Genomic DNA, 57,671 nt, shown 5'->3' with positions numbered 1-57,671 from the left:
ACCCGTTCCCACCAGATGGCCTCGCGTTCAGGCGTCATGGGTGCCAGCAGGGCCGTCAGCAACCCATGGGCATCTGGACACTGCCGGTAGACCTCGTAAGACGCTGTGAGCAGCGTCGTGTACTCCTGTTCGGGGAGGCGGTGGCACTCGCTGTAAATCAGTAGGGTGCCCAATTGCAGCAGGTGGTCATGCACGACGATCTGGTCCGTCAGCAACGGCCAGGCTGGCTGGTAGACCTGACCCTGACCCATGACTTGCAAATCCTCGTCGGTGGGTTGCAGATCGCCCTGCACAACCGCCTGAAGAAGCTGCGGGTAGGCCTGTCGGTTGATGCGAATGACGTGGTGGGTGGGTGGTGTATGCATTCTCCGTCTCCTGGCTGCGGGGAGTGAACTTTCTTTCCCCTCTCAGCACAGGAGGGGTTTGCTCTACCCAGGTGTCCCTTTTTCTTGCCTCACAGGCGAACTGCGCCCCGTGGGTTCAGTCATACGGCACCTTCCGGCTGTGGGAAGAAGTTCGCCATCACTCGCGCCTGCTGCACGCAGGCCGCTGGCACCCTGCAAAGCACGGAGAGAGGACGGCCTCAGGCACTGCAGGGTTGCGCGCAGCGCGCTTTCTCCGCACTGCTTCCTGGTGGGTGTAGTTCTCCACGACTGGCTGCTCGTGGGAAATGGGTACCAGCACTCTGCCTGAGATGGCCCAAAGCGCTTGCCACGGTCCATGATGGGCTACTGCTCGCGGTGGGTTTAGGCTCGTGGCATGACGCATGGTGGGTTGAGCGGTGCAGTGAGCCGCCCGTGGCCCTCGCCTGTGCGGAAGCGGCCCGTGGTGCGGGTGGAGGTGCATGGGAACCAGGGCACAGAAGGACGGCTGGGGCGTGGTTTCAAGGAAAGACGTGATTCTTCCAGGAGCGGAGGGGGCAACGAGACGAACATTCTGCACGGACAGGCTGCCGAGCGAAGTTGTAGGTCATTCAAAGTTTCGTCGACCCGTGTGGTGGGCAGCACAGGGCGTGCACGAAGGCCTCCGGGCGACCTGTGGCCCCAGAAGATGAGAATCATTCAAAGTTTCGTCTACCCGTGTGGTGGGCAGCACTAGCCGTGCAGGAAGGCCTCCGGGCGACCTGTGGCCCCAGAAGATGAGAATCAGTCGCGACGCGCCGACGTGGCGTCGCCGAGTGCTCCAATTTGTGTGCACAAGCCAGGTCTAGTACGCGCCGACCACGCATCACCGCCCGCTCCAGCGCCGTCCCAGGGCAGGCAGACCCAGCACTGCCCGAGGTGGCGTGAGCGTTCTTCGCCGGGACAACCCGCGCAACCCGCTGCCGGTTGTGCTTTGGGTGAGTCGCGCCTTCCGCCGATTGGCACCCGGTAGGTGCACGCACCGCCGATGCTACTCGCGGTGGGTTCACGGCACGCGGATGGCGACAGCTATGGGGACGCCTCCCGTACGCCCCGCGGGCCAGCACAGGTAGCTCTCCTCATGACGGTCTTTCAGGCACCCGGGGCAGTGGCTTGAGTGCGTCAAAGCTCATGCGCCGCCCACCAGTCCCAGTTGGAACGTAAAGGCAAATGCATGCGCGGTACGCTGGTATGCAGCGAGCGGCCGATCCTCGGTCTCGGGATCGGCCGGACTGACGCCGCTTAGTGATACCGGTGTCAGTCCGGGGTGCTCGTCTGGACGGAGTCTGTCGCGGGGCACCCCTCACGCTCCACGGGTGCCCCGCTTGAAGAGCGACAACGCGCAGCGTTGAGAGTCGTGGAGTGAGCGAGACCACCCCTGTGACCTTCCGCCCTTCCAAAAAGTACCGTACGATATTCACAGCCCGCGGCTGACCGCCCGCCCTGTCTTGCTGCTCGTAGGAGGTTCTGATGACCGCTTCCGTTCTGAGCCCGTTTGCCTCCGCCCGTCAGATGCTTCAAGCTCTTGAGCAGCGCGACCTCTCCGCCGCCGAACTCTTGGAGCTGCATCTAGACCGCATCAAGCGCCTGAACCCCGCCCTGAATGCGGTCGTGACTCTCGATGTCGAGCAGGCCCAGCACACCGCCCGGCAGGCCGACGACGCAAGAGCACGCGGCGTGACCCGGCCGCTGCTGGGCTTGCCGTTCACCGTCAAGGACGTCCTCGAAACGGCGGGGGTTCGCACCACGGCCGGGTTCCCGCCCCTGTCGGAATACGTGCCCACCACAGACGCACCCTCCGTGGCCCGGTTGAAGGCGGCCGGCGGCGTGCTGCTCGGCAAAACCAATACACCGACCCTGGCCGCGGGAGCCGAGCCGGACAATCCCATCTTCGGGCCCACCCACAATCCTTGGAACCGCCAGTACTCCCCCGGTGGCTCGTCCGGCGGCGAGGCCGCCGCCATCGCGGCTGGACTGAGTCCCTTGGGTCTGGGCAGCGACGCGGGCGGTTCTGTGCGGATTCCCGCCCACTTTTGTGGAATCTTTGCCCTGAAACCCACTGAACACCGGATCCCCACCAGTGGTCACATTCCTGAACTCCCCGGCCTGCCCCGTGGCCTGCGGCACCTGGCGACGTTGGGGCCACTCGCCCGGAGCGTGGACGATCTGGCCCTCGCCCTCTCGGTGCTGGCCGGGCCAGATGGTCGGCAGTGGGAGGTGCCCCCTGTGCCGGTAGATCTGGTGCCCACCCTGGAAGCGGCCCAGCTGCGGGTGGCGTGGACGGAAGACCTCGGCTTGCCGACCGACGACGACACAAAAGCCGCCCTCGTCGATCTGGCCTTGACCCTGACCCCAGATATGGCGGTGCAGCACGGGTCGCCCGCCGAGTGGAGTGTGGCGGAGGCCAACGAGGTCGGGATGAGTCTGTTCAATGCAGAAGTGCCCCGGTCTCCCGAGGCCCAGCCTGGAGAGCGTGAAGTGACCATGCGCCAGTACATTGCCCTGCTGGACCGGCGAGACCGCTTGATCGGCAGACTGGAAACGTGGTTCGACGCGTTTGATGTGCTGATCTGTCCGGTGGTGGGCACGCCCGCGTGGACACACCGCACGCCGGGAACGCCGGTGCTGCTGGAGGGGCAGGAGTATCCGTACTGGCAGACGGCCATGGCGCACTGCATGCCGTTTAATCTCACGGGGAACCCAGTCGTCGTGGTGCCCCTGACCCGATCCAAGGCAGGCCTGCCCATCGGCGTGCAACTGGTGGGCAGACGCTGGGGAGAGGCGCGGTTGTTGGCCGTGGCCCGGCTGGTGTCTGAACGGGTGGGCCCCTTCTGTCCGCCTCCAAGCTTGACGTCTTGAACGGGGCTCAAATCGGGGGGGTTGCCAGTTACCGCTGTGGCAAGCGAATGTCCCAGACACCTGCCGCCTGTCAGTCGAGGGTGGCCAAAGAGCCCTCCTGTGCTCGAGAACGCACCCTTCAGCCGCAGGGCGGGCAGGTCCAGGTCAATCTCGAACACCCCTCCGGCCAGACCGAGACGCTGAACGTCCCCTGGCTCGTCGGCTGTGACGGCGCCCACAGCTTTGTTCGCAAGGCCGTCGGTCTGCCGTTTGAGGGCGAGCAGTTCGGGGAAGTGTTCAACCTCGCTGACGTCGACCCGCACAACGCGCCACCCGGAGCGAGGCGGAACATCCTGTTGTCCCTCACGCCCGACCGGCCACTGTTCGTCGCGCCGCTCGGCCGCCACATTCGATGACGTCTGCACCTGGTGGCGTGTCCGCGCCCACCATTCCAGCGTCCGCACCGTCACGCTCGACAACCCGGAGTGTCTGTCCCGCTTCACCATTCACCAGCAGGTCGTGCCGACGCTGCGCGTAGGCCGTGTCTTCCTCGCCGGAGACGCCGCGCACATCCTCAGTTCAGTCGGCGCGCAAGGCATGAACACCGGCATCCAGGACGCGGTGAACCTCGGATGGAAGCGGGCGCTCGTCGTGCAAGGCCAGGCTCATCAGACGTTGCTCGACACATACGCTGCTGAACGGCTCCCGGTCGCCCGCGCGGTGTTGCGTACCACGTCCGCCTTGACCAAGGCCATAACGCTCCGGTCGCGTCCGCTGCTCGCCATACGCAACCGTGTCATGTCGATGTTGATCGGTACGCCCGCCATGCAGGATCGGTTGCTACACCTGGCGGCGAGCCTGGGGGTGACCTACCGCGCGACCCACCGGGGATCATCTCTAAGTCCGTTTGCGCCTTCGCGACTTGGAGAGCGCCTCCCGACGTGCAGCTTTCGAACAGTTGGCGCTCCGCTTATTCGACGCGCTATGTCACCCGGACTTCACGCTGCTGCTGTTCGGCCAGCAGAATCCCACGGCCCTGCTTGACCTTCATCAGCGGGTTCGTGGCCCTGCGCGGCTCATGACGGCCGCGACACACGAGACGCTCGCACAGGTGGCTGCTGGCCCGAGCTTGATCTTCGACCCCCGGAGGCGAACTGCACTGCTGGTTCGGCCCGATGGGTACGTCGCCGCGACATCAGGCGACTGAACCGATGCCCTGCGGGCGCTTGACGCGATCTTCTCTGTGAAGAACGTCAGTGGCAGCTCATTGGTGATCTTGCGTCCGTTGCCAATAGAGTCCAGCGCGAAATTGGTTTTAGCAAAGGTGGTGCCGGAGATGATGCGGAATGCGGGGTCACTGACAATGGTGCCGACGAGGTTCAGGTGAGCGATGCTTTTCATGGTGGGTCTCCTGGCAGGGTGCCGTCCCTCCGTGTCTCGAAGAGGGGCTGTCTTCCTGCCTCCTTCCCAGGAACCGCCGTCAGGCGGTCAAAGCTTTTTTCTGTGCCGGTGTTGCCCGTGATCTGGCAGAGCGGCGGAACATCTTTTGCTGAGGCGAGTGTTGAGGTGGGGGACGCAAATCACCCACTGCCTTTTTCTTCGTTCATCTCGCCGCCTGATGTGAGTGCTTCAGGAATTCAGAATTGGTTTTTCACGGGCATGAAAAATGAAAAGAGGAAGACCCCGTCTCCGGTTCACCCTCCCTCTTCAGTCTCCCAGTCGCCGTTTTAACGCCGTGCGCATCTTGCCGCGCTTGTCCCGCGAGTCTGCAAAGCGCCGTCCACGGTGCCGCTGAACACGAAGGCGTCACGGCCCGCTTTCAGTTCGCGCTGAATCTTGTAGCCGACGTCGCCGGAGGTGTGTCCGGACATCATCCCGCAGGTACAGGACGCGTTCATGTTGGCCGTCCAGGCTCACCGCCACGCAGAAGTCTTGATCCTGAACGAACAGCGTGTCGGAGGTGCGGACGGGGGGGCTTAATGGCTTTGTTCATGCGGCCCTCTGACCCCCGTCTGTTGGGGTGGAGGTGCTGCCTTTTTCAGCGGCCTCTCTGGTGGTGCGGCGGCGAATCGGGGCGAGTCGTGCCGCGTTTTTTGGGCCCAGGCGGTGCCGGAATTGTGGGGTTCAAAACGGGCGTTGGCGGGGGCTCAGGAGGGCACCGGGGAGAGGGGTGGTCCGCGGGGAGGGCCGGTGGGGCAGTTCTAATCTCTCACTGATTGAAGTATCTCGGAGTTCTTTCCGTAAGTCCTACCATTTGGGTGGGAGTCAAGACAGGGGATTCTTCCGTATGTCCTACTATGCCTTTTCGGGCATATTCGAGATATTTCCGTATGTCCTACTATGGCCTTTTTAGCAGTGTGGAGATTCTTCAGTATGTCCTAGTAGATTCTTCCGTATGTCTTACTAGACCCGGCGGTCAGTCAGCGCTCTTTGCAGCCAGCGTGGGGTACTTAAAGTCTAGCAGATTTGGTTCGTAAATGCTGGATTTTGTGGTCATCGTCCGCTTCTCTTGTGGTGGGTTGCACGGATTGAAATTCTGTTCAAGTCCAGCGTAATATTTGCGTTTTTTGATCACGATGACCGCTTGCATCCACTGAACTTTTACCAGAGTTCGGCAGGTTCAGGAGATACAAAACCGCCCCCTTTTGAGGGCGGTTGAGCGTGGCTGATCTGGAACCAGGCGCCTTCCAATTCGCCCTACTTCCACCATTCGGCCAGCAGGATTTCACGGTGCAATTGGTCACCGATTTCGCAGGTCAGGTTGCGTTTGCGAAGTGGGTTGGACACCCCCAGATGATCTCAGTAAACCCTCTGTCCTGAAAGGTTGAGATCTTCTTTCCCACCACCCACATGGCGTAGGTTCCGTTGTCAAATTCAATGGCGCGCTCTGCACCCTCCTGCTCAAAAATCACGGCGTCGGGTTCCTCATAGCGCAGTGTCCCGCGGTGCTCCGCTTTCCACACGTCTGTATTCGGTGCAATGTCCAACAGGTGGCGCATTCGCCCTGTGCCGCAGCGGTGCGCGAGGCGGTGATCGTCCAGATGCGACAGCCTTTTAATGAGGGTCAGGAACTCTACTTTGGTCTCGCTGGTGCGTTGAGACGGCGCGGTGCGCAGCAGCGTTTCGCGGCGGTAAATGTCCTGCAAATCTTCAGGAGTCAGGGCATAGAAACGCCTCAGGTACCCAGTGCCCAATGACGTCGTCACAGCCCACAGATTTCTAGGAAAAGAAAGTTTCTCAGTACTGGTTTGTTCTCATGCTTTTGGTCTGTATTCCAGGCAATGATTGTCTCCAAGTAAGGTGTCTCTGCTGCCAGTTTTCATCTCCTTTGTCCTAGATTTTGACGATCATCGGCCTCCCTAAAATCTTGGATATCGGAGAGTCCCAGAGGGCATGTTTTGTTCAGAGAATGCAGCATTCGGACAAATGTAGGTCGCTGCTTTTCATCTGTCAGCGCTGCGCATTCAGTACCGAAATTTACTCTGATTCGGGAAGTGTGCACTGGCAAATTTCGACTGCGTACGAACCACTGTTCGGGAATAGAGACTGATCAAGACGCGTTTCAGTCACCCCGCTTTCTGCGCCCTGGTGATTGTCGTTTCGGATGATTTTACATGTTGATTTGTTGAGAATTTCAGTGCGAGGGAGCGTCGAAAAATGCTCGTTTCTTGTGATGGAGCAGGGGCAACTGAGCTACTTTGTGCTGAGAAAGTGCAGTTGATTTCTTCCACGAACTGCATCTTTTTTTGGCTGCCTGGTAGCTGTTTCAATGGTTCTGTTGTGCTGTGGATAGCCTGAGTCAACCCGTGAACTGTGTCCCGTATTTTTCGTCTGAAGTCCAGCTTTTCGGATGTAAAATTGAGGTGTCATTTCACAAAAAACAGCGGAGGTTCGGCTGCACATACAGCTCTTTTTCTGGTGTTTTGCATTCGTGCAAACAGTCTTCCTGTGCCTGCAACAATTGCTCTTGTTGCACGGTGATGCATCCCCGTTTTCGCGTTAACTTTTGGCGTTTTGACGTGGAAACTGAGACCTGCTCTGCTGAGAAAATGCGGCAGCTTTTCACTAAAACTCTTGCTTTTGATGCTCCGTATCTGTCTGGATCCCCTTTCGATGCGTTGTACAATTGCGGCCAATTTACTGGTGATCAACCTTCGTTTCTTGGATCAAATTTTCCTCTGGGTGTACTCTTTTTGGGTTCTCCAAGTTGGTGTCAATGGCCTCGCTCAGATTGACTCTCCACCTGAATTTTTTCAATCGATAGCCCGCGAACTTACGCTTTCTCTTGCGAAAAGGCGTATTAGTTCGTTCATCGGCGGCAGTGCATGTTGGCGCACTGTTTCACCAAACCATACTTCTGTTGCGGTTGATGGAAGCTTCCAATTTGGCTGTCATTGATTCCCAGTTTTCGTCAGACCACAGTGTGACAATCGAGCCTTCCTTCCCCAGAAAAGTGCGGCGGAGCTCTCAAAAATTCTTGTTCTCTGCAGCTCCTGTCAGGTCGAAGAATACTGCCTTGTGTTGAACAGTTGTGCTCAGTTGACGGCTGGAGACGCACGGCCATCTCTCTGTCCCGGCTGTTCCCTGGTTGTTCATCTTTTTAGGGATTGCAGACGTTTGGGTGTCTGAATGATTCTGGTTTTTCTGAGATTTTCTTTCTGGGGATCAGGGCAATTCTGAAGTGCCATTGCTGCTGGATTGACGGCGTTCCCCAGTCCTTTAGCTGCCTGCACTGTGCTGAAACTTGATTCTGAGGGGGCAGTTTTCTTAAGAATCAGGACGCCTTCCTGGTGAGACAGAAGCAGACGTGCTTGGTTGGGGTTCTGGTCGTTTACTTCGTTCTATGTTTCCTCCCGGCTGCTGACATTTTTGGGGTGTTCCGTAGATCAGATCCGTTGGTCTTCTGGGCGGCGCCGACCTGACATGGCCACTTGAGCCGACGAACAACTCTCTGGCAAAAAGAATCCCCCAGTCCAATCAGGCTGCGGGGAAAAGGTGGGGGTTCTGGGAAGCTGACTGCGTTTCCATGGTCAGTCTGTCGCTCTGCATCAGTAGGGATCCGCCCTGCCCATCAGACCAAATACTCCTCCAGGTAGGGGGATTGGCTCTAGAGGAGCGTGGGAGACCTAACCTCGGGCCCTTCCTTCCCGAACGTCAGCGGACTACCAGTATTGATAGCGGTTAAAGTCTGATTGGACGCTGGTGATCACTGCATCTGCTCGACAGATGCAGAAGGTCTTCTGAGATTCAGAGGTGCGGCCGCCGGCGTCAAGGCCGTGCTGATCGACGCTCACTTCTACAGCAATTCCCGGGCGGCCAGCGGTCTGGCCATTCTGGTCACTGGCCTGGCCCTGCTGCTGCCGGCGGTTCGTGCGCCGCGCCCTGGATCCAGCGAGGGCAAGGAGGGCTCCGAAGGCGATCCCGGTGCCGCACTGGTGCCCCCGGCGCAGTGGGCACCTGCGAAACTTTAGCAAAACGGGTAGGCCAGACGCTTCACTGGACGGGACGCCCCTGAGGAGCGTCCCGTGCCCATGAACAACGTGAAGGCCGTGTCGATTGAACCAAAGCGGGGGAGAGGAACCCCCGGCCGCCACGGCTTCGTCCAGACACAGGCGTTCCAGACCTGGTTGACGGTCAAGGCAATCGAAGCCACACCACCGCACCCCTTCAGCAGCGATCCCGTTTTCGATCGACTACAGGGTGAAGAGGACGTCCCAGAGACAGCCTGCACCGAAACATATGAGCGCTGATCCGCGAGCGTCCGGTGCGAGGTCGCGTGGGCCACACACGTGATCTCCACGGCTTGATGCGACAACCCCGCTGCGTCCTCCATAACTTCAGGAGCGGAGCCGGTTGGGCGAGCGGCAGATCAACCCTGCGCAGGGACTTCCGGATCCGCACACCGAAATCATCAGGGTACACGGCGCTGCCCCCATGCGCGGACTCGCCACCACTCGCTGACAGCCTCTGGACACCACACGGCAAAGTCAGCCTGCCGCCGTGCGGCCAGTGGCCTGAACCGTCTGTGGCTCGCCTCAAGACTTTTCAGCCAGAACAGCGCAGCTCGGCAGAGATGCTCGCCTGTAGGCAATCCAGTCATCAGGTGCATGGACTCTCTCCAGCGCACACCTGATCGTTGGGGAACGGATGATGTCAAAAGAGGTCAAGGGCAAAATCCCTCAGGATCACTTCCCAGGGCCTTCTCGTCGCTCCTGTGAAGCTGGCTGATTTTTTGCGTACCAGACGGGCCAATTTTAGACACATTTTCGCTCTTTTCGAATTGTTCCAGTCTGTTCTGCACTGGACAGAAACCCATCCCAGCAGCCTTATCTACCCAAGTGTCGGGTGAGCCGGGAGACCAGTTAAGAAGCCCGTTTCGTACTAATACTGGTTAGTGCTAAACTTCGACACCAATCCATTCGCACTCTTCGCTTCTACACTCTGTTGACTGTTTTCCCCCTGAATGGTCAGCACTCGCGCTCACGCTTCGGTGTGATCTCTTGTCTCACCGGTGTTCATTCCGCCCAGTTCTGAACAGCGCTGGATTCGATAGGAAGTCTGGTTGAATGCCCATCTTTTGGCGCTTCACGCGTTACGGAGTGTGCGGCGGTGCAGTCCGAGAGTGTTCGAATGGAGCCCTACTCTCACTGTCCCTTGATCCAGTCCACTTCTAGGGCGAACCGTTCGGCGCGGTTGTTGCCGATAACGAGGCCAAAAAATATTATTTTGCTGGAATCGAGCGTCGGGCCTGCAACCCGTTCGCCAGAGCGCGTGGGGCGCAGAGAATTGAGCGGAATCGTAACTTCGATCCACCGCCCTGCTACAGTGTTGAATTCGTTGCGGTACGTGACGCCGTTGGAAGTGCTGGTGCCGAGTTGCAGGGCGTAGCGCTTGCCGTCTCCCTTGACCCGCAGCCTCAGGCTTGAAAACTGGCTCAGGTCAAAGCGGCTGGGGTTAGAACGGATTCCTGAAAACCCGCCGTTGTTTTCTAAGCGCACCTGACCCGTAAACTGAAGCACTCCGCCGCCAATCTGCACGCGACTGTTGGAGACGCCGCCCATCACTGTGTCGTTGCGGGCGTACCAAGCCGGCTCTCTGGATTGGAAGTCCAGCAACGTACCCGACAAAGCAGCGCTAGACAACAGCGCAACGGCGAGGGCAAGGCGTTTCATGGCTGGATCGTAGCCTGACTTGCCGCGTCACACCACAAGAAAACGGACAGTCGTCATGAACGGGTTTTGACCCCTGTATTCGGAGCTGTCTGCTCAGGGAAGGTCATCCTTTTCACGCGCTCACACCTCTATGGCCCGCAGTGACAGGAAACAAGTTGGGCACTGTTGTTTAAGTTTCTCCAGCGTTGGCTGTGCCATACTTCGTCTCGTTTCGCAACTCTCATTTCTCTCCACTGCCTCTCGGCAGCCATCATCAAGAGGTGTTTCCCTTGCCCACTGTCCATGCCTACGCTGCCCAAGACGCCCAGAGTCCACTGGCCCCCTTTCAGATCGAACGGCGTGAACTCCGGGCGCAGGACGTTCAAATCGAAATTTTGTACAGCGGCGTGTGTCACTCTGACATTCATCAGGCCCGCAGCGAGTGGGGGCCGAGCCTCTATCCGATGGTTCCTGGCCATGAAATCGTGGGCCGCGTGACCGCAGTGGGTGAGGGCGTCAGCCGTGTGCAGGTGGGTGATCTGGCGGGCGTAGGCGTGATGATCGACAGTTGCCAACACTGCGAGAGCTGCGCTGAAGGGCTGGAGCAGTACTGCGAAAATGGCCACACCACCACCTACAACTCGCGGGAAAAAGACACCGGCAACCTGACCTTCGGCGGGTACTCGACCTCTATCGTGGTCACGGAGAAGTTTGTGCTGCGTGTCCCCACGTCGCTGGCGCTGGAGGCCGTCGCTCCGCTGCTGTGTGCAGGCATTACGATGTACTCGCCCCTGAAGCATTGGAAGATTGGCCGAGGACACCGCGTAGCGGTTGTCGGGCTGGGCGGTTTGGGGCACATGGGCATCAAACTGGCCGCCGCACTTGGGGCCGACGTGACGCTGTTCACCACTTCACAGCGCAAGGCCGCAGACGCGCTCCGGTTGGGGGCACACCATGTGGTCATCAGCAGCGATCCAGACGCCATGAAAGCTGTTCGGGGCAGCTTCGACTTTATCCTCAGCACTGTGCCGACCAAGCATGACCTGAACCCCTACCTGCGTACCCTCACGCGTGACGGCCAACTGATTATCGTGGGAGCCATCGACCCAGTCGGTGTTCACGGCGGCCTGCTGATCTCACATCGCCGCAGTGTGGCGGGCAGCAACATCGGTGGCGTGGCCGAAACGCAGGAGATGCTCGACTTTTGCGGCGAGCACGGCATCGTGGCCGACATCGAACTGATTAAGATGCAGGACATCAATACTGCCTACGAACGCATGGTCAACAACGACGTGAAATACCGCTTCGTGATCGATATGGCCTCGTTGAAGTAATCGGCGGGGGTCAACCTGACGTGGGAAGACTGGGTTGCTGTGAAGCCCCTCAGTCTTCTTGCTCCTTTTGTTTAAGCTTGACAAGTGGGCGCAGAGATTCGTAACCCGCGAGGCCGAGGTAGGCTTGGGTTTCGAGCTGGGTTTGGAGGCCAAGCAACCGGATCCCAGCGGCGTTTCTGAGGGCTTGCCAAGCCTGATAGGGCACGTTGGCGCGGCGGCACAGACGGTAGAGCCGTTGGCGCAAGTCGGCAGGGTTCTGGATCTCGAACACTGGCCCTTGAGCTTGAAACAGAGCGGTGTGTCCGCGCAGGTGGCCCCACGATTGGAGGGCATCCAAGAGCAGTTCGCTGCCGGGAATAGAGCGGCCCCGAACAGTGAGGAGGCCGGAGTGCAATTGGACGTCTTCAAACTGGAGGCCGATGACTTCGGGGCCAGTAAGTCCAGCGTGGCCGCCGAGGAGCACGAGGGCGCGTTCTTCGGGGGTGGCGTGAGCCAGCAACCGTTGCACTTCGGCGGGCGTGTAGGCGCGGCGGTGGTCTTGCGGGCGGTTCAGCGGGCCAGTGGCGGTGGGCGTGCGAAAAGGATTACTGCTGAGCATGGCCTGCGCGATCAAGACATCGTAGAGGGTGCGAACTTGAGAGAGGCGGTTTTTGGCGGTGGCGGGGGAATAGGTCTGTGTCAGCCAATCGCGGTAGGCTGCAGCCTGCACTTCATCGGCAGCCAAGACACCGTGTCCTTGTTCCTGAAGCCAGCCGAAATAGATGCGGAGGCCACTGAGGACATTGATCTGGGTGGTGCTGCCGGGAGTGCCGGGTAAGGCGGGGACAAGCAAGTCGAGGGCGGCGGCAAAGTCCTGCTGTCCAAACAGGCGGCGTAACTGTGATTTAGATAGCAGCATATTTCAGTATATAGAAGACAGCGAGCGATTGGTAGCTATTATGGATAACCGCGAATAGAGGACACCAAACTGCTGCGCAGTTTGAGCGATGGGCAGTGGATCCAAGACAAGCGGGGCGTGATCATCACCGGCCCCACCGGGGTCGACAAAGCCTTCATTGGGTGCGCCCTCGCACACCAAGCCTGCCGACAAGGCCATACCGCCCAGTACGCACAAACCGGACGACTCTTACAAGAGCTGACCCTGGCCAAGGGCGATGGTCGCTACCTCAAATTGCTGGCGGGCTTGGCCCGGGTTCAGGTCTTGATCTTGGATGATTGGGGCTTGGATCTCCCGACGGCTGGGGGCCGCCGGATCTTGCTCGAGATTCTCGATGACCGTTACGAGCGGGCCTCGACCATCATCACCAGTCAATTCCCCACCACCGACTGGCACACCAACCTCGGCGATCCCACCTTAGCGGACGCGATCTTGGATCGCGTCCTGCATCACGCCTACCGCATTGAACTCAAAGGAGACGGTCTGAGAAAGAAACCCAGCCGCTTGACCGCCAAGACCCCTGAACTCCTAGAATGATCTCAGCTCGTGGTGAGCAGAAAACGAGCCCGATAGAGTGAGTTTGGGTGGCCCGATAAACTGAGCGCCGAGGGCCATCTTGGAGAGCGTACGCACCCTCTGAACCGCAAGCCCGAAACCGGCTCGCTCGATTAACCCCTGTCACCGAGCAGCCGGCGAGCGAAGTCCAGTGTCTGGACTTCGTCGCTGTGGATTCGGAGCCGCTTCCTGTCTCGACCTTCAAACGAGCGCCACGAAATTTACATCGTGGCGCTCGTTATGGATTCAGCACGGCTGGGCCGGTCTAGGGCTTCAGATCGCACGCTTGGAGTGCGCTGAACGGCAAGATCATTCAAGACGACATTCGTCCTGCGAATGAGCACGATTTCAGCGTGCTCTGCAAGGGTGTTTAGGGATTGGCCCGCCGTAAATGGGCCAATACAGATCGAAGATTAAGGCTACCAGTCGGGAACGTGCCTGAACGGGTCGATCCACGTTGGAAGCCGGAATACGGGGCAACCAGAAAATGTGTGGAGTCGGCGTTCTCGGTGCTTATAGGTGCAGGACTGCGCTGGGGTCAGGTCAAAACACACTTGAGCCTGCGATTAAAAGTGGCACTGACCGTCTTGGCGCACAACATGAAATTCACCGACCTCAACAGTTGATCCCCCACTTGTCAACCCCTATTTGCGGTAGATAGCATCGGCCAAGTCACCGAACCAGTGGGCTTCCAATGGGTGTAGGGCGGGCGCTGCAGCTCAGCTCTGGGCATTTGCTTCCCTTACTTCTGAGCCTGCTGTATTCCGCCCATCTCTGCCAGCTTCAGCTCACGCCAGAGCATGGCTTAACCGATGAATAGGGTGTAGGAAGAAAACGTAGCCAGCAAGAAAGGATTCACGAAATTACGATTTGGTTTGAATACAGCAGGCTTAAGAACCTTCTCAGTTGGAAGGATGTCAAGAGTTCTTTTGCGGTAGGCAATCAGGTATGACAAGGGTGCGGTAGTATCACAATCTATATACTGCATAGCGGATTTCAGGACTGAAGACTGTTCCCTGAATGTGGGACGAATAAAATCGCCCTCTCCCCTCTCTGCATCTTCAATTAATAGCAGGTTCGCCCTAGCGCAACAGACCGACACGACACCCAGAACTCGGACACTCCCGCAGCCGGTCATTGAGTTCGTTTGTGCGTGCCACCGTCATATCTGTTGCCCGGTCTACCGAGACATCGGTGAAGCTGTCCCGTGTCAGCACACTCGCCGTGTCGCGTCGCCGCATCCAAGCGCGCTGCGTCACCCGGAGCGTCTCTCTTGCGCCCTGCGGCAGTGCGGCGAGCAACTTGCCGTAGACAAGGTTCAGATCGCGGTCAGCCTGCGCGTACAACTTCTGATAGCAGTACACCGCGTCGAAATCGCTCAGAGTCCCGCCGCAGTTGTTCTGTGCGCCCCCTGTTCCCGATACCACTCGGGCACGCCATGCCAGCGCGCCCACCGCCAACGCCCTCATACTGACCTGATTGTCCGTAAGCGCATCATACGTGAATTCAGCGGCGAAGTGCAGTACAATTGCCAAATCTTAAGCAAGGAATTGGCCTTCATTGCTTTATAACGGACCAACAGATCCAGCCTCTGTCCTACGCTTTGGGCAACGTGAACGAGAACGTCGCGCCCTGATCCAGCATGCCTTCTGCGCTGACCGTGCCGCCATGCCGCATGATGACCCGGCGCACATTGGCTAGACCCACACCATTGCCCTCGAACTCTTCTTGACGGTGTAGCCGCTGAAAGACCCCAAACAATTTGTGGGTGTAGCGGGTATCAAAGCCCACGCCGTTGTCCCGCACAAACATGCGCCAGTCGTATGGACTTTCCTCGGCCCAGATCTCAAGGTGGGCAGGGTCGCGTGGGGCCGTGTACTTCAGGGCATTGGAAATGAGGTTCTCCATGACTTGACTGAGCAAGCCGGGGTCGGCCATCACCAGCGGCAGTGGGCCAACCGTCCAGTTCACCTGTCGGCCCACCACTTCAGGCTCAAGAACATCCCGAACACTGGCTACGATTGCTCCCAGATCCACGATCCCCAAATGGAGCGGCTGCTGAGACGTGCGGGACAGTCCTAGGATGGCGTCGATCAGGGTGGTCATGCGGCCCGCGGCCTGATCCATCACGCCCAAATAGCGCGCCGACTTCTCATCCAAGCGGTCGCCTAAGTTTCTCCGCAGCAGTTGAGCGAAACTGGTGACGTGGCGCACCGGCGTCCGCAGATCATGGGACACCGAATAGGCGAACGCCTCGAGTTCTTCATTGGCTGCGGCCAGTGCATCCCGTTGAGCACGCAACCGTTTGGCTTGTTCGGCCCGGTCTATGGCGAGGCCCAAACCGTGCAAAATGGTCTCAAGCACCATCTGGTCTATGGGCGTCCAGCGCCGCTGCACGAACAACGCGACCCGGAAACAGCCCACCGAAACCCCGTCTACCAGCAGCGGGAGAGTGGCCGCCGCGTGAACGTCCTGCACAGACTCCAGAGCGGTTTCTGTCTCAAGTGTATCGGCTTGCTGATACAGCGGTTGGCGCGACTCGAACGGCAGCCGCAAGGCTGGAGTGGCCTGAGGCAAGCCTGCGTCCATCCGCCGCTGCACGGTGGGGTCTTGGAACTGGCCCACTTGGGCTTTGAGACACCACTGCTCGCCCTCCAGCTCAAAAAAGGTGAACACGCCCGGCGACAGCAGCTCAGAGAGACTCTGCTGTGCCCGCCCAATCAGCGTGTACCGGTCGGCTTCTACCCGGAGGGCGCGGGACAACTGGGCCACCGCCTCTAGGGCACGGTTGCGGCTTTCGACTTCAGCCTTTTGCTGCTGGAGTTGCTGAGTGCGTTGCTCGACTTGGCCCTGCAAGTCGGCCATCAGGCGGGCACGTCCTAGAGCGATGCCGCACTGGGTACTGAGCGTTCGCAGAAAAAACCGTTCCTCCTGCGTGAAATGGTGCGGTTCCCGGAAATCCAATACGATCAGGCCGAGGGACTTCCAACTCTCGAACATGGGCAGCACGGCGGTCGCCACTGGCGGCGGCGCACCCACCCGTTGTTCGAGGTCGGGATAAGCCGCCATCAGGGCCTCTTGGTGCTCGAAGAAGAGGGCCTTTTGCTGCAGCAGCGCGTCGCCTGCAGGCACCGTGCCGTCCAGTGGGCCGTCTTTCCAGATGGTCGGCACACCGGGCACATACCCCCGGCTTTGCGCCAATTCGAGTCGGTCGCCGGCTGCATTCACCAACAACACGGCTCCGGTCATGGCGTCTACCGCCTCCAAAGCGGAGGTCAGCAGGACTTCAAAGACCCCGTGCACGGTGGTGGCCGCAGAGAGTGCATGGGTCACGTCCTGCAGGCGCTCGTTCAGTGAGAGGAGCGCAGGCGTGCTGGAGGGCAAGGACATGGTTCAGCTTAGTGCGCAGTTGAGCTAGATCACCGTGACCTGACCTGTGCACGGCCAATTGGACGGTGGTCTAAGGACTTTTGGTGGATCTGAACCGCATTCCGGGAGTCGGCATTATCCCAGTTCTTCAGCCTGCTCGCGGCCCCAACGCCAATTCTGAATTTCGGGCAAGTCTTCCCCTGTGGCTTCCACATGCGCCCGGTGTTGGGCCAACTTGCCGTGCAGCAAGCGTTTCACGGCTTCGGTAGCCTCGCCGCCCAACTGGGGCAAGCGGGCCACAGCGTCCAGCGCCAGATGAAACCGGTCGAGATCGTTGAGCACCACCATGTCGAAGGGCGTGGTGGTGGTGCCTTCTTCCTTGTACCCGCGCACATGCAGGTGGGCGTGTCCGGCGCGGCGGTAGGTCAGGCGGTGAATCAGCCATGGATAGCCGTGATAGGCAAAAATAATAGGGGCCGTGACCGTGAAGAGGCGGTCGAATTCGGCGTCCGGTAGGCCGTGCGGATGCTCCTGCTGCGGCTGCAACGTCATCAGGTCGACGACATTGATCACCCGGATGCTCAGCTCTGGAAAATGCTGGCGCAAGAGGTCGACGGCGGCTAACGTTTCTAGCGTGGGCACATCCCCCGCGCAGGCCATCACCAGATCAGGAGCCACGCCCGCCCGCTCGCTTCCGGCCCACTCCCAGATGCCCACGCCCACCGTGCAGTGCTGAACGGCCTCGGTCATGGTCAACCACTGCGGCGCAGGTTGCTTGCCCGCCACGATGACATTCACGTACTGGCGACTTCGCAGGCAATGATCGGCCACCGACAGCAGGGTGTTGGCGTCGGGCGGCAGATAGACGCGCACCACGTCGGCCTTCTTGTTCATGGCGTGATCGATGAAGCCGGGGTCTTGGTGCGAGAGACCGTTGTGGTCTTGCCGCCACACATGCGAGGTGAGCAGCAAGTTCAGCGACGCTACGTCCCGCCGCCACGAGATATGCCGCGACGTGTTCAGCCACTTGGCGTGCTGATTGAACATCGAGTCGATGATATGAATAAACGCCTCGTAGCACGAGAACAAGCCGTGCCGCCCAGACAGGGTGTAGCCCTCCAGCCAGCCTTCACAGAGGTGCTCGCTGAGGACTTCCATCACCCGGCCACTGGGAGCCAAATGTTCGTCGGTGGGCAGCAGCGGCTCCTCCCACGTTTTTGCCGTCACCTCGAACACGGCGTCTAGGCGGTTGGAGGCGGTTTCGTCTGGCCCGAACAGGCGGAAGGTGGTGGGATTGCCGCGCATCACGTCGCGCAGCCAAGTGCCCAGCACCCGCGTGGCCTCTCCGTCTACCGCACCCGGCTGAGGCACGGCCAGAGCGTAGTTCCGGAAGTCCGGCAAGGTGAGGTCTTGCAGCAGCACGCCGCCGTTGGCTACCGGATTGGCTCCCATACGCCGGTTTCCCTGTGGAGCCAGGACCGCCAGTTCAGGCCTCAAACGGCCCTCCTCGTCAAAGAGTTCGTGCGGGCGGTAGCTGAGGAGCCAGTCTTGCAGTTGCTGCAGGTGCGCCGCGCTGTGCCTGACCTCGGCCAGCGGCACCTGATGGGCACGCCAAGTCCCTTCCACGGGCTTGCCGTCCACCACTTTTGGCCCCGTCCAGCCTTTGGGCGAGCGCAGCACGATCATGGGCCACACCGGGCGCTGCGTGAAGCCTTCTTCCCGCGCCCGCCGCTGAATGCCTGCGATGTCGGCCTGAACCTGCTCCAGCGTGTCGGCCATCAGTTGGTGCATCAGGGCCGGATCGTCGCCTTCTACAAAGTACGGCGCGTGCCCGTAGCCGCGCAGCAGCGATTCCAGTTCTTCGCGGCTGAGGCGGGCCAAGAGGGTTGGATTGGCAATCTTGTAGCCGTTCAGGTGCAAAATCGGCAACACCGCACCGTCAGTCACTGGATTTAGGAACTTGTTGCTGTGCCAACTGGCCGCCAGTGGCCCCGTTTCGGCCTCACCGTCGCCAATGACGCAGGCCACCAACAGGTCAGGATGATCGAACGCCGCGCCGTAAGCGTGCGCGAGGCTGTAGCCCAGTTCGCCGCCCTCATGAACCGAACCGGGTGTTTCGGGGGCCGCGTGACTGGGAATCCCGCCGGGAAAGGAAAACTGCCGGAACAGCTTTCTGAGGCCGTCTTCTCCGGGGCCAATGTCGGGATACAACTCGCTGTAGCTGCCCTCTAGGTAGGTATTGGCTACCAAGCCGGGGCCGCCGTGACCGGGGCCAGCCACATACAGCACGCTCAGGTCATGCTGCCGGATCAGGCGGTTAAGGTGGACATAGATGAAATTCAGGCCCGGCGTGGTGCCCCAGTGGCCCAGCAGCCGCGCCTTGGTGTGTTCGGGACGCAGAGGTTCGCGCAGCAGCGGATTGGCCTGCAAATAAATCTGGCCCACCGACAGGTAGTTGGCGGCCCGCCAGTAGGCGTCGGTCAGGTGCAGGTCGGCAGGCGTCAGGGAAGAAACAGAATGGGCCTTGGTCACACGAACCTCCGGAACAACAGCGGTCAAGGGAGAGGCGAGCGTTCAGCCAAGCACTGCCCCGTCAGGTGAGGGTCTGCTGGCGGGGCAGTGGCGGGGCATCCAGAGGAGGAATGTCCACAGGTAGGCTGTCCAGAGGCGGCATACAAGGAGGTGGGTGCTGGTCTGTCCGTTATACCGCCTGCGCCTCAGCATTCACGCAACGAGGGTGGAAAAGACCAGATTCGTCTCTTCCACCCTCATGCCTCAGCAGCTCTTTTTTAATGGTTGCCCCTTGCTTGGCAACGGCTTGTGGACATCCAGCTTGTGCGCGAACCCCCCCGTTGCTCCGCAACGCCCCCTTAGAGGGGAGGACAAGAGCTCTTGCGCTCCCCTTAAGGGGGGCCGTCTGCACAGCAGACTGGGGGGTTCGCCCAGAACCGTCAAGTTTGGACGTTGCTCAGCGGGACAGGACTTAGTAGCCTCCTCTCAGCGGCGGCCCACGCCCGCAGCCAAGGTCAGCGGGGCGTCCAGTTTGAGCCAAATGAACTCGTTGTTGTCTTTGACCTGTGCGCCGCGCCCGCCCGTGCCGGGATAGTTGTTGTCGTTGGCGATCAGGAGCGTGTTGGCGTCCAGCACGATGATGTTTTCGATGGTCACGAAGGGGAAAGAGAACACGCCGCCCACCGTGCTGGGGGCCAGCGCTTGGGGGTCTTGGATGGTCAGCAGATCGGCCACCAGCGTCTTTTTGAGGGTACCGTCGGCGTTCTTATCCTTCAGGCTCACGCTGTACACCCGCTTGGTTTTGGCGGTGGGGCCGCTGCCGCTGTCGCGCTCCAGCACCAGCAACGTGTCGGCGTTTACGGGCGTGATGTCACCGATGGCGTTGGCGGGGTCTTCGAGAGTATAGCGGCCTGCCAAGCTCCACGCATTGCCCGCCAGAGCAACAGCGTGCAGACGCAACTGTCCGGGCACGTCGCCCAGCACGCTCTTTTCCAGTAGGGCGTAAGCGGTTTTGCCGTCTACCCCCAGCGTCAAGCCCTCGAAGCCGCCGCTGCTGCCCAAGTTTGCGCCGCTGAGCTGACCGGGCAGGGGTGCGCCGAGAGCAAAGGCCGGATTCTGAGGACTACGGACTTCGGCGGCGGTGTACTGGCCCACCACCCGCGCTCCGGTGGCGGGAAAATCGGTGAACAGGCCGTCTACGCCTGCCCGCAGAGCCTGCCGCATCTCGGCTTCGGGGTCGGCCACGTATTGAGGCAACAGGTAGGTGGGTTCGTTCCGGAATGTCCACGAATGCACCAGCAGTCCGGCGGCGTGTGCCCGCGTCACAAAATCGGTGGTTGCGCCCTTGTCGTCAATGATCCAGCGTTTGTACGCGCCCACGCCGCCCGCATAGGTGGCGAGGTCTTTGAGGGCCGCGTCGGTGGTCAGGGCGTCGTATTTGCGGGGATCGCCCTTGACCACCCAGTCGTAAGGCGCTTCGTCGGGGCTGCTGACCAACTGCACCAGCGGGATATTCAGGCCCGCTTTGGGCAACAGGTTGGCCTTCAGGTCGCGCAAGTTGGCCGTCTCGAACGACTGGATAAACACGCGGGCCGGGTCGGTGAAGCCTTCTTTTTTCAGCGTATCTACGAGCAGCTGAGAAGTGTTGACCTTGGCCACCGTTTCCATGTAGGTCGGGTGCTTGGTCTCCGGATAAATGCCGATCTTGCGGCCCGTTTTGGCCTCCACGTCCTTGACCAATGCGATCACTTCGGCCAACGTCGGCACTTCAAATTTGCCGTCGAAGGCCTTGCCGCGCAGTGCGGGCAACCGCTCCAGCGCCCGCATGGTTTTCAATTCGGCCAGCGTAAAATCCTCGACAAAATAACCGCGCACTTCTACACCGTCCAGCTTTTTGGTGGTCAGGCGGGCCGCAAATTCGGGATGGGCGGCCACATCCACCGTTGCCTCCAGCACTTTGCCCGCCGCGTCCACCACCGCGATCACAGGTTCATGGCGGGCCACCAGCACACCGTCTTTGGTGACCACCAGATCAGGCTCGACAAAATCTGCGCCCGACTCGATGGCTACCCGGTAAGACTCCAGCGTGTGTTCGGGCCGGGTGCCGCTGCTGCCCCGGTGCCCGATGACGATGGGAGCTTGGCCGCGCAGGGTGGGCAGGCCCGCCAGATTGGGGGTCACGGCAGGCGCGTCGAGCAACTTTCCATCGGCGCTGAAGTGCAGCAGGTACGGCCCGAACTCGTCACCGACCCACAGCGTTCCGTCTGGGGCAAAGAAAAACCCTTCGACATCAAAATCTGCGCCAGTCAGCAGACGCTCTGGGCTGGCCTCGTTCACGATCACCCACGGCACTTTTTTGTCTGGGTCACGCAGCGAAATGTGCGGGCCGACTTCGACGACGCCCTGTCCAGTGGGAGCCGTTTTGGCGCTCAATTTCAAGGAGTAGAGCCGCAGCAGAAAGTCGGCGCTGTTGGCCTTGCTGCCGTAGCCGTTGTCGCTCAGGAACCAATAGCTGCCGTTCGGCCCAAACTGCACGCCCGAAAATCCCTGCACGGGCTGGCCCTTAAAGCGGGCCTCACCGCGCAGGCCCGCACCGCTGAAGGCACCGCTTGCCGGGCCATCTGAAAACGTGTCGGCGGGCAGTTGGGCGTACCCCACCAACGTCGTTGCCTGCGCGGAGGTCAGGCCCAGCGCCAGCACAGCGGAGAGGAGGAGGGCCGACCGAGACAGTGATGTTCTAGGCATGGCCTGACATTCACAGGCCAACGTCAGGCCTAGGTCTGTGCCGTGTCAGTTGCGGGTCAGGTTGGGGAACCTCGTGATCCCTGTAGAGCTGAGCAACATCCAAACGGGGCAAGCATTGACCGTTGATGCTTCCGGGCGAACCCCCCAATCTGCTGGGCAGCCGGCCCCCCTCAGAGGGGAGCGCAACAGCTTTTAGTCCCCACCTCTAAGGGGGTTCACGTTCCAGCTCCATGTTCTCAAGATGTCGCCAACCTCAGCAGGCATCAATAAGTGATGCGGCGAAGGAAGCCATTCCAGATCGCCGTCGCCCGAATACTGTTCTCGGCTCTCTGCCCGGACGGATGGCCAGAATGCCCAGTTTCCAGTCACGAAGGGGAGATATGGAGCCCCTCGTTCAAGTCACCAGTTCTTTCCAGAGGGCGCTCGTCCATTTTTGACTGCTGGCCGCACTTTCCACTGTCTTCTCTATAAAATGCACGCCGCGTGCGCCGTCTTCCAGCGTGGGGAACTGGGCGATATGCAGATCAGGCACACGGCCTTCTTGCTGTGCCAGCAGGGTTTCCGCTACGCCCCGGTAAATGTTGGCAAACGCTTCGGTAAAGCCTTCGGGGTGGCCGCTCGGCACGTGCGAGGCGGCCTGTGCAGCGGGACTGAGCGCCGGACTGCCCCGCGTCCAGCGTTGTTGCGGGCCGTCCAATGGGAATACGTCCAGGTGATTGGGCGTTTCTTGCTGCCAGCGCAGGCTGCCGCGTGTGCCGAAGACCTGCAAGCTCAGGTCGTTTTCGAGGCCGCAAGCAATTTGGCAAGCTGTGAGAATGCCGCGTGCGCCGCCTTGAAAGCGCAGCAGCAAGCTCGCGTCGTCGTCGAGTGCGCGGCCCGGCACGAAGGTGGTCAGGTCGGCACAAATGCTGTCCAGCGTGAGGCCAGTCACGGTGGTCATCAAGTTCTCGGCGTGCGACCCGATATCGCCCACCGCGCCCGCGATGCCGCTGCGGAGGGGATCGGTGCGCCAGTCGGCCTGCGCGTTGCCTTGTCCTTCCAGCCGAGTCGCCAGCCAGCCTTGGTTATACAGCACCTGTACCTTGCGAATCTCGCCCAGCACCCCGCCGCGCACGAGGTCGCGGGCCTGGCGCACCATCGGGTAGCCGGTGTAGTTGTAGGTCACGGCAAACAGGCTGCCCGTGCCCGCCACGATCCGCAGCAGATCGGCGGCCTGCTCGCTGCTATGCACCAGTGGTTTGTCGCACACCACCGGAAGGCTGGCCTGTGCAAAAGCGCGGGCCACCGGGTAATGCAGGTGGTTGGGCGTGACGATGCTCACGCCCTGAATCCGCCTGTCGGGCGGCAAAGCCAGTTCACCCTCCAGCATCGCTTCCCATGAACCGTAACTGCGGCTTTCGGCCACGCCCAAGGGTTGTCCGAAGGCCCGTGAGCGCTCTGGGTCACTTGAAAAGGCTCCGGCCACGAGGTCGAATTGCCCGGTCAGGGCAGCGGCGCGGCGGTGAACGCCCCCGATGAACGCGCCCGGCCCGCCGCCTACCATGCCCCAGCGCAGGCGGGTCATGTCTTCTCCTCTGGCCCCGTGAAAGCGGCGTCGAAGGCCCGCCCAGACGCCGGGAAATCCAGCGTCCGCGCAAAGCTGAGACTCTCCCCTGCCCCGTGCCAGCGCTCCATGCGGGCGTCTTCCCACTCCACGCTCAGCGGGCCAGCGTAGCCGACGTCGCCCAATGCCGCGATGACGTCCTGAAAGCGGAGATCGCCCCGGCCCAGCGAGCGGAAATCCCACATCCGGCGGGCGTCCCCGAAAGTGGTGTGGCCGCCGAACACGCCCACTTCTCCGGTGCCGCGTCCCCACCAGACATCCTTGAGGTGAACATGAAAGATGCGCTGGGGGAAGGCCCGCAGGAAACCCACATAATCCACCCCCTGATAGGCGAGGTGGCTGGGGTCGTAGTTGAAGCCGAAGCGCGGATGGTGGTTCACCGCGTCCAGAGCGCGGCGGGCGGTGGCCGTATCGAAGGCGATTTCGCCCGGATGCACCTCCAGCGCAAAGTTCACGCCGTGTGCGCCGAAGGTCTCCAAAATTGGCGTCCAGCGGCGGGCGAAGTCCTCAAATCCGGCGTCCCAGTACGCCTGAGACGTGGGCGGGAAGGCGTAGGCGCTGTGCCAGATGCTCGATCCCGTAAAACCCGTGACGGTGGGCACACCGAACAGGGCCGCTGCCCGCGCTGTATCACTCATTTCCTGTGCAGCACGTCTCCGCACGCCTTCCGGATCGCCGTCGCCCCACACGTGCGCGGGCAAAATGGCGCGGTGGCGTTCGTCGATGGGGTCGCACACCGCCTGCCCCACCAGATGATTGCTGATGGCCGCGCAGGTCAGGCCGTGATCCTTTAAAAATTCGCGTTTGTCGGCCACGTACTGCGGCTCAGTCAGTGCCCGCTGCACCTGAAAATGGTCGCCGGAGCAGGCCAATTCGAGGCCGTCGTAGCCCAGTTGCCGCACTCGCGGGGCAAGGTCAGACAGGGGCAGGTCGGCCCACTGTCCGGTAAAAAGCGTGATGGGGCGCATAGATGGAACCTCGGAAAAACATAGGGACGTAGACGGGAAAAGGGCAATCGCGTTGCTCACTTCCCCCTCCCCGGCCCTCCCCCGCAAGGAGAGAGGGAGCTGAAAGCCGTACATCATGCTGTTTGTTAATTTCTTGACCAGTCGATCAGAAAGGTGAGTTGGGGAAGTAGTACTTGCTGGCGTTCGCCTTGGTGATCAGCACCGAGGGAATGATGGTGCTGGCGGCCAGCGGCGTACCCTTCACGCGGCTTTCCACCGTCAGGCGCATGGCCTCGGCAATCATGCTGGGCGGGTAGGTCACGTTGGCCTTGATCAGCGGGTCGCCATCGATCAGGCGCTTGACCATTTCTTTCATGCCTGCGCCGCCCAACACGATTTTGATGTCTTTGCGTCCGGCCTGCTGAATGGCCCGCAGCACGCCCACCGCCATATCGTCGTCGGCGGCCCACACCGCGTCTATTTTGGGAAAACGGGTCAAGTAATCCTGCATCACCTTGAAGGCGTCGTCGCGGTTCCAGTTGCCGTAGCGGGAATCGAGCAGTTTCACGTTGGCATTCTTTTTGATGGCGGCCTGAAACGCGGCGTTGCGCTGGTTATCGACGACAGACGTAATGCCGCGCAGCACGACCACATTGCCCCCGGCGGCCCCCAGTTGAGCGGAAATGTAGTCTCCGGCGACCCGGCCAAAGCCGTTGTTGTCGCCCGCCACATACGCGTTTTGGGCTTTGGGATCGCTCAGGCCCCGGTCGACCACCGTAATGAACACGCCCTTGGCCTTCAAGTTGGCAATCGGACGGGTCAGCGGAGCGCTTTCCTGCGGCAAGATCACGAGCGCCGTAATTTTATTGATGGTGTACAGATCCTGAATCTGGTTGGCCTGCTCGTTGGCGTCTTTGGCGGTCTTGACGATGATTTGAGCCGTGGGATACAGCTTTTGCAGTTGCGCTTTGGCTTGGTTGGCGTGATACACCACGCCCGCCGTCCAGCCGTGATCGGCAGAGGGGATAGATACGCCGATGATCTGCTTGGTCTGGGCAAGGGCTGAAGAGGCGGTCAGGGCGGCGGTCAGCAGGGTCAAGCGCAGGACAGTTGAAGTAGTCATATCAGGTTGCTCCTAGAGGGATAACTTGAGAAGGCGGGACACTGGAAACGAACGGTCTGAACGCGGCCTACACGGCGAATTCCCTCACGGCCCACCTCCTGTGCATCCGATTCGGCCCGCTCATTTGCGGCCTCCGCGCTGAAAGAAGGCGACGAGAATGATGACCACGCCCTGCACGGCGGCGTTGAGGTACACGCTGATGATGTTGGTGAGGTTGAGGACGTTCTCGATGGTGACCAGCAAAATCGCGCCCACCACCGTGCCCCAGATGCGGCCATGTCCGCCTTTGAGGGCCGTTCCGCCGATGATGACGGCGGCGATGGCTTCCAGTTCCCACAGGAGGCCCGTAGACGGTGAAGCGCTGCCCAGACGCGGCACGTACAGCGTGGTGGCGATGGCGACGCACACGCCCAGCAGCACGTAGGTGGCGATTTTGACGCCTCCCACGTTGATGGCGGCGTAGCGGGCCACCTGTTCGTTGCTGCCGATGGCCTGCACGTAGCGGCCATAACGGGTGCGGTTGAGGATCAGGCCGCCCACGAGGGCCACCAGCGCGAACACCAGAATCGGAATCGGCACGCCCAGCAGCGAGCCGTAAAACACCGGGCTGTAGCGGTCACTGACCCCCAAATCCAGCGAAATAGCGCCGCCTTGCGAGAGGTAGGTCAGCACGGCCCGGAAAATGCCCAGCGTGCCCAGCGTGACGATAAAAGCCTCGATGCGGCCCCGCGTGATGATGAACCCGTGCAGGAATCCGGCGACTGCGCCGAGGGTCAGGGCAAATGCCATGCCCACCAGCACCGTGCCCCAGCCCGCGCCGAGGCCCGGCACCAGTGCGTTCATGACCAGAATCATGCCCCCGGCGATCAGCGCCGCCAACGATCCCACCGAGAGGTCGATGCCGCCCGAAATGATGACGAAGGTCATGCCCACCGCGATAATTCCGGTAAAGGCCGCCCGCGTGAGAATGTTGGTGAGGTTGGACACGCTCAGAAAATCGGGGTTGAGGGCGGTGGCCACCAGCATCAGCGCCAGCAGACCCAGCAGGGGGCCGAGGCTGCCAATGCGTCCCAGCAGGGTAGGGCCGGGGGCGGCGACGGAGGAAAGAGGCGAAGGCGTAGGGGCCGGACTGGGACTAGGCGTGGACATAGGGCGGCTCCTGTGGGTCTCGGGTGATTTGGGCGGGGTCGTCTCTTTTCAGGCCCGTGACGTACTGAATAACTTCATGTTCGGTCAGTTCTGCGCCGCTGAGGTTGCCTACCAAGCGGCCCCCGTGCATGATTAGCAGGCGGTGGCACAGGCCCAAAAGCTCCGGCAGTTCCGAACTGATGACGATCACGGCTTTGCCCGCCGCCGCCAGTCCGTGAATCAGGTGGTAGATTTCGCGTTTTGCGCCCACGTCCACGCCGCGTGTGGGTTCGTCCAGCACGATCACGTCGGGGTGACGTTCCAGAATGCGGGCCAGCGCCAGCTTTTGCTGATTGCCGCCCGACAGCGCCGACGCGGTCACGTCCAGCCGCCCGCTGCGGATGTGGTGTTCTTCGGCGGCCCGGATCATCGCTGTTTTCTCGGCCTGCACGTCCAGCAAGGGCTTGGCGTACACCTCCAGCGTCATCAGGGTCAGGTTGGGCGTCAGGGCAAAATCTACCAGCAGGCCTTTGCCTTTGCGGTCTTCCGAGAGGTACACCAGTCCGGCGCGGGCGGCGTCACTGGGGTTGCGAATGCGGCGCGGCTGGCCGTCTACCGTCACGCTGCCCACCGTATGGGGCCGCAGCCCGAACAGGCCTTCAAAGCTCTCGGTGCGCCCCGATCCCACCAAGCCTGCGAACCCCAGCACCTCGCCCGCCCGCACGCCAAAGCTGAGGTCACGCGACCACCCCGGCACGTTCAGGCCCGTGACCCGCAGGCGTTCTTGCGGCTGGGGAGAGAGTCGCGGCGGAAACATATCTTCGAGTTCGCGCCCCACCATCAGGTTCGCCATCTGCTGCTGGCTCAGGTCGGCGGCGTCTCTGGTGGTCACGTAACGCCCATCGCGCAGCACGGTCACGCGGTCTGCGATCTGGCCCACTTCATCCAGTTTGTGGCTGATATACAGCACGGTCACGCCGGAATCCCGTAGTTGCCGGATCAGGCCCAACAGGGTGTTCGTTTCGTGCAGCGTCAGGGTGGCGGTGGGTTCGTCCATGATCAGCACGCGGGCTTGGCGCGACAGGGCTTTGGCAATTTCTACGAGCTGCTTTTGCGGCACACTGAGGTGACGCACCAACGTGCGCGGATCAAGGGTGATGCTCAAGCGGGCCAGCGCCTCTGCCGCGCCGCGCCGCATGGCCGCGTCGTCGATCAGCAGGCCGCCCGGTTCATGGCCCAAATAGATGTTCTGCGCCACCGTCAGGTCTTCGGCCAGATTGAATTCCTGATGGATCAGGACGATGCCCTCTGCCTCAGCGTCGCGGCTGGAACGGAAGTGAACGGGTTGCCCGTCCAGCCACACCTGACCGGAGGAGGGCGCGTGGTAGCCGCCCAGCATCTTCATCAGGGTGCTTTTGCCCGCGCCGTTTTCGCCCAGCAGCGCGTGCACTTCGCCCCGCCGAATCCCGAACGACACGTCGCGCAGGACTTCTACCGGGCCAAAACTCTTGGAGACGTTCTCGAACGTGATCCAGTCTGGTGGGGCTGTCACGCCTTGACCGGTCATGCGCTCACCTCCGCCAACAGCGCCCGTTCTATGGCGAGTACGGTGGCTCCGCGCAGTCCGGCCTGCACGCCCAGCGCGGCGTAATCTATGCGGAGTTTGCGGGTAGACAGCGGCAGGCTGCGGGCATACACGCTTTGGCGCACGCTCGCCAGCAGCAGCGGCCCCACCTGCGCCACCCCGCCCGACAACAGGACTTGAGACGGATTCATAAAATTGATCAGTCCGGCGATGACTTGGCCTACCCGCGTGCCCGCAAGCTGCAAAATGTCGTTGGCGACCGGGTCGCCTTGCCTCGCCGCCAGCGCCACTTCGCGGGTGCTGAAAGCGGCAGGATCGGCTTCCAGCAGGGCCGCCAGCAGCGGACTGTGGCCTCCCTCGGCGGCGGCCCGCGCCTCCCGCACGATGTTGGGCGCACCCGCCAGCGCCTCGAGGCAGCCCACATTGCCGCAGGAGCAGCGCGGCCCCGCCGCCTCCACGCTGATATGTCCTATGTCGCCCGCCGCGCCGTCGGCCCCCCGGAACACCTCGCCGCGCATGATGATGCCCGCGCCGATGCCCGTGCCCAGCTTGACGACGATGAAATTTTCTTGGCCCGGCCAGCGGCTCCGCACTGCGCCGGGGGTGTGGGCCGCGCCCAGAGCTTGCCTGCGGGCGTGATGCAGTTCGCCTAGAGCCATCAGGTTCACGTCGTTGTCGACGGCCAGCGGCGCAGCGAACAGGTCGGCAAAATAGGCGCGGAGATTAAAGCCTTCCCAACTGGGCATCAGCGGCGGGCTGATGAGCAGGCCCGTTTCAAATTCCACCGGGCCGGGTACGCCCATGCCGAGGCCCAGCACATGGGCGCGGGTCAGGCCTTGCCCGGTCAGCAGATCATCGATGAGAGGCACGATGTTGGCCAGCACCGGCCCCGGCCCGCGCCCCACTTGCACCGGCACATGGGCAGAACACAGTTGGCGGGTGGTCAGATCCGACAACGCGACTTGGGCGTGGGTGGCCCCCAAATCGATGCCCACCACCACGCCGAGCGCCCGGTTCAGCCGCAGCCCCAGCGCCCGCCGCCCCCCGCTGGACGGCTGCACCTCGCCCTCTTCGATCAAATTTTCGTCGAGCAGCATGCCCACCAAACTGGTCAGCTTGGACTTGGAAAACCCCAGTGCTTCGCAGAGATGCAGCCGTGAAGGATGATCCATCCACAACACGGCGTGCAGGACTTCCCGCTGATCGGGCGTGAGAAGAGGAGCAATGAAGGCAGCAGCCGAAAGTGCTGCCGGGGCCACCGGCACAGACGAGACGGACAGAGTAGGCATGGAAACCTCGGAGCGGTTTGACACAACGTATTGACACAACTGGGTGGTAAAGACAGAGTACGAGTCTGACTTCCGAGTGTCAAAACCAAACTTCGATTTATTTCAGGTCAAAGAGTCGAACTTGATCTGAAAAGAACCCTGTTGACAGGGGTTTTGTTATGGGCGGTGAGGTGAGGCCTTAGCCACCGACGTGAACGATAGGGCGGCGGTCACGGTCAGGCTCGGCACGGCGCAAAATCTCGCGGGTCAGGGGTGGAACGTCGCCCCGGCCCCCGATCACGAAGTCGAGCGCCAGATGCAGGGGGCTGTCTTCCGTCCAGCGCATGTAGACCTGCGGCGGCGCGCCTTTGCCGCGCAGATGCAGCATCACTGCGGCGATGGTGTTGGGCACGCTTGATCCCCTCGCCCGCAGCACTCCGAAAGGCCCGACTTGGAACCCCGTGACCTCTACCGTATCGGTGAATTCACTGGCGTCGTCGATCTCGACTTCTAGGAAAATGAAGGGTTGTTGATCGGGCAAATGCACCATCTGGCGCACCCTCAATTCCTGTTTGCGGTATTCGGCTTCCGAGGAGCGGCCCGGATGATGCGACACAAAGCGCAGAGGCCGGATGGGAAAGCTTTTCAGCAGGGCCTGAGACGCCTCATCGAACTGGACGCTCGACACCCGCAGTTCGAACGAGCGCATGATGCGGGACGTCATTCCGACCGCCAGTACCAGAGCGATGAACAGCAAAGCGATGTACAGACCCTGTGGGTTGCTGAGCAACGTGACCACGCTGGTGTAGACGAAGATCACGCTGATGATTCCGAAGGCCCACGCTTGGCGGCGCTGCTGTCGCCGGACGGCGCTCAGGGTGACGGCGATGGCGGCACTGGTCATCATCGCCAGCACTCCGGTGGCGTAGGCGGCGGCCTGACCATCCACACTGGCGCGGAAAGCCAGCGTGACCACCACCGACATCGTCAGGTAAATCAAGACCAGCGGGCGGGTGGCGCGTGCCCAATCGGGGGCCATGCCGTAGCGGGGCAGGTAGCGCGGCACGATATTCAGCAGGCCTGCCATCGCGCTGGCACCCGCGAACCAGAGAATTAAAATGGTGGACAGGTCGTACAGCGTGCCGAACCGTTCGCCCAAATTCTGGTGGGCAAGGTACGCCAAAGCCCGTCCGTTGGCCTCGCCGCCCGGTTGAAACGCGCCAGCGGGGATCAGCAAGGTAGTGACCAGACTGCTGGTGAGCAAAAACACACTCATCAGGAGCGCCGCGCCTGTCAGCAGTTTTTTTCCGTTGCGGATGCGGCCACTCGGTTTGGCCTCGGTATCCTCCGGGTCACCTTTGATCAGGGGCATGACGACCACACCAGTTTCGAACCCCGAGAGGCCGAGGGCCAGTTTGGGGAATACCAGTAGGGCCGCGCCCAGCAGAGCCAGAGGTGAGCGGTACGTCTGACCCAGCTGCGCCGTCCAGTCGGCCAAGACTTGGGGCTGGAGCGCGATTTGGTGCAGGCCTTGACCAATGACGACGGCGCTGAGGGTGAGATACAAGACGACCAACACGACGGCGATGCCGATGGCCTCTTTAAATCCTTTGAGGAACACCGCCGCCAACAGCAGCACCAAAATCAGCGTTACGCCTACCTGATGGCCTTCCAATGCCGTTTTGAGGAAGGGATTTTCGACGATGTGGGCCGCCGCATCCGCAGCCGAGAGGGTAATGGTAATGATGAAGCCAGTGGCAACGAAGCCGATCAGGGACAGCACCAGAAATTTGCTGGGCCAATACGACAGCAGGCGTTCGAGCATAGAGATACTGCCGTCGCCGTGCGGACTTTCGGCGGCCACCCGGCGGTACATGGGCAAAGCGCCGAAGAGCGTGACCAACACCAACACCAACGTTGCAAAGGGGGCCACCGCGCCTGCGGCCAGCGCCGCAATACCGGGCTGATATCCCAGCGTCGAGAAATAGTCCACTCCTGTCAGGCACATCACCCGCCACCAAGGCTGAGTGTGATGGTGTTTCTGCGCCGCAGGCACTTCTTCGAAGAAGCCTTCTGTGGGCACTGTCTCTTCCTGCACCATCCAGTGGGACATTTTGGCGACCAGAGGATGAGGGGCAGATTTATGGGGGGACATGACCTTAGGAAGTATCCACGCTGCGGCAGTGCAATGGAAGGGCTGGGTAGGTGCGGGCGGCAGGGTTCACTGGGCAGCCTGTGTCTCCCGAGCGAACTGGTACGGACTGCCCGACGCAACCTTGATGGAAGGTTCTCGGTAGCTGCTTATTGAGTCCTGTCCGGCTGAGCAACATCCAAACGGGGCAAGCATTGATCGTTGATGATTCCGGGTGAACCCCCCAGTCTGCTCTCCTGCGGAGCTGTACCAGTTCGCAGCCAGCCCCCCTCAAGGGGAGCGCAAATGCAGTTGTCCTCCCCTCTAAGGGGGGGCGTTGCGTCAGCAACGGGGGGGTTCACCTTCCAGCTCCATGTTCCCAAGATGTTGCCAACCTCAGCAAGGATCAATAACTCACCTGCCGCCCGGCCAACTGGGTGCCTGAAGATGCGCTGAAGGCCCGGAACTGAGGACTATAGTAAAGAGTGATCATTGCAGGTGAGACCAAGATTCAGAGGGCACATCGGCCCGGCTGCTTTGTCCGCGCCTCCCTCACGCCGGGGAACCGGTGAAAGTCAGGCAGCTTGAGGCTTTGCTGGCTCAACGCGGCTGGCTGTACCGGCCCCGCATCGGCACGGAGCATCGGCACTGGCATCATCCTGTGGAGGGGGCCATCACGTTGAGTGGCAACATGGCCCACGAATGCGATCCAGCGCAGGAAGACGCCGTTCTGCGCTGTTTGGGACTCACACACGTCGATCTGCGGCCTGACCTGTGCAAAACCACTTCTAAGCAGGAAGCCCGGTGACCTTGAGCTATCTGGGCCTGATCACCCGAACTCCTGAAGGCTACGCCGGATTCATTCCAGAACTGACGATTCTGGCCAACACCGACACGCGGGAGCAGTTGGAGGAGGCGCTGAGTCAGGGGTTGGCGCTTCATCTGCTGGATGCAGAGCAGACGCGGCCCAAACCTCGGGCGCACCGACTGACAGATTTTCCCGACGAAGTTCAGAGTGCTTACAGCGGGCGTGAGGTAGAGGAACTGGTGGTGACGCCCGCGCCCGTAAACCCTGTGAGTGTGCAAGTGGAGCGCACCCTCGCCGCCAGCGGCATGAGTTACCGCGAAGTCGCCCGGCGGATGGGCATTTTGCCTGCGGCGTTGGCCCAACTGGCCGATCCGTTTTATTGGGATCACCGGGTCGGATCGCTGCGCCAACTGGCCGCCGTCCTGAATTTGGCCTTAGACCTAGCGTTTGTGCAGGCGGTAGAGCTGCCCAAAGGCGCGATTCTGGGCCATCCTTGGGGGGGACTGAGTACCCCGAAACTGCGGGTGCGAGATGTACCGGAAGTCGTGGACGCGACGTTGCCGCTCACGGTCAAATCGGAGCTTGGGACGTTTCGCCTTGGCCGCAAGTCTGACGCCGATGGGCAAGCCAAGCGCCCGGAGAGTACCGTTTACGACGCCCGAGAGTTGCGCTAAGGGCGTGTTCGCAGAGGGGCGGGAGTGTTCTGGGGTTGCATGTCAGAGGGCCACCCCAGATATACGGCACTCTCTTTAACCCCTTATTACAGGGCAAACAGCGTTCTCAAGCCCTCTCCGAGCAGCGCAGGCCGACGCCCCAGCAGCCGTTCCAAGTCGGGACTGATTTCGTCTTCCTGTCCGTTTTTGATGTCGGTCATAAAGCCGGCGACGCGCTGGGCCACCACCGGGGGTACGCCGCGCCCGATCATTTGCGCCTCGAAAGCGGCGGCTTCGACAGGGTAGTAAGCGACCGCCTTGCCCGACAAGCGGGTCAATTCTGCCGCCACATCTTCAAAGGAATACGGCTCTGTTCCGGTCAGGTGATAGGTCGTTTGGTTCCATTGGTCGTTCAGTAAAGAGTTGGCGATGGCCTCGCCCATGTCGCTCCGCAGGGCGAAAGCCACCCGGCCCTGACCTGCGGGCAGACGAATGCCCGTCTCGAACACCTGTTCTCCGACGAACTGCGGCAGGGCGTCCATGTACAGCACGTTGCGGAAGACGGCATAGTTCAGCCCGCTCGCCCGAACAGCGTCCTCGGTCTGAAAATGGCCTTCCATCAGCTTATTGGCGAGGGTGCTGCGGTCTTTGAGGGTTCGGCTGGTGTAGGCGATTCCCTGAACACCCGCTTGTTTGGCCGCGTCTATCACGTTCTGGTGCTGCTGAACGCGGCGTTCTTCGTCTGTTCCTGCAATCAGCAACACCCGGTCTATGCCCTGCATGGCCTGACCCAGGAGGGACAGATCGTCGTAGTGGCCCACGCGCACGCTGACGCCTGCGGCCTTCAGATCAGCCGCCTTGCTCTCGTCGCGCACCAACACAGCGATCTGATCGGGGGCGGCGTCCTTCAGGAGGTGCTGAACAACGATCCTGCCTAACTTTCCGGTGGCTCCAGTCACTAAAATCATGGGTACTCCTTGTGGGATGGGCCGCACGCGCCGTCATTCGGCGGGCGGTCTTGGGCGACTTGGGGTGTCGTTCGGGAACGTGGAAGACAAAGTGATCTCGGCAGAGTGTTTACATCGATAACATAAAACAAGGATCACTGATATGTCAAACTGATAACGCCGCAGTGTTATCATTGATATATGAAGTCGCCCGCCTTGCCGTCGCCCCGAACCCGGATGGTGCAGGCCGCCCTGACCCTGCTGGAAACGGGGGGCGTAGAGGCCGTGTCTACCCGTGCCGTCAGTGCCGCCGCCGAAGTGCAGCCACCTACCATCTACCGTCATTTCGGGGATATGCAGGGCCTTCTGAACGAAGTCGCCAGCACTGGTTTTACGGCCTATCTCCGGGAAAAAGGGGCGCGGGCCACGCTCAGCGATCCAGTCGAGCAACTGCGCGAAGGCTGGAATCTACACGTCGAGTTCGGCTTGACGCACCCTCACCTGTACAGGCTGATGTACGGTGCGGCCCAAGCGGGTGCGGGGCCGTCCGGTTCATCTTGGCCCGCAGCCCAAGAGGGGACGGCCATGTTGCACCAACTCCTCCAGCGGGTCGCGGAGGCTGGACGGCTGGCCGTGAGTGTAGACCGGGCGGCAGCGATGGTTCACGGTGCGGCGCTGGGGGTGACGCTCAGCCTGCTCAGTGCCCCCGTCAAAGACCCGGCTTTGCCCGACCTGATGCTCAGCGCCGTGTTGACCGCCATCCTGACCCCTGACCCTGCCGCAGTCACCGGGCCAGCTTTGGGGCCAGATTCAGACTCCGCCACACCGCAAGCTGCCGCCCACGCGGTTTCACTGGTGGCCCTCTTGCCCAATCTCAAAGCCCCATTCAGCGACGCAGAGCAACGCCTGCTGACCGAATGGCTGCACCGCTTGATCTCCTAACACACGGCGCAGAATGCAGCGGCCTGCGCTCCAGGTTCGGACTGAGTGCAGCGTTCTAGAAGTTCTTAACCCCTCTCCACTGGTGAGAGAGGGCGTTGCGGAGCAACGGGTGAGGGGGACACGAAGCGGACTCAAGCTTAAAAACTTACGAAACGCTGTACTGAAGCAAGACGTTTCTATATTTTGTTCTATGTGTTGACGGTGTCACTTTCTTGGTGGCCCCTGCCGCATTGCTGCTTCAAACGTATACCGGGTTGCGCGTCTCGCCCGCCTGCAACACTTCGAGGGCGTCTCCGACGTGCAAGTGCCCGGTACGCTCGCTGTAGGGCGCGTGCTGCACCAAATGTTGACCGAAAAGAATAGCCTGCCCGTCTCTCCGCAGCCGGGCCATAGACCGCAGCGGCTCGGCAGACCTCGTGCCCTGCGCCGTCACATTCAGCACGCTGCAGCGGGCGCAGCTTTCCACCACTTCAAAGGTCAGATTGCCAACATGGATCAAGCGCCAGAAGTCTTCTTGATAGGCGCTGCCGCCGCCGATGACCAGATTGGGCCGAAAATTTTGGGGGTCGACCGGACGGCTCAAGTTTAGATTCAGGTCGGCCACCGAGGCCTCCGATATCAGATGAAAAGGGTTGCCGTCGGCGAAACCCAGTTGCGAGCGGTAAGGGCGGTCGGCGGGTTGCCAGCGTTCCTCCCCGTCGGGCATATAGATCAGGTCGCAGGGCTGGCCCAGATAGGCCGTGAACCAAGCCGAAGCCTCCCCCGAAACCGACACACAGGCAAGTGGTTGGCCCCACATATCGGCCTGCCTCCGGAGACCCAACGGCTGCCAGGGCACGGCGAGCGGCGGCATGTTCGGGGCCGACACGCTCAAGCCGTCCTCGGTCAGCACCACTTCGATCAGGCGCATGGCTGGACATTCGCGCTGGGTCAGGGGCCGCGCAGCCTCGTCGATGACCATCCAGCGACGGTCATGCTGCAGGCCGCGTGGCCCAATCTGGCTGCTGTCCAGCGAAATTCGCCCCGCCGATTTGATGGGATAGATATACAGGGCGCTGAGGGTCAAGGCGGCGGTCGGGCTGGGCATGGGTCGTCCTTTGAAGGGGCAGGAGAGAAAGGGGTTGGGAACATCAGAATTTTCCTCAAGTCATAAATAAGGATTCGGCGGGGCAAGTGTCTTCTAGTTGCTGAAACAAGGCCGGGGTGACGGGCACGCCCGCCAATTCCAGCGCCAGCAGGAGCGCCCCGAACACCGGTTCATGGTGGCTGGGTTGCCACGCGACTTCTGGGTGCTGTTCGCGCACCTGCGCCAATAAGGCCTCCCGCAAGGTGGGCGAGGCGTGGCGCATGACTCCGCCGGATGTGGTTAGCAGGTAACGCCCGGTCAGACCGACTTTGCGGGCGGCAGCCAAAGCATAGTCGCCCAGCGACGCGCCGTGCTGCTGCACGAGGCGCAGGCTGGCCGGGTCGCCCGCTTGGGCCTCATCCAGCAGCACGCGGGCCAAGCGGCCCAAGTGGGCACACGGCGGCTGCGCTCTGGCTGTAAAAGAATGCAGCAAAGCGTCTACGGTGGCGCAGCCGAAATGCGCCAACACCCGCCCGGTCAGGCTGGTGGGCGGATCGATGCCCAAATCGGCGCGGTACACGGCACGCAGGGCAAGTTGGGCCAACTGCTCGGCTCCTTCCGGCTCTTGCCAATAACTGCTGTGCCAAGTGTGACCGTCAGCGGCGCGGGCGGCGGTGCCCGCACTGGTGCCGCACACCACCGCCACACCCACGCCGTCCATTGATCCGGCCCGCAACGCCCCCACCGCGTCGTTCACCACTTCGCCTCGCTCCGCCCAGTCCCAGCGGCGCAGTTCATCGTGTAGCACCTCAAAGTCTTCCGGCCAGTCAGCTCCGGCGGCGCTGAGAGTGACCGCCAGAAAGGGCCGACGCTCTCGGCTGCCCACTCCCAGACTCTTCACCCCGGCACTCTGGCTGGCCTGCATCACAGCGGCTTCTAGGGCAGCCAGCGAACCGGAATGCGACACGTAGATGTTGCTGCTGCCCGCCCGCCCCCAGCCCCGCACCCGGCCCGACGTATCGGCAATCAGGGCGATGGTTTTGGTGTTGCCTGCGTCAATGCCCAGCACCAGGTCAGGTGGATTCATGCCACAGCCCTCACAGCCACGCCGCCTCATCTGCGATGACGGTCAGGGCCGTGCGGCGCAGCAGTGAAGCGGGCAGATTGGGCGTCTGATCGCCTTCCAGCGTGCAGCGCAGTATTCCGCGTTTGTGTGCGCCCGACACCAGCAGCACCGTTTGGCGGGCCGAGAGAATCAGATTCATGCCCGCCGTCATGGCCCCGGTGGGTACGGCAAGACCGTTCCAGTACACGCGGTTGCTTTCCAAACTTTCCGGCGTCAGCGTGACAGTGCGGGTGGGGGACTCGGGTGGGCTGGGCGGTTCGTTGAAGCCTAGATGCCCGTTGGGGCCAAGACCCAAGAGGGCCAGATCAAGGCCGCCCAGTGCTGCCACATCCCGGTCAAACTCCTCCGGCACATGCAGCCGAATAGTGCGCGTGATGCCCAACGGCGCGACGAAAGAACGCTGCATCCAGCCCCACAAGCTGCGCGGGTCATCGTCTGTGAGGCCCAAATACTCGTCGAGTTGAACGGCGGTGACGCGGCTAAAATCGGCCTGACCTGCCGCCGCCCGCCGCGCCAACTCCGCATAAGTGGGCATGGGCGTATTGCCCGTCGCCACCAAGATGCTGAGATCAGGCTTTTGCTGCACCGCCGCACAAATCAGGTCGGCGGCAGCGTGGGCGAGGGCCTGCGCGTCGGCCTCGATCTTCAGCGTCACGCCCGCTGGCAGGTTTCCCACCGACTCCACTACCACAACCGCTCCGGCAGGTGGGCACGGTGGGCCTGGGCCAATTCGTCGTACAAGTCCTGCGCCAGCGGCAATGTGCGAACCAACGGATTGCTGGTCAGGGCTTGAATGGCCTGCTGCTTAGTGCCGTCCCATGCGGCGTCGGCGGCCAGTTGTTGATATTCGCCCAGCGCCCCGAGTAACCCACGCACCGGCGGCGGCACGCGGTAGCCCGCAATGGGCCGCACGCCCTGAAGGTTCACCATGCACGGCACTTCCACCACGCGCTCATCAGGGAAATCCTGAATGGCCCCGCCGTTGACCACGTTGGTGGGCCACACCTCATTTTTGTCGTTGAACACGGCGTCCATCACGTCTACGGCCACTTCCAGTTCAAAAATCCCGCCGCGAGACAGCGACGGTTCCAGCGTGGGGCGTGGGGCCGAAGCTTGTTCAAAGTAATGCTGCCAGTAGCTCGGCACATCGGCCAAAATATCCTGTGCGCGGGTGGTGGGCTTGGCCTGCAACTCCCGGCGCATCTCGTCTTCAAAGTAGTAGTACTTCATATAGGAGGCGGGCAGGCTGTTCATGGTCACGGCCAACTGCACCCAGCGCCGCGTCCAGTCGTCGGCAATGCCTTCTTCCAGCTTGTGGGCCAGCAGCGGCAGCATCGGCTGGCCGTCATACTGCGCCCCGCCGTCTGGGGTTTGGGCGCTCCAGCAGGCATGGTTCAGGCCCAGCATCACCGCCCGCACTTTGGCCGGGTCAAGGCCCACCAGTTCGGCAATTTCGCCGGGAAAGACAATCGGGCCTTCGCACAACGACACCACCCGAATGGGCGAATGGTCGGCCACCGCCTGAGCCACGATATTGACCGGGTTGGTGTAGTTGAACAGCGTGGCGTCAGGGCAGACCTGTTCCATGTCCTGCACCAACTCACGCGCCACCGCGATGGCCCGCAGCGCCATAAAAAACCCGCCCGCGCCCTGCGTCTCTTGCCCGATCGCGCCGTGTTTCAGGGGAATGCGTTCGTCTTGGTAACGGGCCTCGAAGCCGCCCGGACGGTAGCTGGACAGCACTCCTGCGCAGTCGCTTAGGGCGGACTTGCGGTCGGTGGTGGCCGTAATTTTTATCTCAGCGCCTTCCGCCTCGGCCATCTTCACCGACAGGCGGCGCACGAGTTCGAGGCGTTCTGGATTCAGGTCATGCAGAGCAATTTCACAGCCCGCAAAATTCTGGGCCTGCCGAATAAACGAAGCGACGGTGCCGGGAGCGCGGGTGCTGCCGCCGCCGATGTAGGCAATTTTGACGCTGGCCATAGGTGGTTCCTTTGGGGTTGGGGGAAGGGGCGGTCTGAGGGGGCGTGGTCTAAGGGTCTAGGGTCGAAGGGACTAAGCAAGGGGAGCAGTTTTTCTTTGATCTTTTCCAGCCCCTCTTAAGGGGGGCCGTTGCGCTAGCAGCCGGGAGGTTGTTCTTCTACAACGCATACCCCGCCACCGCGCCCGCCCGCTGCGCTTTGATGGCCGGGTCGTGCAGCAAGCACCGCGCCTGATGCTCCTCGCCCACGTCGTACAGCTTGGGCAGGCCGTTTTTGCATTCCGGCATGGCATACGGACAACGCGGCTCAAAGGGGCAACCGGGTGGCAAGGTACTCAGGTCGGGCACTTCGCCCCGCGCTTCGATGTGATCGGGGGTGAGGCCCGCGTCGGGTTTGGGGGCGGCACTTTTCAGCAGTTGGGTGTACGGGTGCTGTGGCTGGTCGATGACCTGCACGGCGGGGCCGATTTCCACCAGCGTTCCGGCGTACAGCACAGCCACGCGGTCACTCATGTAGCGTGCTCCGGCCAAATCGTGCGTAATAAACAGCATGCTCAGGCCTTCCTGATCTTTCAAATCCAGCATCAGGTTCATGACGTCCAGCCGAATAGAGACGTCAAGGGCGCTGGTCGGTTCGTCGGCCAAAATTAATTCAGGCTGCGCGGCGAGGGCGCGGGCGATGCCCACCCGTTGCCGCTGCCCGCCCGACAGTTCGAAGGGGCGTTTGGCGGCGTAGGTCAGGGCCGGAGTCAGGCCCACCCTTTCCAGCAGGGCCGTGACCTGTGGGTCGGTATTGCCGCGTGCCAGCCGGTGAATCTTCAGGGGCCGCGCCAACGTATAGCGCACCGGATGCAGCGGATTCAGGCTGGCATACGGGTCTTGAAAAATCATCTGGACGCGCCGCCGAAGCTGCCTGAGCCCTTGCCCGCCCAACTTGTGCGGCACCACTTCCCCATTCAGTCGGATTTCGCCGGATGTGGGCTGATGAAGTCGGGCAATCAGGCGGGCGATGGTGCTTTTGCCGCTGCCCGATTCGCCCACCAAGCCCAGCACTTCGCCGCGCCGGATACTGAAACTCACGTCGTTGACGGCCACCACGCCGCCCGATTTGCCGCGCCCCCCAAAGACTTTGCGGAGATTGACGATGTCCAGCGTGTTTGGTCCGCTTGCTGGCGCGGACGCTGGAAAGTTAGTGGAGAGCGGGGTTTGGGACTGGCTCAAGGCGCACCTCCTGCGAAACGAGTGGCTGTGCAATAACCGAATTCGGCGCGTGACTGAGCGCGAGTTCTTTGGTGGCGGGCGAAACTGCCGGATCGTAAAGGAAGCAGGCCACCGTATGCGCCTCAGCAATGCGGAAGGTTTCCAGCGGTTTCACGTCACAGATGCCGGGCATTCTCACGGCGCAGCGTTCAAAAAACGGACATCCCGGCAGCGTTTCGCTGAGCGAGGGTGGGCGGCCCGGAATGCCGCTGCGCCGCTCGCGGGGGCCAGTCATCGGCGGAAACGCCTTCATCAGTTGCTGGGTGTAGGGGTGAGCGGGATGGGCGTACAGTTCGTGTGCCGGGGCCTGTTCCACCAGTTCTCCGGCATACATGATCGCCACGCGGTCACTCATTTCCACTAGCAAGGAGAGGTCGTGCGTAATGAACACGATGCTGATCTTGAGGCGGCGGCGCACCTCCGCGATTTCTTGCAGGATTTGACGCTGCACCACCACGTCCAGCGCCGTGGTCGGCTCGTCCATCACGATCAATTTGGGTTCCAGCGCCAGCGCAATCGCAATGACCACGCGCTGCTTCATGCCGCCCGACAGTTGGTGCGGGTAGCTGTCCAAGTACCTTGTTTGGATGCCCACCATCGAGAACAATTCGCGGGCGCGGGCATCCAACTTGGCGGGATCGGTGATGCCGTGCGCCTGCATCGCGTCGTACACCTGTTCCCGAATTTTTAGCACCGGGTTCAGCACATTCATAGACGCCTGAAACACCACGCTGAATTCCTTCCAGCGCACTTGCCGCAGGGCTTCGGGGGCCAGCGCCAACAGGTCTTGTCCGGCCAGCGTGACCGAGCCGCCCAGTACCTCGCCGGGGGGGTTCAGCAGGCGCGTGGCGGCAAAGGCCAGCGTGCTTTTGCCGCAGCCCGATTCGCCCGCCAGCCCCACAAATTCACCGGGGGCCACGTCCAAACTGACCTTCCGCACGGCCCGCACCGTGCCTTGCGGCGTCACGTAACCCACGTCCAGATCACGCACAGCCAGCAGCGCGTTCGGGTTGGGCGCGGGTGCAGGAGGCAGTGTGCGGCGGAAAGACTTGACGCTGCCCCAGCCGAGGCGCGGGTTCCCGAGTTGATCTATGGCGAAGTTGAGGAGGGCGAACGACGTGCCCAACAGCGCAATCCCCAGCCCCGGCATGGCCACCCACCACCACGCACCCTGAAGGAGTGCGCCTTTGGCCTGCGCCCAGTACAGCATGGTGCCCCAAGTGACCAGCGACACGTCGCCCACGCCGATAAACGACAGGCCCGCTTCGCTGAGCACCGCATACAGAGCCGCGCCGAAAAAATTGGCGGCAATGAGGCTGGTCATGTTGGGCAGGATTTCCATGAAAATAATGCGGCCCGGCCCCTCGCCCGACGCCACCGCCGCCTGCACGAAGTCGCGCTCGCGCAGGGCCATCGCCTGTGCCCGCAGCACCCGTGCGCCCCACGCCCACCCAGTCAGGCTGATGACCAAAATGACCGGCCACACGCCGCCGCCGCGCAGGAAGGCCGCCGCGATAATCACGAGTGGCAGCCCCGGCAACACCAAAAACACGTTGATCAGGGCGTTGATGGCTTCATCGACCCAGCCCCCCACATACGCGGCGGTGAGGCCCAGCGCGACGCTGAGAAGGGTGGCGATCAGTCCGGCCACCGCGCCCACCAAGAGGGTCAGGCGTGCGCCGTACAGCAACTGAGAAAAAATATCTTGCCCGATGGCAGTGGTGCCCAACGGGTGCTGGGCCGAAAAAGGCATGTAGGCGCTGAATTCCAGCGAGGTGGGATTGTACGGCGTGAGAACCGGGGCGAGGAGGCCCATCAGCAGCAAGACCAAGAGGATACCCGCGCCCACCAGACTGCGCGGCTGCCGCAGCAAGATTCGCAGCCCGTTCATGCCCGGCCCTCACGGATGCGCGGATCCAGGATGACATTCAGGAGGTCTACGGCAAAATTGGCCGCCAGCACGGTCAGCGCGATGATGAAAAACAGCGCCTGCATCAGCGGATAATCCAGCCCCACCACCGCCTGATACAGGTAAAAGCCCAGCCCCGGATAACTGAATACGATTTCGGTCAGGATGCTGCCGCCCACCACAAAACCCAGCGCCATGCCAAACGAAGTGAAGCTGGGCAGCAGGGCATTTCTCAGCACGTAGCGCGACAAGATTCGGCGCTCTGGCAGGCCTTTGGCGCGGGCAAACGCCAGGTAATCCTCGCTGGTCACGCTGACCACGTTGTTTCTCATGGTCAGCAGCCACCCGCCTACTGAGGTAATGAGGATGGTAAACACCGGAAGCATGGAATGGCGCAGCAGCGACGACCACCAGCCCGAGCTGAAGGCTGGCCCCGGAAACGGGTCGAGTGCGCCGCCCAGCGGAAACCAGCGCAACTTGAAGGCAAACATGTAGAGCATCAGCAGCGCGAACCAAAAGTACGGCATGGAATTCAGAAAGAGGGCAATGGGGGTTAGCGCGTCGGCCACTGGATGCCCGCGCCGCCAGCCGCTATACACACCCAGCGCACTGCCGATAAGGAACGACAAAACGGTGGTAATGCCCACCAAGCCCAGCGTATAGGGCAGTGCCTGCCCGATCACGTCGGATACAGGCGTGGGAAACAGGCTGATAGAGCGCCCGAAATCGCCGCGCAGGATTTGGCCCAAATAGGTGAAATACTGCGCCACCGGGCTGCCGAGGTCGTTCAGGCCATACGCGATTTTCAGGGCGTCTACAGCGCTCGGATCAAGGCGGCCCTGATATTTGGCGAGCATCACGCTGACCGGATCGCCGGGCACAAGGCGCGGCAACACAAAATTCAGGGTGGCGGCCATCCACAGCGTAAACACCAGAATGACCAGTTTTCTAAGCAGATACGGCACGTTCACCGCCTTTGTGAAACTGGAAGAGGGGGAAGGGGTGAAGAGCAATCGCTTTGCTCACTCACCCCCACTTGCTTTGCAACGGCCCCCTCAAGAGGGGCTGGAAAGGCAAAAGTAAAGTTGCAGCTCTGGGTTGTTCACTCCTCCCCCTTGACTTGCCAAGCTCCGCAGGACAGGGGGTGAGTGAGCATCCGCGATTGACCTACGCCGTCAACCCTCCTACTTCGGTTTCACATTCAGGTACATCAGGCGTGCGCCGGGTTGGTCGTCGGGCGAGGCGTCGTTGTAGGGGTTGGCGGCGCTGGGAAAGCCCGTGAAGCGGCTGGTGTTGTACAGGGAAAACTGCGTGCGGTCCGTCAATGGGACCCACGGCATATCCTTCAGCACCGTGCTGACGATGGTGGTCATGGCCTTTTTCTGGGCGGCCTTATCGCTGGTCATGCTGAAGTCTTTAAGGGCTTTGGTGATGGCCGGATTGGTGTAGCGTGACAAGTTGCTGGGAGCAGTTTTGCCCACTGCGGCGCTAAATTCTGGGTTGAACGCCGCGTTGAAGGTGTAGTACGGGCTCGAGCCGTTGCCCCAGCCCCAGCTGATGCCCATGTCGTAACTGCCGCTTTGCAGGCCGCCCGAATAGCTGCCCCACGCCTGCTGATCGATGCTGGTATTGATGCCCACTTTTTTCAGGTTGTCGCCCACGACCTGCGCCATCGTAATGAAGTCTGTCCAGCCCGCGCCGACGAGGATTTTGTAGGTGGGCAGCGCCTTGCCGTCTTTGCCGAGGCGCACGCCCTGAGCGTTCTTTTTGTATCCGGCGGCAGTCAGCGCGGCGTCGGCAGCGGCGGCATTGAAGGCGGGCATACTCGTTTTGGCGCTGGCGGGCAGCCATTCGGCCTGCTGGGTGGGGAAAATAGAGCTGGGGCTGGCCGCAGGCACCGCGCCCGCGTAAGCTTTGAGGGCCACATCCTTGGTATTGATGGCCTGCGCGACGGCCTTGCGGAAGCCTGCATCGTTAAACGGGGCCTTGACCGTGTTGAAATACAAGAAATTGATGTTGTTGGTGGGCCACCAATAGGTGTTGTTGGGCCCCTTGGAAGCGTAGTTTTTGGGGTCGGAAATGCCGATGTAGCCGTAGTCCACGTCGCCGCTGAGCAGCTTCAGGAGGCCCGCGTCGTTGCTGCTGGTGGACACCCACACCACCGCGTCCACATACGGCTGATTGGGCATCCAGTAGTTGGTGTTTTTCAGCACCCGGATGGCCTGCTGGCTGGCGCTCTCGAAGACGAACGGCCCCGTTGCGACGGGCTTGGTATTGGTAAAGGTGGCCGGGTCTTTCACGTCTTTCCAGAGGTGTTGCGGCACCATCGGCGTATTGGCGAGGTACTGGAACACGGGCGTGTTGGGGGCGCTGAAACTGAAGACGAGCGTGGTGGCATTGCTGGCCTTCACTGCTGTCAGGCCGCTTTTCCAGATGCCGGACGTATCGAGCGCCGGATACTGCTTGAGGTAATTGAAGGTAAACGCGGCGTCGTTGGCGCTGAAGGCTTGCCCGTCCGTCCATTTGACGCCGCTACGGGTGGTCACGGTCAGGGTCTTGCTGTCTTTGCTCCACGCATATTTGGTGCCCAGCACAGGCGTCACCTTGCCGTTCAGCGAGTTGACGTAGAACAGGGTTTCGTAGATGGCCGAGTTGGTGGGCAACAGGTGCTGATCGCCGGGCGTAAACGGGTTGAGGTTGGCTGCGCCCCACTGCGTCGCCCGCACCACCGTGAAGGTGGATTTGGGATTTTGGGCCAGGGCCGCGCCCACCAGCAGCGCACTCAGGGTCAGGGTGAAGGTAGCGGCCAACTTGGTGCGGTGGGTGCTGTTCATGGGTCTTCCTCCAAAAATGAGAGTGCGGGCGGTGGGTGAGCGGTCAGAAGGGGACAGATTCAGTTAGTCCGGCGGGCCAGTGGATTCGCGGCGCACCAGTGTGGGAGCAAAGATTTGGGGTGGGCGGGGACGGCCCGACAGCAGGCTCAGCACCAGTTCGGCGGCGGCGTGGCCCATCAGGTCGGCGGGCTGACGAATGCTGGTCAGGCGCGGATACAGCAGAGAGGCGATCACGGCGTCGTCGAAGCCCACCACCGCCACGTCGGCGGGCACGCGCAGATCGCGCAGATGCAGCGCCCGCAACACACCCGCCGCCATCAGGTCGCCCGCTGCAAAAATGCCGTCTAGGGGGGCACTCTGACCCTCTTCCAACAGCACGCCCGCCGCCATCAACCCAGACGCTTCCGAGTAGTCGCCCACACAGCGGCGGTAGCTGAGGCCCACCCCTGCCAGTTCTGCGGCAAAACCGCTCTCCCGGTCGGCACTTTCCCGGCCTTCCGCGCCCACGTAGGCCAGTTGCCGCCGCCCACAGCGCAGCAGTTCCCGGGCCGCCAGCCTGCCGCCTTCCTCGTTGTCCAGTTCGACGCGGTGCGGCAGATTGGGCAATTCGGGCGCAACCTGCACCCAATTCACGCCGCGCACAGTGGGCAAACTCAGGCCCGCCTGAGAATTGATGACGATGCCGCCGTCAACCGCGTGCCTGAGCAAATTGTGTGCTGCACGGGTTTCGGTGGCCGCGTCGTCGTGGCTGGACGCCAGCAGGGCGCTCATGCCGTGTGCGCTCAGCACGTCTTCTACGGCCCGGATCATTACGCCGTACAGCGGAAAAGACAGGTTTGGCACCAGCAGCCCGATGAGGGAACTGCGGCCCTGTACCAAATTGCGTCCCAGAGGGCTAGGAGAATAGTTGAGAGTGGCCGCCAACTCCATCACCCGTTGGCGCGTTTCCGGGTTTACCGACTCGGCGTTGTTGAAGACCCGCGACACGGTAGCGGTAGACACCCCCGCTTGCCGCGCCACCTCACGGATGCCCGCGCCCCGTGGAGCAGCGGTGGTTGAAACAGCGGTGATCCCTCCTTCGCTCACGGCTTCTCCCATGTCATCCCGATCAGAAAGTCATGCCACAAGGCCTACAGATCCATGCCACACCAGCTTGATTTGCCTTGCCTCCAAGAAACAGAGTGCTGTTTATCGAAGTCCCCAAGAATCAAGAAGAATCGGCGTGGTTGCCGACAGAGCCGAACGCTAAGGCTTCCGTATCGGAAGAAAGAGCGCCGCTGAAAACGTTACATTGAGGACACCTTAAATTAGTTCTTGGGGCGGGAAATGTCAAGCGATGGATTCGGCGATGGTGGGCGGCACGTATCGGAGAAGGGCGTCTGAGGGTCTAAGGAAGGTCACAGGCCTTCCTCACCGTTGCTGTTTCCTACCCGCCTGAATATTTATGCCCATTCCCGCTCAGGAATTCAAGCCAGCGCCCATGCGGAATAAGGCAGACCCGTCTTCGCGGCGGGGCAGGTCTTCGGCACTCTGCGGCCAATCGAACGACAGGCGTCCTGTAAATGGCACGTCGCCGCACAGCACATCGGCCACGCCTTCCCCCTCTGTCCCCGGTAGCCACGCGGCCACAAAAGCGTCCCAATGGGGTAATTCATCTGTAATCAGCAGGGGGCGGCCCGACAGCAGCACTACCACCAAGCGCTGACACCGCGCCCGTACTCGCCTCAGCAGGGCCACTTGATCGGCGCTGAGATGCAGGTTGGCGCGGTCGCCCATACCCTCGGCGTAGGGTTCTTCGGCCAGCACGACAAGGCCCACCTCATACTCAGTGTCTACAGGCAACTGCCCGTCTGCGCTGTACTGCACCTGTTCGGCCCCCAGCGTGTGCCTCAGCCCTTGCAAGATGCTGGTTCCGGGCGTCGTCGGCCCGCGCCCGCCCATCCAAGACACCGTCCAGCCGCCGCACTGCACGCCCACATCGTCGGCATCCGGCCCCGCCACCAACAGGGGTGAAGTGTTGCGGCGCAGGGGCAGCGCGTCCCCTTCATTTTTCAGCAACACCAGAGACTTCGCGGCGGCTTCGCGGGCCAGCGTCCGGTGTGCAGAGCAGCCCACCAGCTCCAACAGGGCCGGATCAGTGCGCGGGTTCTCGAAAAGATTCAACGCGACTTTGGCGGTCAGAATCCGGCGTACGGCATCATCAATTCGTGCTGGGAAGACCTCTCCGCCCTGTACGGCGCGGCGCAGACTGCCAATAAACCGCTCTGCGTCGAAGGGAACCATCACCATGTCGATTCCGGCATTGATGGACGCCACCACGCAGCGGTCATAGTCGCCGGGGTAAATCTGGTCGATACCTTCCCAGTCGCTCACCACAAAGCCCTCGAAGCCCAATTCGTCCTTCAGAACGTCGGTCAACAAATACTGATGCGCGTGCATCTTCAGGCCTTGCCAACTGCTGTAAGAGGCCATCACATTCAGCGCCCCGGCCTCCAAAGCGGCCCGGTACGGAGCCAAATGCACCGCCCGCAGCGTGGCTTCATCTATCTCGGCATCGCCCTGATCGATTTGCCACGCGCCCAGTTTCAGCAACTCCACAAAACTCTGATCCATGTGGGCTATGGCGAGGGTCTGATCGGTGGTCTGGGCAGCATTCTGCGCCTCCGCCAACGCCTGACGGTTCACCCGCTTGGAACTGCCCCACGTCGCGGCGGCGTCGGCCACGTAATGCTTTACCGAGGGCAACACGGCAGTTGGACTGTTCCAACCATCACCCTTAAGCCCGTCAATCAGGGCCACCGCCAATTCGGACACCAGCGCCGAATCTTGGCTGTAGCCCTCATAGCTGCGGCCCCAGCGCACATCTTGCGGAATGCTGACGGCGGGGGCAAACGTCCAGCGCACGCCTGTTGCCACCACTTCCAGTGCCGTCGCCCGCCCGATTCGCCGCACCAAATCGGCATCCCGCGCCGCACCGAGGCCGATATTGTGCGGGAAGATGGTTGCCCCAACGACATTGTTATGCCCGTGCACGGCGTCCACACCGTACAGCAGCGGAATACCGAGGCGGGAAGCCAGCGCCCCTTCCTGAAACGCCGTGACCATCCCGCGCCACTCGGCGGGCGTGTTGGGGTCAGGGTTGCCGCCGCCGCCGCTGAGCACCGAACCGAGGCCCAGCCGCGTCACGTCGGCGGGCGTCACGCTGTTTTTTTCGGGTTGGGTCATCTGCCCAATTTTTTCGTCGAGCGTCATCTTGGAGAGAAGCTGCTCCACGAAGTGCTGCTGAGCCGAATTCAGGGGGGGCGAAGTCACGGGGGATAGGGGCATGAGTAGGACACTCCTTAAGGCACAAGGCAAAAGTCATTTGACGGTGGACAACCTTCCGTGTGACTGTAAGCCTTGCGCGGGGAAGTCATAGACTCGAACCAACTCTGTACTCGGTACAGTCAGAGAGCAAAAGGACGCGCCGGGTTGCCTGTCCCCTGCCCCGTTGGTGTAACACCGCCTGCTGAGTGGGGTAGTTACTGGGTTTGAAATGGTGTTGGTGAACGAGTAGATCGTTTCCATGAATGTAGCAAGAGTTTCCACGGTTATCCCAATCGCGTGTCACGCGGCGTGGCGTTGTTGTGCCACAGGCTGCACCTCGGTCAGGACGTACCATTCCGTGTGTTGTGCCGCTCGGCGCTGAGCCGCTCGCCACGCCAATTGCGGCTGCTCCTGACGGACGAGCAGCACCGCATGGAGCGCCTCGACCACGCACCAAGCCCAGTTGTCTTGGGCCTGAATGGTTCGACAGCGGCAGCGTCCTAGCCCGAGATTCTGCTTCATCAACCGGTGAATCACTTCGATGCCCCAGCGGGCCTTCCAAGCCCGCAGCAGCGCTCGGACGGTCACGGCAGGGTCAAACGTGCTGAACAGAAAAAAGCAGCTCCATTCGCCGTGAACCTTGCGCCAAATGATGAGCACATCGAACGCCCCGACGTCACGCGACACGGGAAGCCGACGGACACGCCATCCCACCTCGGCATAGAGATGGCACCGTTCAGGGGGAAAGCGCTGTGCCAGAGCGTTGAGGGTGAGACACTCACCCTCAACTTCAACACTCATATTCCGCTTGGCACGCACCAGGACGGGAATCTGGGTGTCGTGACTGAAGGTCACGACCTCATCACGTCCGAACTCTCCATCCAGCAGCACCCCCGCGATGGACACCCCGGCCTCCCGGCACTGGGTGACGGTGTGAATCATCTCTTGGGTCGCGGTGCGGTACGGATACGCGGCGGTCTCCAACAGGCGAGAGACTGTGAACCGCTCCAACAGTGGCGTCGGATCGGCCCCGAACTTCACCAGGGCCGCTGAGGTGAACTGATGCCCTAATTGAGTCCGCGCCTGACCGCTGTAGTGAAAGTTCAGACCCTCCATCTCCAGCCCCGCGTGCGGCACCATCACAAAGTCAATGGCCAAGAATGCGCCCTGTGGCGCATTCTTGGCGCGACGCTGCAAATCCTGATTCGTCGTGAACGAGTGCTGTGCCAGGGACTGGCACAGGGTGCTTTTCCGGACGGTGCTGTAGGGGGCGATGCCACTCACACTGGTGGCACGGTTCAACAACGCGGTGACGATGCTGAGCGGTAGGCTGGACGAGCGAGGCATAGACACTTCGCATGAAGGCCCACGAGACCGGGGAATTTCAATCCCCACCTCAAGGGCCTTCGTTGCTGTCGCCATAAATCCCTGCGTGGAAACTCTTGATGTAGACAAGCAACAGCCAAAAGACAGAACAGAAGGCCACCGAAAATTAAGTATCACGGTGGCCCCACTCTCTGAGAGCTATTTCCGTCCTGCAAGGTAAGAACGGAGCAGGTTCAAAACTCAGTGTGATTCAAGCTCAGCAGCTTACACAGACGCAGCCGCAAAGTAGTGCCCCTGCTGCAAATCGTCAAGAAGTCCTACGTGCGTCGGGTGCCAGTTCAACAACTCTTGGGTGAGGGTGCTGGAAGCAGGAATATCGGCGGCGAGGAAGCGGCCCAGCCAACCGAAATGCTCGGCTGCTGCGTCGGCCGAGACAGAGACGACGGGCAAATTCAACGTGTTGCCGATAACTTCTGCGATAGCCCGAATCGGCACGCCTTCATCGGCGACTGCGTGCAGCACCGATCCGGCGGGGGCGTGTTCCAGCGCGAGTCGGAACAGCTGGGCGGCGTCGAGGCGGTGAACGGCGGGCCAACGGTTGCTGCCGTCTCCGATAAACCCAGACACCCCTTTCTGGCGGGCAATGCTGATCAGAACGGCCATAAAGCCCGAATCGCCTTCGCCGTGAACGGTAGGCGAAAGCCGCATCACCGACGAGCGCACGGCCCGCTCCGCCAAAGCCAGAGTCGCCTGTGCAGAGGCAACTCGGGGATTGGTGGCTCCATCGGGCAAGTCTTGTTCGGTGGCTGCGCGCCCGCTGACCAGCCCCAGCATTCCGGAAGCGATCACCAACGGACGGTCTGAGCCTGCGAGAGCGCTGCCTAAAGCTTCGATGGCCTGCCGGTCGGTGTGGGCCGCCGCTTCGTACTGTGAAAAGTCGTGGTTATAGGCCAAGTGAATCACGCCGTCAGACGCCTGCGCCCCCGCCTGCAAGCTGCCGAGGTCATCCAATGTTCCGCGTTGAACCTCTGCCCCAGCCGCGATCAGGGCCGCTGCCGAGGCGTCCGAGCGGGCCAAACCAGTGACCTGATGCCCTGCGGCGAGCAGTTCGGGGACGACGGCAGAGCCGATGAAACCAGATGCACCAGTCACAAATACACGCATAGTTGCTCCTCTCAGTCCTGACCACTCTTTCTGTACGCTTCGGCGTGTTCGCTCAAGCGCCAAAAAATTAATGTCAGCCACTGACATGACGTTAGCACTTGATGTCAGCCACTGACAACCAGCTGGCCGGGACGTACAATCGGAACATGGGCCGATGGAAAAACGATGCGCGTGGGCGGCTGGAGCAAGCGGCGCTGGCGCTCTATCAGGAACGGGGCTTCGAGCAAACGCCGGTGGCCGACATTGCGGCCCGCGCTGGCCTCACCGAGCGAACCTATTTCCGGCATTTTGCCGACAAGCGCGAGGTGCTGTTTGGAGGGTCTAAGGAGTTGCAAGAGCGGTTGGTACGGGGCGTGGCAGAGGCAGCGCCGCACCTCTCGCCACTAGAGGTTGTGACTGCCGCCCTAGAAACCATACAATTCTTCGTGCCAGAGCGCCGCGAACACGCCCGGCAGCGCCAACGCCTGCTGGAGACGAACCCCGAACTTCAGGAGCGCGAGTTGATGAAACTGGCAGCCTTGTCTGGGGCCGCAGCAGAGGCGCTACGGAGCCGGGGCGTGGCTGAGCCTGCTGCGTCGTTGGCCGCCGACGCAGGCATGGCCGTCTTCCGGGCCGCCTTCGGGCACTGGATTGACGACAATGATGTGCAAGAGTTTGGACACCATGTCCAGCAGGCGCTGGAAGAACTGAGAGCGGTACTGCTTCGTCCCTGATGCTAAGAAATGAGTGCAATAGCGCAACTCACGGTTTTTGGTCGGAATAGATGTGCCTCCTCCTGTGCCAAGAATGAGCTTCAGCGGGGGTTCCAGCCCAGCGAACGCGGTGCATCCAGCGGGAGTGCGTCGTTGATGCCGTCGCCCGTCATGGCTACGCCGCCCTGAAACCGCAGCTCGGCAATGTCCCCAGCTTGTCTTCGGGCAACACCGTGTGTGCTATTGACCCAACGGAGTGAGAGGCTTTTATGGAGTTTCGACGAGGAAGAAGGCGTCAGAAATCTCCTCTGTGACGCTGTACTTCGGGCAGACGCTCTAAAAAATTTCTGATGAACGGAGGTTGCCGTTTGCGACTGCGCCACTCGCAGGACTTTCCTAGCAATACGCTCACTAAATCAACCTGACGAACCTCCCTAAAGGCTTGACGCAGATGGTCTAAAGGCGACCTTGACCCGGCTGGCATCTGGGAAGGGTAGGGCGCTTTTAGCCTCGGGTGCAGGAGGCCCACCTATGACTGATCCCGTGAAGAACCAATACGAAATGCGTGACCCACGCAAGCAATATCCCAAACCGCCTTTTCCGGAGCAACCCCAGTCGGCCCCCGGACTGGCGCAGAAAATGACGCCCAAGCCCGATCATGGTGAAAGCAGTTATCAGGGGTTCGGGCGCTTGAAGGGCCGCAAAGCCCTGATTACAGGCGGAGATTCCGGCATTGGGCGGGCGGTGGCTATCGCCTATGCCCGCGAAGGCGCAGACGTGGCCATCAACTATTTGCCCTCCGAGGAAGCCGACGCGCAGGAAGTCGTCGCGCTGATTCGGGAAGCGGGCCAGCAGGCCGTCGCCATTCCCGGCGACCTCAAAGACGAATCCTTTTGCCAACAGTTGGTAGAGCAGACGGTGCAGGAGTTGGGCGGGCTGGATATTTTGGTCAGCAACGCGGGGCGGCAGACGTTTCAAACGTCAATTGCCGACATCACCACCGCCCAATTCGACGAAACGTTCAAGGCCAACGTGTACGCCTTGTTTTGGATTACCAAAGCCGCTGTGCCGCACATGAAACCGGGTTCCACCATCATTACCACGTCGTCTATCAATGCCCGCCAGCCCTCCGAAACGTTGCTGGACTACGCCACCACCAAAGCGGCCATCGTGGCCTACACGCAGGCCTTGTCGGGCCAATTGGCAGAAAAAGGAATCCGCGCCAATACGGTGGCCCCCGGCCCTTTTTGGACGGCCCTCCAGCCCAGCGGCGGCCAGAGTCAGGAAAAAGTCAAGGAATTTGGGTCGGATGTGCCGATGGGCCGCCCCGGTCAGCCTGCCGAAATCGCGCCGATTTATGTGCTGCTGGCGTCGCAGGAATCCAGCTACATGACGGGCGGCCTGTTTCCGGTCACAGGCGGCGAATTGATGTAGGGAGAGCATTCAAGCAGTTGTGATTCCCCCTCGCCCCTACTAAGCGACGGGGAAAATCACTCGAACGCCGTCCTTTTGCTTTCCCCTCGCCCCACGCCTCGGCTCAGTCAAACAACTCGGTTGCTTGGCACTTGTGGTACTACACTGGGCCAGATGCGTTCTCGTCCTGCCGCCCTGATCTTTATTTTGCTGACCGCCCTGATCGACATCATCGGGATCGGATTGATTATTCCGGTGCTGCCGGGGTTGGTCAAGACGCTGGCCGGATCGGAGGTGGCGGGCGCACGGACCATCGGGCTGTTGACGGCGGCTTACGCGGTGATGCAGTTCATCTTCGCGCCGATCCTCGGTGCCCTGAGCGACCGCTTTGGGCGGCGGCCCGTGCTGCTGTTTGCCCTGCTGGGCATGGGGCTGGACTACTTGGTGTTGGCATTTGCTCCCAATCTGACGTGGCTGTTCGTGGGGCGCGTGTTGGCAGGCATTACGGGGGCGAGCCTCACGGTGGCCAACGCCTACATCGCAGACGTATCGCCGCCCGAAGACCGGGCCAAAAACTTTGGCCTGTTGGGGGCTACCTTTGGCGTGGGGTTCATTCTTGGCCCCGCGCTGGGCGGCCTGCTGGGTGAATACGGCTTGCGGGTGCCGTTTTTGGTGGCAGCGGCCATGACCGGCCTGAACGTGGTGTACGGCCTCTTCGTGCTGCCGGAATCTTTGCCCGCCAGTGCCCGCGCCAAAGGCATGCGGCGCAGCGACCTGAATCCGCTGCTGCCTCTGCGGGCGTTGGGAGAGTACCCGATTTTGCGCAGCCTCGCGCTGACGTTCGTGCTGCTGGGGCTGGCGGGGCAAGTCATCTTCAGTACGTGGGTGCTGTACACCGAAAAAGTGCTGAGCTGGAGTCCGGGGCAAAACGGCCTTGCGCTGGCGTTTTTCGGCTTGCTGACCGCAGCGGTGCAGGGCGGCCTGATCGGGCCGTTCATTGCCCGCTTTGGCGACCGGCGTACCATCATCACTGGGCTGGTGGCTTCCATTTTCGAGTTTTTGGTACTCAGTGTGGCCCGCAGCGGCGCGTTCCTGTACGCCTCGCTAGTGGTAGGCGCGTTGGGCGGGCTAGCCAATCCTGCCATTCAAGGTCTGATTTCCCGGCAAGTCAGCGAAACCGAGCAGGGGCGCGTGCAGGGCGCGATTACCAGCCTGAACAGCCTGGTGGCGGTGGTGGGGCCGATTCTGGCAACAGCCGTGTACGCCGCCGGAGTCGCTCGCGGGTTTCCCGGCGCGGCGTACCTGATGGGCGCCGTGCTGTCGGTGGCCGGAACGCTGCTGATTTTGAGCGTCCTGCGCGGTATTCCGGGCACTGGACGAGCGGAGGCGAAGGAAGCCTGAGCCGAGCGGCGCTGACTGTCCCCCCGAACATACAGGAGTCCCAAAGAACGGTGCAGCACCCGAAATGTGGAACTGCTTATCATGCGGTGTCAACTAGGGCAAAATCACTTCAGGAGGCACTTCATGCTCAATGCCACAATGCGGCCCCACCGAGAATTTTTACTGGCCCACACCGCAGGTCAGAAGTTATTTGTCCTGCTCAACCTCTCACCCGACCAAGAGGCGATGCAGGCACGGCCCGATTTGTCGGTGGTCTTTGTGGTGGACACGTCCGGCTCTATGCGCGAAGTCGTGACCGAGCCGACGGAACACACCGGGCAGACGACCGTTGTCGATGGTCAGCGGTATGAAATCGTGCGCGGCGGCAAAAACAAGTTGCAACTGGTCACCGAGGCACTCCGGGGCATCATCACCTCAGACCTGATTCAGCCGCAAGACCGCCTCGCCCTCGTAAAGTTCGATGATTTGGCCGAAGTTCTCGTGCCGTTTACGGCGGCCACCGACCGGGCAGCCCTGCTGAAAGCCACCGATCAGCTCGATTGGTATTCGGGCGGAACGCAGATGGGCGCGGGCATGAAGGCCGGAGCGAAGGTGCTGCAAACCGAATCGGGCAGCCGCCGAATGGTGCTGCTGACCGATGGGCAGGCCTTCGATTCCGAGGTGGTGCAGGAGCAAGCGGGCGTGCTGGCCGGCATGCAGGTGTCGGTAACGACGATTGGCGTGGGCGACGACGTGAACACCGAGCTACTGACGGAGATTACAGACCGCACGCAGGGCCAACCGATAGACGTGGTGCCCGACAACCAAAACCCGCAGCCTCCCGCTGTCCGGGCCTCCGACCTTCCCGCCGCGCTGCTGGGCGACCTTCAGCAGGCGGCCAACGAGGTCGTGACCAACGTGGCGCTGACCGTGCGGGCCGTGAAGGACGTGGTACTGGAGCGCGTGACCCGTGTGCAGCCCACCCAGACCGAAGTGACCAAAACGGACGGCCCGCTGCAACTCGGCAACGTGGAAGCCGGAACGGGCGCGGCCTATATTCTGGAATTCACCCTGCCGGAGCGCCCTGCGGCCCGCATGCGACTGGCCCAATTGGGCCTGACCTACGAGGTTCCCGGGGCGAACTACCGGGGCGAATTGCCGCCGCTGGACGTGGTGGTGGAATTTACCGGAGACGAAACGATGGCGGCGCGGGTAGACGGCGACGTGATGCAGTGGGTGCAGCAGCGCAATATCGAAAGCTTGGTGGCGCAGGCCAGCCGCGAAGCGCAGAGCAACCCCGAACAGGCTGCCAAGACCCTCGAACAGGCCCGCAACATGACCCAGCGCCTCGGCAACGGCGCAATGACGCAGGTACTCGACCGCGCTATCGGAGAACTGGGCAGCAGCAAGACCATCAGCCTCGGCACGGCCAAAACCATGCGGCTGGGCGCGAAAACGCAGACCCTCAAAGCGGGCGGGGGCGGCCTGCCCACCGACGAAGAAATCCGCAAGCTGACCGGAGCTTAGGTCGGTGAACTGCCCCGTCTGCGGCGCTGCTGTCCAGCCCGGCGAAACGGTCTGCCACACCTGCGGCGCACCGCTGACCGCTTCCGGGCTGGTGGCCTTGCCCACTGGCACGGCGCTGGTGGGCGGTCAGTACACCCTCAACCGGGTGCTAGGACAGGGCGGCTTCGGTATCACCTACGCCGGAGAAGACACCCGGCTGGGCCTCAAAGTCGCCATTAAAGAGCTGTTTTTAGACGGGTCTTCGCGGCGCAGCAAAACGGTAGTCGCGCCGGGCAACATTACCAGTGCCGAGTACCAGACCACCAAAAAAGGCTTTCTGGACGAAGCCAAAGTGCTGGCGAGCTTCAACGATCCCGGCATCGTGAAGGTGATGAATTACTTCGAGGAAAACAGCACCGCCTACTTGGTGATGGAATTCTTGGAGGGCAGCACCCTCGGCGGCCTGATCGAAAAGCGCGGCCCCATGCCCCCCGACGTGGTGTTCGAGGTGGCCCGTTCGGTAGCCAAGACACTGGAAGTGATCCATCAGCGGGGGTTGCTGCACCGCGACATCAAGCCCGACAACATCTTTTTTAACCAGACCGGGCGCATCGTCCTGATCGATTTCGGCTCGGTGCGGGCCTTCGTGAAGGGCAAAACGCTGAGCCATACCCGGCTGGTCACGCCCGGTTACGCGCCGCTGGAACAGTACGGCAACTCGGGCAGATTCGGGCCTTACACCGATATCTACGCGCTGGGGGCCACCCTGCTGCACGCGTTGACCGGGCAAATGCCGCCGCCCGCCACCGACCTGATGCTGGGCACGCCCCTCCCGCCCCTGCCCGATTCCACCTTGCCGGGACTGCGCCGCGCCGTGACGCAGGCGATGGCTCTGCGCGTAGAAGACCGTCCCCAGAGCGCCGAAGCGTTGTTGGCGATCTTGGCTGCACCGACGACCAGGCCTAGGACTGGCGCTCCCCCTCCACCGGCTCCTCCTGTTCCCCGGCCCCCAGCTCCTCAACCTCCGGCCCCTCAACCGCCTGTACCCCGGCCAGCCGCACCCAAACCGAAACCTGCTCCGGTGCAGCCCGCCGTCGTTCCGCCGAAGCCCGTACAGCCTCAACCCAAGCCGCCTAAGCCTGCGCCTGTCAAACCTGCACCTCCCCAGCCCGCGCCCCCCCGGCCAGTCCCTCCGGCCCCCAAAGTCGTCCCTCCAGCTCCCGCTGCCCAGGCCCGCATTCCCGCACCAGTACCCGTTCCAGCCGCTCCCGTTGCCCCACCAACGCCCGTTCCTCTGCCGCCACCTGCCGCTGTCCCTGAGTCCATTCCCGCTGCTGTGCCAACTGAAAAACCTCGCGCCCCAGTGTCGCGCACCGTCTTTATCGTATTAGGCACGCTGCTGGGCGGAGCAGTTGCGGCCTTGTCTGCCGAAGCGTATTTTGCCGCTCCTGTTCAGCCCCCCCAATACGCCTTAGCCGCCGCATTGGGCGCAGTGTTTGGGGCCGTCGCGGGCTGGCTGCTGTGGTTCGCTTTGCCGGTGGCTCTGCCCATTGCAGCGGCGGCAGGAGCTTACTTTTATACCCAAGGGGCAGGTCTCAACTGGCCCACCGTCATCAGCGCCAGCATCGGGGCGGCAGATCTTGCCCTCATTTTTCTCATCCTCATCCGACGAATCTCGCTCTAACGTTGAGTCTCAACCCAACCCGTCCACTCTCACTTCCCCGGAGGAACC

At 61.7% G+C, this 57,671-nt stretch carries 46 protein-coding genes and 1 pseudogene (1 of these 47 only partly in view); 17 read left to right on the top strand and 30 right to left on the bottom strand.

Annotation, left to right across the window (positions count from 1 at the left end; all coding sequences use genetic code 11):
* On the bottom strand, positions 1-365 hold the 5' end (the start) of the coding sequence (locus E7T06_RS05865; RefSeq protein WP_136364892.1) for a hypothetical protein. The gene continues 448 nt to the left of window position 1, outside the view; only the first 365 of its 813 coding nucleotides appear in the window; the start codon lies at positions 363-365; its stop codon lies beyond the left edge, outside the window.
* Between the two features lie 1,506 nt (positions 366-1,871).
* On the opposite strand from E7T06_RS05865, the gene E7T06_RS05860 reads away from it, so the two are divergent.
* The 3 genes from E7T06_RS05860 to E7T06_RS22180 all read left to right on the top strand — a co-directional run bounded on the left by E7T06_RS05860 (position 1,872) and on the right by E7T06_RS22180 (position 4,283).
* Positions 1,872-3,260 (top strand): amidase, encoded by a 1,389-nt coding sequence (locus E7T06_RS05860; RefSeq protein ID WP_136364891.1) that lies wholly within the window; start codon positions 1,872-1,874, stop codon positions 3,258-3,260.
* 80 nt (positions 3,261-3,340) lie between these two features.
* A complete protein-coding gene (locus E7T06_RS22055; protein WP_276605558.1) occupies positions 3,341-3,655 on the top strand; it encodes an FAD-dependent monooxygenase in 315 nt (104 codons plus the stop codon).
* Entirely contained in the window at positions 3,546-4,283 is a 738-nt protein-coding gene (locus E7T06_RS22180) for an FAD-dependent monooxygenase (RefSeq protein ID WP_136364905.1), read from the top strand. The genes E7T06_RS22055 and E7T06_RS22180 overlap by 110 nt, the downstream gene beginning before the upstream one ends.
* A 6-nt stretch (positions 4,284-4,289) precedes the next feature.
* Here E7T06_RS22180 and E7T06_RS05845 read toward each other — a convergent pair whose 3' ends face one another.
* The 3 genes from E7T06_RS05845 to E7T06_RS05840 all read right to left on the bottom strand — a co-directional run bounded on the left by E7T06_RS05845 (position 4,290) and on the right by E7T06_RS05840 (position 6,445).
* On the bottom strand, positions 4,290-4,640 hold the full coding sequence (locus E7T06_RS05845; RefSeq protein WP_136364889.1) for a hypothetical protein: 351 nt from the start codon (positions 4,638-4,640) through the stop codon (positions 4,290-4,292).
* A 326-nt stretch (positions 4,641-4,966) separates the two neighbouring features.
* Positions 4,967-5,137, bottom strand: a complete 171-nt coding sequence (locus E7T06_RS21145) for a hypothetical protein (protein ID WP_168733392.1) — start codon at positions 5,135-5,137, stop codon at positions 4,967-4,969.
* A gap of 858 nt (positions 5,138-5,995) precedes the next feature.
* On the bottom strand, positions 5,996-6,445 hold the full coding sequence (locus E7T06_RS05840; RefSeq protein ID WP_136364888.1) for a hypothetical protein: 450 nt from the start codon (positions 6,443-6,445) through the stop codon (positions 5,996-5,998).
* Positions 6,446-7,253: 808 nt separating this feature from the next.
* Between E7T06_RS05840 and E7T06_RS05835 the strand changes: the two genes are divergently transcribed.
* The 3 genes from E7T06_RS05835 (at position 7,254) to E7T06_RS05825 (ending at position 8,989) form a co-directional block, all read left to right on the top strand.
* Positions 7,254-7,637 (top strand): hypothetical protein, encoded by a 384-nt coding sequence (locus E7T06_RS05835; RefSeq protein ID WP_136364887.1) that lies wholly within the window; start codon positions 7,254-7,256, stop codon positions 7,635-7,637.
* A gap of 878 nt (positions 7,638-8,515) precedes the next feature.
* On the top strand, positions 8,516-8,710 hold the full coding sequence (locus tag E7T06_RS05830; protein WP_136364886.1) for a hypothetical protein: 195 nt from the start codon (positions 8,516-8,518) through the stop codon (positions 8,708-8,710).
* A 60-nt stretch (positions 8,711-8,770) separates the two neighbouring features.
* Positions 8,771-8,989: a hypothetical protein gene (locus tag E7T06_RS05825; RefSeq protein WP_136364885.1), complete on the top strand. Its 219-nt coding sequence runs from the start codon at positions 8,771-8,773 to the stop codon at positions 8,987-8,989.
* An 894-nt stretch (positions 8,990-9,883) separates the two neighbouring features.
* On the opposite strand, the gene E7T06_RS05820 is transcribed toward E7T06_RS05825, so the two are convergent.
* On the bottom strand, positions 9,884-10,411 hold the full coding sequence (locus E7T06_RS05820; protein ID WP_136364884.1) for a CIA30 family protein: 528 nt from the start codon (positions 10,409-10,411) through the stop codon (positions 9,884-9,886).
* 260 nt (positions 10,412-10,671) lie between these two features.
* Between E7T06_RS05820 and E7T06_RS05815 the strand changes: the two genes are divergently transcribed.
* Complete coding sequence (locus E7T06_RS05815) at positions 10,672-11,724, top strand: NAD(P)-dependent alcohol dehydrogenase (protein ID WP_136364883.1); 1,053 nt, start codon at positions 10,672-10,674, stop codon at positions 11,722-11,724.
* Between the two features lie 49 nt (positions 11,725-11,773).
* On the opposite strand, the gene E7T06_RS05810 is transcribed toward E7T06_RS05815, so the two are convergent.
* Positions 11,774-12,622, bottom strand: a complete 849-nt coding sequence (locus E7T06_RS05810) for a site-specific integrase (protein WP_136364882.1) — start codon at positions 12,620-12,622, stop codon at positions 11,774-11,776.
* Between the two features lie 54 nt (positions 12,623-12,676).
* Here E7T06_RS05810 and E7T06_RS05805 point away from each other — a divergent pair, with 54 nt between their 5' ends.
* Together E7T06_RS05805 and E7T06_RS05800 are read left to right on the top strand one after the other, a co-directional pair.
* Complete coding sequence (locus E7T06_RS05805; protein ID WP_136364881.1) at positions 12,677-13,198, top strand: ATP-binding protein; 522 nt, start codon at positions 12,677-12,679, stop codon at positions 13,196-13,198.
* Between the two features lie 89 nt (positions 13,199-13,287).
* A pseudogene (locus E7T06_RS05800) lies at positions 13,288-13,842 on the top strand (IS982 family transposase); the annotation flags it as partial.
* Between the two features lie 456 nt (positions 13,843-14,298).
* Here E7T06_RS05800 and E7T06_RS05795 read toward each other — a convergent pair.
* From E7T06_RS05795 to E7T06_RS05745, 11 genes are all read right to left on the bottom strand, one after another.
* Positions 14,299-14,751, bottom strand: coding sequence for a lysozyme inhibitor LprI family protein (locus E7T06_RS05795; protein ID WP_136364880.1), 453 nt, complete (start codon positions 14,749-14,751; stop codon positions 14,299-14,301).
* Positions 14,752-14,812: 61 nt separating this feature from the next.
* Complete coding sequence (locus tag E7T06_RS05790; protein WP_136364879.1) at positions 14,813-16,606, bottom strand: ATP-binding protein; 1,794 nt, start codon at positions 16,604-16,606, stop codon at positions 14,813-14,815.
* 114 nt (positions 16,607-16,720) lie between these two features.
* A complete protein-coding gene (locus tag E7T06_RS05785; RefSeq protein WP_136364878.1) occupies positions 16,721-19,117 on the bottom strand; it encodes a phosphoketolase family protein in 2,397 nt (798 codons plus the stop codon).
* 465 nt (positions 19,118-19,582) lie between these two features.
* Entirely contained in the window at positions 19,583-21,841 is a 2,259-nt protein-coding gene (locus E7T06_RS05780; RefSeq protein ID WP_136364877.1) for a glycerophosphodiester phosphodiesterase family protein, read from the bottom strand.
* Positions 21,842-22,235: 394 nt separating this feature from the next.
* Entirely contained in the window at positions 22,236-23,405 is a 1,170-nt protein-coding gene (locus E7T06_RS05775; protein WP_136364876.1) for a Gfo/Idh/MocA family oxidoreductase, read from the bottom strand.
* Complete coding sequence (locus tag E7T06_RS05770) at positions 23,402-24,412, bottom strand: sugar phosphate isomerase/epimerase (protein ID WP_136364875.1); 1,011 nt, start codon at positions 24,410-24,412, stop codon at positions 23,402-23,404. Before E7T06_RS05770 ends, E7T06_RS05775 begins: the two co-directional genes overlap by 4 nt.
* Positions 24,413-24,557: 145 nt before the next feature.
* Positions 24,558-25,514, bottom strand: a complete 957-nt coding sequence (locus E7T06_RS05765) for a substrate-binding domain-containing protein (RefSeq protein WP_136364874.1) — start codon at positions 25,512-25,514, stop codon at positions 24,558-24,560.
* A 120-nt stretch (positions 25,515-25,634) separates the two neighbouring features.
* Positions 25,635-26,663 carry an ABC transporter permease gene (locus tag E7T06_RS05760; protein WP_136364873.1) on the bottom strand — a complete coding sequence of 343 codons (1,029 nt, stop codon included), beginning with the start codon at positions 26,661-26,663 and terminating at the stop codon, positions 25,635-25,637.
* Entirely contained in the window at positions 26,650-28,209 is a 1,560-nt protein-coding gene (locus E7T06_RS05755; RefSeq protein ID WP_136364872.1) for a sugar ABC transporter ATP-binding protein, read from the bottom strand. Before E7T06_RS05755 ends, E7T06_RS05760 begins: the two co-directional genes overlap by 14 nt.
* Complete coding sequence (locus tag E7T06_RS05750; RefSeq protein WP_205750823.1) at positions 28,206-29,516, bottom strand: ROK family transcriptional regulator; 1,311 nt, start codon at positions 29,514-29,516, stop codon at positions 28,206-28,208. Before E7T06_RS05750 ends, E7T06_RS05755 begins: the two co-directional genes overlap by 4 nt.
* A 178-nt stretch (positions 29,517-29,694) precedes the next feature.
* The gene (locus E7T06_RS05745) at positions 29,695-31,608 is read right to left on the bottom strand and encodes an amino acid transporter (protein ID WP_240740871.1); all 1,914 of its coding nucleotides are present in this window, start codon (positions 31,606-31,608) and stop codon (positions 29,695-29,697) included.
* A 610-nt stretch (positions 31,609-32,218) separates the two neighbouring features.
* Here E7T06_RS05745 and E7T06_RS05740 point away from each other — a divergent pair.
* Entirely contained in the window at positions 32,219-32,434 is a 216-nt protein-coding gene (locus E7T06_RS05740) for a hypothetical protein (protein WP_136364871.1), read from the top strand.
* On the top strand, positions 32,431-33,108 hold the full coding sequence (locus E7T06_RS05735) for a hypothetical protein (RefSeq protein ID WP_136364870.1): 678 nt from the start codon (positions 32,431-32,433) through the stop codon (positions 33,106-33,108). The genes E7T06_RS05740 and E7T06_RS05735 overlap by 4 nt, the downstream gene beginning before the upstream one ends.
* A gap of 86 nt (positions 33,109-33,194) precedes the next feature.
* Here E7T06_RS05735 and E7T06_RS05730 read toward each other — a convergent pair whose 3' ends face one another.
* The gene (locus E7T06_RS05730) at positions 33,195-34,055 is read right to left on the bottom strand and encodes an SDR family oxidoreductase (protein WP_136364869.1); all 861 of its coding nucleotides are present in this window, start codon (positions 34,053-34,055) and stop codon (positions 33,195-33,197) included.
* A 180-nt stretch (positions 34,056-34,235) separates the two neighbouring features.
* On the opposite strand from E7T06_RS05730, the gene E7T06_RS05725 reads away from it, so the two are divergent.
* Positions 34,236-34,976, top strand: coding sequence for a TetR/AcrR family transcriptional regulator (locus tag E7T06_RS05725; protein WP_136364868.1), 741 nt, complete (start codon positions 34,236-34,238; stop codon positions 34,974-34,976).
* A 238-nt stretch (positions 34,977-35,214) separates the two neighbouring features.
* Here E7T06_RS05725 and E7T06_RS05720 read toward each other — a convergent pair whose 3' ends face one another.
* The 12 genes from E7T06_RS05720 to E7T06_RS05665 all read right to left on the bottom strand — a co-directional run bounded on the left by E7T06_RS05720 (position 35,215) and on the right by E7T06_RS05665 (position 50,948).
* Complete coding sequence (locus tag E7T06_RS05720; protein WP_136364867.1) at positions 35,215-36,063, bottom strand: MOSC N-terminal beta barrel domain-containing protein; 849 nt, start codon at positions 36,061-36,063, stop codon at positions 35,215-35,217.
* Between the two features lie 55 nt (positions 36,064-36,118).
* Positions 36,119-37,129, bottom strand: coding sequence for a BadF/BadG/BcrA/BcrD ATPase family protein (locus E7T06_RS05715; RefSeq protein ID WP_240740870.1), 1,011 nt, complete (start codon positions 37,127-37,129; stop codon positions 36,119-36,121).
* 10 nt (positions 37,130-37,139) lie between these two features.
* Positions 37,140-37,844: a 6-phosphogluconolactonase gene (locus E7T06_RS05710; RefSeq protein WP_240740869.1), complete on the bottom strand. Its 705-nt coding sequence runs from the start codon at positions 37,842-37,844 to the stop codon at positions 37,140-37,142.
* An 8-nt stretch (positions 37,845-37,852) separates the two neighbouring features.
* Positions 37,853-39,151, bottom strand: a complete 1,299-nt coding sequence (locus E7T06_RS05705; protein ID WP_136364864.1) for a glycoside hydrolase — start codon at positions 39,149-39,151, stop codon at positions 37,853-37,855.
* Between the two features lie 157 nt (positions 39,152-39,308).
* Entirely contained in the window at positions 39,309-40,370 is a 1,062-nt protein-coding gene (locus E7T06_RS05700) for an ABC transporter ATP-binding protein (protein ID WP_240740868.1), read from the bottom strand.
* A complete protein-coding gene (locus E7T06_RS05695; RefSeq protein ID WP_136364863.1) occupies positions 40,339-42,300 on the bottom strand; it encodes a dipeptide/oligopeptide/nickel ABC transporter permease/ATP-binding protein in 1,962 nt (653 codons plus the stop codon). Before E7T06_RS05695 ends, E7T06_RS05700 begins: the two co-directional genes overlap by 32 nt.
* Positions 42,297-43,283: an ABC transporter permease gene (locus E7T06_RS05690; protein WP_136364862.1), complete on the bottom strand. Its 987-nt coding sequence runs from the start codon at positions 43,281-43,283 to the stop codon at positions 42,297-42,299. The genes E7T06_RS05695 and E7T06_RS05690 overlap by 4 nt, the downstream gene beginning before the upstream one ends.
* 219 nt (positions 43,284-43,502) lie before the next feature.
* Entirely contained in the window at positions 43,503-45,152 is a 1,650-nt protein-coding gene (locus E7T06_RS05685; protein ID WP_136364861.1) for an ABC transporter substrate-binding protein, read from the bottom strand.
* A gap of 63 nt (positions 45,153-45,215) precedes the next feature.
* Positions 45,216-46,238 (bottom strand): LacI family DNA-binding transcriptional regulator, encoded by a 1,023-nt coding sequence (locus tag E7T06_RS05680; RefSeq protein WP_168733390.1) that lies wholly within the window; start codon positions 46,236-46,238, stop codon positions 45,216-45,218.
* Between the two features lie 372 nt (positions 46,239-46,610).
* Complete coding sequence (locus tag E7T06_RS05675; protein WP_136364859.1) at positions 46,611-48,479, bottom strand: glycoside hydrolase family 3 N-terminal domain-containing protein; 1,869 nt, start codon at positions 48,477-48,479, stop codon at positions 46,611-46,613.
* Positions 48,480-48,758: 279 nt separating this feature from the next.
* Complete coding sequence (locus tag E7T06_RS05670) at positions 48,759-49,805, bottom strand: transposase (RefSeq protein WP_168733389.1); 1,047 nt, start codon at positions 49,803-49,805, stop codon at positions 48,759-48,761.
* A 243-nt stretch (positions 49,806-50,048) separates the two neighbouring features.
* Positions 50,049-50,948 (bottom strand): SDR family oxidoreductase, encoded by a 900-nt coding sequence (locus E7T06_RS05665; RefSeq protein WP_136364857.1) that lies wholly within the window; start codon positions 50,946-50,948, stop codon positions 50,049-50,051.
* Between the two features lie 146 nt (positions 50,949-51,094).
* On the opposite strand from E7T06_RS05665, the gene E7T06_RS05660 reads away from it, so the two are divergent.
* From E7T06_RS05660 to E7T06_RS05640, 5 genes are all read left to right on the top strand, one after another.
* Positions 51,095-51,661 (top strand): TetR/AcrR family transcriptional regulator, encoded by a 567-nt coding sequence (locus E7T06_RS05660; protein ID WP_136364856.1) that lies wholly within the window; start codon positions 51,095-51,097, stop codon positions 51,659-51,661.
* 510 nt (positions 51,662-52,171) lie between these two features.
* Complete coding sequence (locus E7T06_RS05655; protein WP_136364855.1) at positions 52,172-53,074, top strand: SDR family oxidoreductase; 903 nt, start codon at positions 52,172-52,174, stop codon at positions 53,072-53,074.
* A gap of 153 nt (positions 53,075-53,227) precedes the next feature.
* On the top strand, positions 53,228-54,454 hold the full coding sequence (locus E7T06_RS05650) for a TCR/Tet family MFS transporter (RefSeq protein WP_168733388.1): 1,227 nt from the start codon (positions 53,228-53,230) through the stop codon (positions 54,452-54,454).
* A gap of 123 nt (positions 54,455-54,577) precedes the next feature.
* A complete protein-coding gene (locus E7T06_RS05645) occupies positions 54,578-55,960 on the top strand; it encodes a VWA domain-containing protein (protein ID WP_136364854.1) in 1,383 nt (460 codons plus the stop codon).
* Positions 55,961-55,964: 4 nt separating this feature from the next.
* On the top strand, positions 55,965-57,623 hold the full coding sequence (locus tag E7T06_RS05640; RefSeq protein WP_240740867.1) for a serine/threonine-protein kinase: 1,659 nt from the start codon (positions 55,965-55,967) through the stop codon (positions 57,621-57,623).
* The last annotated feature ends 48 nt before the right edge of the window (positions 57,624-57,671 follow it).

Source organism: Deinococcus sp. Arct2-2, from assembly GCF_004801315.1.
Lineage (GTDB): Bacteria > Deinococcota > Deinococci > Deinococcales > Deinococcaceae > Deinococcus.
The sequence above is the reverse complement of the archived record's forward strand: the minus strand, read 5'-3'. Positions and strand labels throughout refer to the sequence as shown.

Excerpts from the sequence above, each read along its gene's own strand:
- E7T06_RS05860 (WP_136364891.1), top strand. The coding sequence starts at position 1,872 with ATGACCGCTTCCGTTCTGAGCCCGTTTGCCTCCGCCCGTCAGATGCTT.
- E7T06_RS05845 (WP_136364889.1), bottom strand. The coding sequence starts at position 4,640 with ATGAAAAGCATCGCTCACCTGAACCTCGTCGGCACCATTGTCAGTGAC.
- E7T06_RS21145 (WP_168733392.1), bottom strand. The coding sequence starts at position 5,137 with ATGAACGCGTCCTGTACCTGCGGGATGATGTCCGGACACACCTCCGGC.
- E7T06_RS05825 (WP_136364885.1), top strand. The coding sequence starts at position 8,771 with ATGAACAACGTGAAGGCCGTGTCGATTGAACCAAAGCGGGGGAGAGGA.
- E7T06_RS05820 (WP_136364884.1), bottom strand. The coding sequence starts at position 10,411 with ATGAAACGCCTTGCCCTCGCCGTTGCGCTGTTGTCTAGCGCTGCTTTG.
- E7T06_RS05810 (WP_136364882.1), bottom strand. The coding sequence starts at position 12,622 with ATGCTGCTATCTAAATCACAGTTACGCCGCCTGTTTGGACAGCAGGAC.
- E7T06_RS05790 (WP_136364879.1), bottom strand. The coding sequence starts at position 16,606 with ATGTCCTTGCCCTCCAGCACGCCTGCGCTCCTCTCACTGAACGAGCGC.
- E7T06_RS05780 (WP_136364877.1), bottom strand. The coding sequence starts at position 21,841 with ATGCCTAGAACATCACTGTCTCGGTCGGCCCTCCTCCTCTCCGCTGTG.
- E7T06_RS05775 (WP_136364876.1), bottom strand. The coding sequence starts at position 23,405 with ATGACCCGCCTGCGCTGGGGCATGGTAGGCGGCGGGCCGGGCGCGTTC.
- E7T06_RS05770 (WP_136364875.1), bottom strand. The coding sequence starts at position 24,412 with ATGCGCCCCATCACGCTTTTTACCGGACAGTGGGCCGACCTGCCCCTG.
- E7T06_RS05765 (WP_136364874.1), bottom strand. The coding sequence starts at position 25,514 with ATGACTACTTCAACTGTCCTGCGCTTGACCCTGCTGACCGCCGCCCTG.
- E7T06_RS05760 (WP_136364873.1), bottom strand. The coding sequence starts at position 26,663 with ATGTCCACGCCTAGTCCCAGTCCGGCCCCTACGCCTTCGCCTCTTTCC.
- E7T06_RS05755 (WP_136364872.1), bottom strand. The coding sequence starts at position 28,209 with ATGACCGGTCAAGGCGTGACAGCCCCACCAGACTGGATCACGTTCGAG.
- E7T06_RS05750 (WP_205750823.1), bottom strand. The coding sequence starts at position 29,516 with ATGCCTACTCTGTCCGTCTCGTCTGTGCCGGTGGCCCCGGCAGCACTT.
- E7T06_RS05745 (WP_240740871.1), bottom strand. The coding sequence starts at position 31,608 with ATGTCCCACTGGATGGTGCAGGAAGAGACAGTGCCCACAGAAGGCTTC.
- E7T06_RS05730 (WP_136364869.1), bottom strand. The coding sequence starts at position 34,055 with ATGATTTTAGTGACTGGAGCCACCGGAAAGTTAGGCAGGATCGTTGTT.
- E7T06_RS05725 (WP_136364868.1), top strand. The coding sequence starts at position 34,236 with ATGAAGTCGCCCGCCTTGCCGTCGCCCCGAACCCGGATGGTGCAGGCC.
- E7T06_RS05720 (WP_136364867.1), bottom strand. The coding sequence starts at position 36,063 with ATGCCCAGCCCGACCGCCGCCTTGACCCTCAGCGCCCTGTATATCTAT.
- E7T06_RS05715 (WP_240740870.1), bottom strand. The coding sequence starts at position 37,129 with ATGAATCCACCTGACCTGGTGCTGGGCATTGACGCAGGCAACACCAAA.
- E7T06_RS05705 (WP_136364864.1), bottom strand. The coding sequence starts at position 39,151 with ATGGCCAGCGTCAAAATTGCCTACATCGGCGGCGGCAGCACCCGCGCT.
- E7T06_RS05695 (WP_136364863.1), bottom strand. The coding sequence starts at position 42,300 with ATGAACGGGCTGCGAATCTTGCTGCGGCAGCCGCGCAGTCTGGTGGGC.
- E7T06_RS05685 (WP_136364861.1), bottom strand. The coding sequence starts at position 45,152 with ATGAACAGCACCCACCGCACCAAGTTGGCCGCTACCTTCACCCTGACC.
- E7T06_RS05675 (WP_136364859.1), bottom strand. The coding sequence starts at position 48,479 with ATGCCCCTATCCCCCGTGACTTCGCCCCCCCTGAATTCGGCTCAGCAG.
- E7T06_RS05670 (WP_168733389.1), bottom strand. The coding sequence starts at position 49,805 with ATGCCTCGCTCGTCCAGCCTACCGCTCAGCATCGTCACCGCGTTGTTG.
- E7T06_RS05665 (WP_136364857.1), bottom strand. The coding sequence starts at position 50,948 with ATGCGTGTATTTGTGACTGGTGCATCTGGTTTCATCGGCTCTGCCGTC.
- E7T06_RS05660 (WP_136364856.1), top strand. The coding sequence starts at position 51,095 with ATGGGCCGATGGAAAAACGATGCGCGTGGGCGGCTGGAGCAAGCGGCG.
- E7T06_RS05655 (WP_136364855.1), top strand. The coding sequence starts at position 52,172 with ATGACTGATCCCGTGAAGAACCAATACGAAATGCGTGACCCACGCAAG.
- E7T06_RS05650 (WP_168733388.1), top strand. The coding sequence starts at position 53,228 with ATGCGTTCTCGTCCTGCCGCCCTGATCTTTATTTTGCTGACCGCCCTG.
- E7T06_RS05645 (WP_136364854.1), top strand. The coding sequence starts at position 54,578 with ATGCTCAATGCCACAATGCGGCCCCACCGAGAATTTTTACTGGCCCAC.